This window comes from Leclercia sp. LTM14 (genome assembly GCF_023736175.1).
In the GTDB taxonomy this organism is placed as follows: Bacteria; Pseudomonadota; Gammaproteobacteria; order Enterobacterales; family Enterobacteriaceae; genus Enterobacter; species Enterobacter barmai.
Map to the genome: position 1 here is coordinate 172,663 of NZ_JAIKTT010000001.1, position 56,267 is coordinate 228,929.

Annotated in this window: 56 protein-coding genes and 1 pseudogene (2 of these 57 only partly in view); 20 read left to right on the forward strand and 37 right to left on the reverse strand. The window is 56.8% G+C overall.

All coding sequences use genetic code 11. The annotated features are described in order from the left end of the window. From K5I40_RS00785 to ftrA, 3 genes are all read right to left on the reverse strand, one after another. Positions 1 to 2,333: the 5' portion of a DUF3320 domain-containing protein gene (locus K5I40_RS00785; protein ID WP_251930990.1), read on the reverse strand. 931 nt of this gene lie to the left of the window's left edge; 2,333 of the gene's 3,264 nt are visible here — the first part of the coding sequence; it begins with the start codon at positions 2,331 to 2,333; the stop codon falls past the left edge of the window. A gap of 92 nt (positions 2,334 to 2,425) precedes the next feature. Continuing rightward, positions 2,426 to 3,835 carry a DUF4011 domain-containing protein gene (locus tag K5I40_RS00790; RefSeq protein ID WP_251930991.1) on the reverse strand — a complete coding sequence of 470 codons (1,410 nt, stop codon included), beginning with the start codon at positions 3,833 to 3,835 and terminating at the stop codon, positions 2,426 to 2,428. A gap of 404 nt (positions 3,836 to 4,239) precedes the next feature. Then, positions 4,240 to 5,205: a transcriptional regulator FtrA gene (gene ftrA, locus K5I40_RS00795; protein ID WP_223073909.1), complete on the reverse strand. Its 966-nt coding sequence runs from the start codon at positions 5,203 to 5,205 to the stop codon at positions 4,240 to 4,242. Positions 5,206 to 5,313: 108 nt separating this feature from the next. Between ftrA and K5I40_RS00800 the strand changes: the two genes are divergently transcribed. Continuing rightward, positions 5,314 to 5,709 carry a rhodanese-like domain-containing protein gene (locus K5I40_RS00800; RefSeq protein ID WP_223073908.1) on the forward strand — a complete coding sequence of 132 codons (396 nt, stop codon included), beginning with the start codon at positions 5,314 to 5,316 and terminating at the stop codon, positions 5,707 to 5,709. Positions 5,710 to 5,749: 40 nt separating this feature from the next. Here the strand turns inward: K5I40_RS00800 and K5I40_RS00805 are convergent, their stop codons facing one another. Then, complete coding sequence (locus K5I40_RS00805) at positions 5,750 to 7,135, reverse strand: cytosine permease (protein WP_223074002.1); 1,386 nt, start codon at positions 7,133 to 7,135, stop codon at positions 5,750 to 5,752. Between the two features lie 319 nt (positions 7,136 to 7,454). Between K5I40_RS00805 and K5I40_RS00810 the strand changes: the two genes are divergently transcribed. The 3 genes from K5I40_RS00810 (at position 7,455) to K5I40_RS00820 (ending at position 10,953) form a co-directional block, all read left to right on the forward strand. Beyond that, a complete protein-coding gene (locus K5I40_RS00810) occupies positions 7,455 to 9,728 on the forward strand; it encodes an FdhF/YdeP family oxidoreductase (protein WP_223073907.1) in 2,274 nt (757 codons plus the stop codon). 125 nt (positions 9,729 to 9,853) lie between these two features. Next, positions 9,854 to 10,261: an MbcA/ParS/Xre antitoxin family protein gene (locus tag K5I40_RS00815; protein ID WP_039030732.1), complete on the forward strand. Its 408-nt coding sequence runs from the start codon at positions 9,854 to 9,856 to the stop codon at positions 10,259 to 10,261. After that, positions 10,258 to 10,953, forward strand: coding sequence for an RES family NAD+ phosphorylase (locus tag K5I40_RS00820; protein WP_223073906.1), 696 nt, complete (start codon positions 10,258 to 10,260; stop codon positions 10,951 to 10,953). The genes K5I40_RS00815 and K5I40_RS00820 overlap by 4 nt, the downstream gene beginning before the upstream one ends. A gap of 6 nt (positions 10,954 to 10,959) precedes the next feature. Here the strand turns inward: K5I40_RS00820 and K5I40_RS00825 are convergent, their stop codons facing one another. Further along, on the reverse strand, positions 10,960 to 11,370 hold the full coding sequence (locus tag K5I40_RS00825; RefSeq protein ID WP_223073905.1) for an SgcJ/EcaC family oxidoreductase: 411 nt from the start codon (positions 11,368 to 11,370) through the stop codon (positions 10,960 to 10,962). A gap of 247 nt (positions 11,371 to 11,617) precedes the next feature. Here K5I40_RS00825 and K5I40_RS00830 point away from each other — a divergent pair, with 247 nt between their 5' ends. Further along, entirely contained in the window at positions 11,618 to 12,187 is a 570-nt protein-coding gene (locus K5I40_RS00830; RefSeq protein WP_223073904.1) for a hypothetical protein, read from the forward strand. Between the two features lie 266 nt (positions 12,188 to 12,453). On the opposite strand, the gene K5I40_RS00835 is transcribed toward K5I40_RS00830, so the two are convergent. After that, entirely contained in the window at positions 12,454 to 12,774 is a 321-nt protein-coding gene (locus tag K5I40_RS00835) for an AzlD domain-containing protein (RefSeq protein WP_223073903.1), read from the reverse strand. 1 nt (position 12,775) lies between these two features. After that, the gene (locus K5I40_RS00840; protein ID WP_223073902.1) at positions 12,776 to 13,510 is read right to left on the reverse strand and encodes an AzlC family ABC transporter permease; all 735 of its coding nucleotides are present in this window, start codon (positions 13,508 to 13,510) and stop codon (positions 12,776 to 12,778) included. A 111-nt stretch (positions 13,511 to 13,621) separates the two neighbouring features. Here K5I40_RS00840 and K5I40_RS00845 point away from each other — a divergent pair, with 111 nt between their 5' ends. The 4 genes and pseudogenes from K5I40_RS00845 to K5I40_RS00860 all read left to right on the forward strand — a co-directional run bounded on the left by K5I40_RS00845 (position 13,622) and on the right by K5I40_RS00860 (position 17,185). Then, a complete protein-coding gene (locus K5I40_RS00845; RefSeq protein WP_231568144.1) occupies positions 13,622 to 14,458 on the forward strand; it encodes an AraC family transcriptional regulator in 837 nt (278 codons plus the stop codon). A gap of 234 nt (positions 14,459 to 14,692) precedes the next feature. Next, the gene (locus K5I40_RS00850; RefSeq protein WP_139565365.1) at positions 14,693 to 15,406 is read left to right on the forward strand and encodes a hypothetical protein; all 714 of its coding nucleotides are present in this window, start codon (positions 14,693 to 14,695) and stop codon (positions 15,404 to 15,406) included. A 223-nt stretch (positions 15,407 to 15,629) separates the two neighbouring features. Next, positions 15,630 to 16,109, forward strand: a pseudogene (locus tag K5I40_RS00855) (Hcp family type VI secretion system effector). 620 nt (positions 16,110 to 16,729) lie between these two features. Further along, positions 16,730 to 17,185 carry a hypothetical protein gene (locus K5I40_RS00860; protein ID WP_223073901.1) on the forward strand — a complete coding sequence of 152 codons (456 nt, stop codon included), beginning with the start codon at positions 16,730 to 16,732 and terminating at the stop codon, positions 17,183 to 17,185. Between the two features lie 52 nt (positions 17,186 to 17,237). Here K5I40_RS00860 and K5I40_RS00865 read toward each other — a convergent pair whose 3' ends face one another. Then, the gene (locus tag K5I40_RS00865) at positions 17,238 to 17,480 is read right to left on the reverse strand and encodes a hypothetical protein (protein ID WP_223073900.1); all 243 of its coding nucleotides are present in this window, start codon (positions 17,478 to 17,480) and stop codon (positions 17,238 to 17,240) included. A 225-nt stretch (positions 17,481 to 17,705) separates the two neighbouring features. On the opposite strand from K5I40_RS00865, the gene K5I40_RS00870 reads away from it, so the two are divergent. Continuing rightward, a complete protein-coding gene (locus K5I40_RS00870) occupies positions 17,706 to 18,224 on the forward strand; it encodes a DUF2778 domain-containing protein (protein ID WP_223073899.1) in 519 nt (172 codons plus the stop codon). A gap of 248 nt (positions 18,225 to 18,472) precedes the next feature. Continuing rightward, entirely contained in the window at positions 18,473 to 18,964 is a 492-nt protein-coding gene (locus tag K5I40_RS00875; protein WP_223073898.1) for a type VI secretion system tube protein TssD, read from the forward strand. A gap of 419 nt (positions 18,965 to 19,383) precedes the next feature. Here the strand turns inward: K5I40_RS00875 and K5I40_RS00880 are convergent, their stop codons facing one another. The 19 genes from K5I40_RS00880 to K5I40_RS00970 all read right to left on the reverse strand — a co-directional run bounded on the left by K5I40_RS00880 (position 19,384) and on the right by K5I40_RS00970 (position 35,171). Further along, positions 19,384 to 20,271 (reverse strand): Kiwa anti-phage protein KwaB-like domain-containing protein, encoded by an 888-nt coding sequence (locus tag K5I40_RS00880; RefSeq protein ID WP_223073897.1) that lies wholly within the window; start codon positions 20,269 to 20,271, stop codon positions 19,384 to 19,386. A gap of 93 nt (positions 20,272 to 20,364) precedes the next feature. Continuing rightward, complete coding sequence (locus K5I40_RS00885; protein ID WP_251929510.1) at positions 20,365 to 20,793, reverse strand: hypothetical protein; 429 nt, start codon at positions 20,791 to 20,793, stop codon at positions 20,365 to 20,367. A gap of 447 nt (positions 20,794 to 21,240) precedes the next feature. Next, positions 21,241 to 22,167 (reverse strand): catechol 1,2-dioxygenase, encoded by a 927-nt coding sequence (gene catA, locus K5I40_RS00890; RefSeq protein WP_223073895.1) that lies wholly within the window; start codon positions 22,165 to 22,167, stop codon positions 21,241 to 21,243. A gap of 46 nt (positions 22,168 to 22,213) precedes the next feature. After that, positions 22,214 to 22,501 (reverse strand): muconolactone Delta-isomerase, encoded by a 288-nt coding sequence (catC, locus tag K5I40_RS00895; protein WP_223073894.1) that lies wholly within the window; start codon positions 22,499 to 22,501, stop codon positions 22,214 to 22,216. An 11-nt stretch (positions 22,502 to 22,512) separates the two neighbouring features. Next, the gene (locus K5I40_RS00900) at positions 22,513 to 23,628 is read right to left on the reverse strand and encodes a muconate cycloisomerase family protein (protein WP_223073893.1); all 1,116 of its coding nucleotides are present in this window, start codon (positions 23,626 to 23,628) and stop codon (positions 22,513 to 22,515) included. After that, positions 23,625 to 24,392 carry a 3-oxoadipate enol-lactonase gene (gene pcaD / locus K5I40_RS00905; protein WP_223073892.1) on the reverse strand — a complete coding sequence of 256 codons (768 nt, stop codon included), beginning with the start codon at positions 24,390 to 24,392 and terminating at the stop codon, positions 23,625 to 23,627. Before pcaD ends, K5I40_RS00900 begins: the two co-directional genes overlap by 4 nt. Beyond that, positions 24,393 to 25,055, reverse strand: coding sequence for a 3-oxoacid CoA-transferase subunit B (locus K5I40_RS00910; RefSeq protein ID WP_223073891.1), 663 nt, complete (start codon positions 25,053 to 25,055; stop codon positions 24,393 to 24,395). 9 nt (positions 25,056 to 25,064) lie between these two features. Beyond that, positions 25,065 to 25,751: a 3-oxoacid CoA-transferase subunit A gene (locus K5I40_RS00915; protein ID WP_223073890.1), complete on the reverse strand. Its 687-nt coding sequence runs from the start codon at positions 25,749 to 25,751 to the stop codon at positions 25,065 to 25,067. Beyond that, positions 25,748 to 27,007: an MFS transporter gene (locus K5I40_RS00920; protein WP_052246206.1), complete on the reverse strand. Its 1,260-nt coding sequence runs from the start codon at positions 27,005 to 27,007 to the stop codon at positions 25,748 to 25,750. The genes K5I40_RS00915 and K5I40_RS00920 overlap by 4 nt, the downstream gene beginning before the upstream one ends. A gap of 86 nt (positions 27,008 to 27,093) precedes the next feature. Continuing rightward, a complete protein-coding gene (locus K5I40_RS00925) occupies positions 27,094 to 27,588 on the reverse strand; it encodes a flavin reductase (RefSeq protein ID WP_039030748.1) in 495 nt (164 codons plus the stop codon). Positions 27,589 to 27,598: 10 nt separating this feature from the next. Continuing rightward, complete coding sequence (locus K5I40_RS00930) at positions 27,599 to 28,531, reverse strand: PDR/VanB family oxidoreductase (RefSeq protein WP_223073889.1); 933 nt, start codon at positions 28,529 to 28,531, stop codon at positions 27,599 to 27,601. Positions 28,532 to 28,540: 9 nt separating this feature from the next. Further along, entirely contained in the window at positions 28,541 to 29,281 is a 741-nt protein-coding gene (locus K5I40_RS00935) for an SDR family NAD(P)-dependent oxidoreductase (RefSeq protein ID WP_039030750.1), read from the reverse strand. A 10-nt stretch (positions 29,282 to 29,291) separates the two neighbouring features. Continuing rightward, positions 29,292 to 29,771, reverse strand: coding sequence for an aromatic-ring-hydroxylating dioxygenase subunit beta (locus K5I40_RS00940; RefSeq protein ID WP_223074001.1), 480 nt, complete (start codon positions 29,769 to 29,771; stop codon positions 29,292 to 29,294). Continuing rightward, on the reverse strand, positions 29,771 to 31,084 hold the full coding sequence (locus K5I40_RS00945; RefSeq protein WP_223073888.1) for a Rieske 2Fe-2S domain-containing protein: 1,314 nt from the start codon (positions 31,082 to 31,084) through the stop codon (positions 29,771 to 29,773). Before K5I40_RS00945 ends, K5I40_RS00940 begins: the two co-directional genes overlap by 1 nt. 28 nt (positions 31,085 to 31,112) lie before the next feature. Then, positions 31,113 to 31,625 carry a nuclear transport factor 2 family protein gene (locus tag K5I40_RS00950; RefSeq protein ID WP_139565379.1) on the reverse strand — a complete coding sequence of 171 codons (513 nt, stop codon included), beginning with the start codon at positions 31,623 to 31,625 and terminating at the stop codon, positions 31,113 to 31,115. A gap of 11 nt (positions 31,626 to 31,636) precedes the next feature. Further along, entirely contained in the window at positions 31,637 to 31,993 is a 357-nt protein-coding gene (locus K5I40_RS00955; protein WP_039030753.1) for a hypothetical protein, read from the reverse strand. Between the two features lie 21 nt (positions 31,994 to 32,014). Next, positions 32,015 to 33,142: an acyl-CoA dehydrogenase family protein gene (locus tag K5I40_RS00960; RefSeq protein WP_223073887.1), complete on the reverse strand. Its 1,128-nt coding sequence runs from the start codon at positions 33,140 to 33,142 to the stop codon at positions 32,015 to 32,017. Positions 33,143 to 33,245: 103 nt separating this feature from the next. After that, entirely contained in the window at positions 33,246 to 34,370 is a 1,125-nt protein-coding gene (locus tag K5I40_RS00965) for an amidase (RefSeq protein ID WP_223073886.1), read from the reverse strand. Positions 34,371 to 34,706: 336 nt separating this feature from the next. Next, entirely contained in the window at positions 34,707 to 35,171 is a 465-nt protein-coding gene (locus tag K5I40_RS00970) for a MarR family winged helix-turn-helix transcriptional regulator (protein WP_223073885.1), read from the reverse strand. Positions 35,172 to 35,452: 281 nt separating this feature from the next. On the opposite strand from K5I40_RS00970, the gene hpaX reads away from it, so the two are divergent. Then, positions 35,453 to 36,871 carry a 4-hydroxyphenylacetate permease gene (gene hpaX, locus K5I40_RS00975; protein ID WP_138369311.1) on the forward strand — a complete coding sequence of 473 codons (1,419 nt, stop codon included), beginning with the start codon at positions 35,453 to 35,455 and terminating at the stop codon, positions 36,869 to 36,871. Between the two features lie 107 nt (positions 36,872 to 36,978). Here the strand turns inward: hpaX and K5I40_RS00980 are convergent, their stop codons facing one another. Further along, complete coding sequence (locus K5I40_RS00980) at positions 36,979 to 38,175, reverse strand: MFS transporter (RefSeq protein ID WP_223073884.1); 1,197 nt, start codon at positions 38,173 to 38,175, stop codon at positions 36,979 to 36,981. 115 nt (positions 38,176 to 38,290) lie between these two features. On the opposite strand from K5I40_RS00980, the gene K5I40_RS00985 reads away from it, so the two are divergent. After that, positions 38,291 to 39,247: an AraC family transcriptional regulator gene (locus K5I40_RS00985; protein ID WP_223073883.1), complete on the forward strand. Its 957-nt coding sequence runs from the start codon at positions 38,291 to 38,293 to the stop codon at positions 39,245 to 39,247. Positions 39,248 to 39,260: 13 nt separating this feature from the next. On the opposite strand, the gene K5I40_RS00990 is transcribed toward K5I40_RS00985, so the two are convergent. Beyond that, the gene (locus tag K5I40_RS00990; RefSeq protein ID WP_223073882.1) at positions 39,261 to 40,010 is read right to left on the reverse strand and encodes a phage antirepressor KilAC domain-containing protein; all 750 of its coding nucleotides are present in this window, start codon (positions 40,008 to 40,010) and stop codon (positions 39,261 to 39,263) included. A gap of 128 nt (positions 40,011 to 40,138) precedes the next feature. Next, the gene (locus K5I40_RS00995) at positions 40,139 to 40,933 is read right to left on the reverse strand and encodes an OBAP family protein (RefSeq protein WP_223073881.1); all 795 of its coding nucleotides are present in this window, start codon (positions 40,931 to 40,933) and stop codon (positions 40,139 to 40,141) included. 228 nt (positions 40,934 to 41,161) lie between these two features. Between K5I40_RS00995 and treA the strand changes: the two genes are divergently transcribed. Further along, the gene (gene treA, locus K5I40_RS01000) at positions 41,162 to 42,898 is read left to right on the forward strand and encodes an alpha,alpha-trehalase TreA (protein ID WP_223073880.1); all 1,737 of its coding nucleotides are present in this window, start codon (positions 41,162 to 41,164) and stop codon (positions 42,896 to 42,898) included. A gap of 148 nt (positions 42,899 to 43,046) precedes the next feature. Here treA and K5I40_RS01005 read toward each other — a convergent pair whose 3' ends face one another. After that, positions 43,047 to 43,301, reverse strand: coding sequence for a GlsB/YeaQ/YmgE family stress response membrane protein (locus tag K5I40_RS01005; RefSeq protein WP_039030762.1), 255 nt, complete (start codon positions 43,299 to 43,301; stop codon positions 43,047 to 43,049). A 208-nt stretch (positions 43,302 to 43,509) separates the two neighbouring features. Here K5I40_RS01005 and K5I40_RS01010 point away from each other — a divergent pair, with 208 nt between their 5' ends. Then, the gene (locus K5I40_RS01010; RefSeq protein ID WP_223073879.1) at positions 43,510 to 44,241 is read left to right on the forward strand and encodes a flagellar brake protein; all 732 of its coding nucleotides are present in this window, start codon (positions 43,510 to 43,512) and stop codon (positions 44,239 to 44,241) included. 36 nt (positions 44,242 to 44,277) lie between these two features. On the opposite strand, the gene emtA is transcribed toward K5I40_RS01010, so the two are convergent. Continuing rightward, entirely contained in the window at positions 44,278 to 44,889 is a 612-nt protein-coding gene (gene emtA, locus K5I40_RS01015) for a membrane-bound lytic murein transglycosylase EmtA (protein ID WP_039030763.1), read from the reverse strand. Between the two features lie 113 nt (positions 44,890 to 45,002). Here emtA and ldcA point away from each other — a divergent pair, with 113 nt between their 5' ends. Further along, the gene (gene ldcA, locus K5I40_RS01020) at positions 45,003 to 45,917 is read left to right on the forward strand and encodes a muramoyltetrapeptide carboxypeptidase (protein ID WP_223073878.1); all 915 of its coding nucleotides are present in this window, start codon (positions 45,003 to 45,005) and stop codon (positions 45,915 to 45,917) included. Positions 45,918 to 46,015: 98 nt separating this feature from the next. Next, the gene (locus K5I40_RS01025) at positions 46,016 to 47,749 is read left to right on the forward strand and encodes a potassium/proton antiporter (RefSeq protein WP_039030765.1); all 1,734 of its coding nucleotides are present in this window, start codon (positions 46,016 to 46,018) and stop codon (positions 47,747 to 47,749) included. Between the two features lie 88 nt (positions 47,750 to 47,837). Here K5I40_RS01025 and dadX read toward each other — a convergent pair whose 3' ends face one another. Both dadX and K5I40_RS01035 read right to left on the reverse strand, forming a co-directional pair. Then, on the reverse strand, positions 47,838 to 48,908 hold the full coding sequence (gene dadX, locus K5I40_RS01030; protein ID WP_039030766.1) for a catabolic alanine racemase DadX: 1,071 nt from the start codon (positions 48,906 to 48,908) through the stop codon (positions 47,838 to 47,840). 12 nt (positions 48,909 to 48,920) lie between these two features. After that, positions 48,921 to 50,219, reverse strand: a complete 1,299-nt coding sequence (locus K5I40_RS01035) for a D-amino acid dehydrogenase (protein ID WP_039030767.1) — start codon at positions 50,217 to 50,219, stop codon at positions 48,921 to 48,923. Positions 50,220 to 50,543: 324 nt separating this feature from the next. Between K5I40_RS01035 and K5I40_RS01040 the strand changes: the two genes are divergently transcribed. Next, a complete protein-coding gene (locus K5I40_RS01040; protein ID WP_039030768.1) occupies positions 50,544 to 52,076 on the forward strand; it encodes a SpoVR family protein in 1,533 nt (510 codons plus the stop codon). Positions 52,077 to 52,152: 76 nt separating this feature from the next. Here the strand turns inward: K5I40_RS01040 and fadR are convergent, their stop codons facing one another. Beyond that, entirely contained in the window at positions 52,153 to 52,872 is a 720-nt protein-coding gene (fadR, locus tag K5I40_RS01045) for a fatty acid metabolism transcriptional regulator FadR (protein WP_039030769.1), read from the reverse strand. 198 nt (positions 52,873 to 53,070) lie between these two features. Here fadR and nhaB point away from each other — a divergent pair, with 198 nt between their 5' ends. Both nhaB and dsbB read left to right on the forward strand, forming a co-directional pair. Next, positions 53,071 to 54,609, forward strand: coding sequence for a sodium/proton antiporter NhaB (gene nhaB, locus K5I40_RS01050; RefSeq protein ID WP_039030770.1), 1,539 nt, complete (start codon positions 53,071 to 53,073; stop codon positions 54,607 to 54,609). Positions 54,610 to 54,751: 142 nt separating this feature from the next. Further along, positions 54,752 to 55,282 (forward strand): disulfide bond formation protein DsbB, encoded by a 531-nt coding sequence (gene dsbB / locus K5I40_RS01055; RefSeq protein WP_139565389.1) that lies wholly within the window; start codon positions 54,752 to 54,754, stop codon positions 55,280 to 55,282. Between the two features lie 121 nt (positions 55,283 to 55,403). On the opposite strand, the gene K5I40_RS01060 is transcribed toward dsbB, so the two are convergent. Then, a complete protein-coding gene (locus tag K5I40_RS01060) occupies positions 55,404 to 55,847 on the reverse strand; it encodes a YcgN family cysteine cluster protein (RefSeq protein WP_039030772.1) in 444 nt (147 codons plus the stop codon). A gap of 93 nt (positions 55,848 to 55,940) precedes the next feature. Next, positions 55,941 to 56,267, reverse strand: partial view of a fumarylacetoacetate hydrolase family protein gene (locus tag K5I40_RS01065; protein ID WP_223073877.1) — the final stretch only. The gene runs 333 nt beyond the window's last position; the window shows 327 of its 660 coding nt (coding positions 334–660); its start codon lies off the right edge, out of view; the stop codon is at positions 55,941 to 55,943.

The window sequence follows — 56,267 nt, forward strand, 5'->3', positions numbered from 1 at the left end:
AGCGCCTCTATAACCTCGAGCTCAAACGGCGAATCTGGAGCTTTTCCTGTCTCCCGTGCCACCTCGAGCTCCCCTGTTTCAGCATACTTGAGGAAATTTTTCAATGCCCGCACCCCAAGGCTGGCACCCGCATCAATATCAAGCTCATCGGCTTTAAAATTACAGAATATACGCATTGCCAGTTTGGCACGCGTGATCAAAACGTTGAGCCGTCGATGCCCACCATCCCGGTTTAACGGACCAAACTCTTTCGCAATTCGACCTGATTCATTGCGTCCATATCCAATACTGATGAAGATCTTGTCTCGTTCATCTCCCTGAATATTTTCCAGGTTTTTAACGAAGAAAGGTTCACTGCCTGTGGAAGTGAAAAACGCCTCAGCCTCCGGATTTTGCCGACGCAACATTTCCACTTCGACCTGAATCAAATCACGTTGGGCCACACTAAAAGCAGCCACGCCAAGCGATAATTCTGGAGATTCAATCGCATGCTTCATAACTGCCTGTGCGACAGCTCTTGCCTCACCTTTGTTGGTCCGGGTCCGGCCCCGGTCATAGAGGGCTTCCGGGAGATAATCGAAGCTCACCCCTTTAGCATGAGGATGCTGACCTGCAGAGGGGAAAACCACCAGTTTGCTGTCATAAAATTCGACATTGGAAACCGCGATCAACGACTCGTGACGGCTCCTGTAATGCCAGCGGAGATACCTTTCCTGACTGCCGGATGCCTTGAACATACTCAGGATGCTTTCAATGTCTGCTGTCGCAACATCCTCGTCATCTAATTCGACGTCTCGCCCGAAGAAATCGGTCGGCGGCATCTGGCGAGTATCGCCAACCACGACAACCTGTTTACCGCGCAGGATGGCACCGAATGCGTCAATCGCTTTCACCTGCGAGGCCTCATCGAAGACCACCACGTCGAACTCGAGCTTGCCCGGTGGCAGGAAATTCGCAATCGACATGGGGCTCATCATAAATACAGGCTTGATTTGCTGAATTGCCCGTCCGGCTCTCTCAATCAGTTGTCTGATCGGCATATGCCGGCGTTTCTTGTTTAACTCAGCGCGCAGCACTGACATTTCACCTGGCTGATTGATATTGGGCATTGCTTCCCAAACCTGTCTGGCCAACTGGGTCTGAGCATGATTGAGGGATGCCATATCCAGTGTTCTGAAACGTGTTATCTGATGTTCATGTTTAATACGATCGAACCGCTGCAACGCAGGTTTTTCAGCATAAACCTTCTGAACTAGACCCGAATACCAGGAGAAATCAAGAATCGCAGCAAGCTGCTTTGGTTCGTCAGAAGAGACTGCAATTTCCAGCAACTGATCTAACCTGGCCTGGCGAAACTGCTCTGCGAGCACGTTGAATCGAGCAATATGATAAAGCGCAGCCAGATTTTGATGCCATTGTTGTAAGCGCTCGCCAAGTGCCACTAGCCCCATGTCTCTGACATCTGCTTTGTTGTTTTCCGTCTGCATACCGGTGATCTCAAGGGCACTCCCCAGCGCTTTATTCAGCCCCGAGACATGTTGCTCGATCCCGCTCACTTCATCACCCATTCCGCTTGCATCGGTATCACCCGCTAAAAATGCAAGAATACCCGCCGGGATCTGTCCACTGCCTAAATCATCGTGCAGCCTGATCACCCACGCGCTCAGGCGTTCAAGTACGGCCCAGTCTGTTTTTTGACGTTCCCATTGCGCCCCAAACAGCGCACTTCCTAATGTTTCGTGTTGATCATAAACCCGTTTGTTTTGCTGATACGTTAATACTGAATCCACGAGCTCTAGCATCCCGCTTGATGTTCGCGGTAACTCCCCACGTACTAACCCTTGCAGGCGACCGCGCGCGGCACGGAAGCGTCCTGAAAAAACTTTCCACCATTTGTCACCATATGCCACGACGCTTTGTCTGACCTCGAGCAGATCCTGCTCCCAGGCCGCATCGATTAGCTGGCTTTCGTGCCGATTACGGCAATCGGACATTTGCTGCCCTGCTTCCAGGAGTTCCCGAATGACATCGCGTCTTGCCTGCCATTCACCGGTTGAAAGCTGCACCCCGTCAAGCCGGGGTGCCTCAGCGGCTCTTCGGGCAGCACGGCAGACTACGTCAACATCCGTCAATGTGGCAGGTTGGGTGAGCATAAGTCTTTCAGAAAGTGCGGCCGCTGCCGACTGTAGCGCAGCGAGATGGGAACTGGCTGAGGTTAAAGCATCGTTTGCACTGCTCTGTTCGATGGGTGAAAAGTAGGTTCGATCACTTCCCCAATAGAGACTCTTGTCTGGACGTCCCATCACCTCCAGTTGCAACACCAGTTCATCCACCAGTTCACGTCGTTTCTGGTGCTCAAGATGGCTCCACGTCGCCATGGGTGCAAAAGGGATGATCGGTAATGTGGAATACTCACGTTTAAGTTTTAAATAACGACCGAGCACGTCGACAAGGGTAAACCACTTGCACCGGCGTTGACGCTGACGGCGTCGCAGTATTGATTGAGGCTGTCCTGCAGCTCTTTTAAACTCGCCAGATCGCCTTCGCCGGCATTTGTAAGAGGCTTTCCCTGATCCAGGGTGCGTGCAATCTCTTTAAGTACCGCCTGTTTACCGGACTTGTGGCTATGTAACTCAAGAACCGCATCCCCTAGATGGCTTTCATCGAGGCGACGTTTTACTACCTCCAGCGCCGCCATTTTCTCTGCAACAAATAACACCGTTTTCTTCTGACCAATCAATTCGGCGATGATATTGGTGATGGTCTGTGACTTCCCTGTGCCAGGAGGTCCTTGAATCACAAGGTTCGTCCCTTCACGAACCTCCAGGATCGCCTCTGTCTGGCTACTGTCAGCATCCTTCACAAATCGAACATCGCCAGGTTTGATAACCGAGTCGATATTCACATCTTCCGAATATGCCGCACGCAAGTCGCCGAAACCCAAACCCAGCAAGCGTTTCATCACACCGTTCGCACCGGGCTGTTTATCCTCCGGCCAGCTTTTCGGATCGAGATCCTTGAACATCAAAAACTTGCCAAATGAAAAGAAGCCAAGTGCCATTTCGTTGTTAACGACTTTCCAACGACTTTGCTTAGCGATCACATCGGCGATTTCACCAAAGTAGCGATCCAGACTGCACTCATCGGAAGCAAAGGTATCCTCATCAAACGAGCACAATGACATATCCAGCCCGAAATCCGTTCTGAGCTTGGCGGCCAAAGAGAGGTTTGCCATTAATTCTTCACCTGAAAACGTCAGTTTGAAGGCATCTTTAGCGCCACTGCGTTCAAGGCTCACGGGTAACAACAATAAAGGAGCCTTACGCACTTTCTCAGAGCTATCGGCTTCATACCAATGTAAAAAGCCCAGCGCCAGGAACAGTGTGTTAACACCTTGCTCCTCCATGAAACCTTTCGCATCGTTATGAATTTTCAGTAGCTGAAGGAATAAACGGTCACTTTCCAGCGCGGTTTGCAGGCGTGTATCAACATGACGACGGAGCTTACCCGCCTCATCCTCTTCAGTATTATCCGCAACGCTGGACCAATCGATATCATCCAGGTGATTTAGCAGATCTTCGCGGGTACCGAAATCATCTTCATCATCGACCGCCGTGCTGCCCTTTGCCAGGGCTGTCAGTTTTTTAGGCTCCATTGACGCAAAGGTCATGGTTTTGTTTTGACGATACAGAATGTTAAAAACTTGCTCAGATAGCTCATCAACGATCATTAATGTTTTCGCAGACTTGCGAAAGTTGAGCATGCTGTTGCGCAGCCCAATATCTAACAACTCTTTACGACTGCTCTGTAATTTTTGATTGATATCGGTGTTCATTTAAATCTCTTCAATCATATTTGTTTTATGTCTAAACGTGCCCCACCAGTACTCCCAGACAAGATTTATCTCATCTGTTGTATTATCTGATTCCAGTACATTCCCGATGTAAAACAGGAGGGCGGACATGATAGCTTTGGGGTATTCAGACAGGCTCGATAACAACGTATGAAAATATTTTAAACAACCACATTTCTCTTAACTTTGCGCCATGTCATAGCAGAATGAATTTTGGGTTTCTTTTTAAATATAAATAGATTCGGCGAAAACAATTAATTTTTAAAAATGAACAGTTTCACTAATTAACTGAAAGCTGCTATTAACAATATTTACTCAATTAAAGAACATTTCGAGCCGGTAGAATAAATCAGTTCTAACTGTGGTTACCTGATTATTTAAAGTTGTCATTCACCCGCAGGCTCAGCAAACCCCTTCCTGTACGCCGCAGGCGTCGTCGACAGCTGGTTTCTGTAGTGATGGCGCATCGTCGCCACGCTGCCAAATCCTACCTCCTCCGCAATCCGTTCTATCGACAACCTGCTGTTCTCCAGCAGATCCTGGCTGCGGCTCAGGCGGGTGTGGAGCAACCACTGGGCGGGCGTTTTACCGGTTGTCGCGGCAAAGCGGCGCAAAAAGGTTCTCGGGCTCATCCCGACAAATTTCGCCAGCGACCCGACGGTATGGGGTTCCGCGAGCCTGGCGTGCAGGTAGTCAAACAGCGCGCCAAGGCGATGGCCTTCGTAGGCGACAGGGACAGCCTGCTGAATAAACTGGGCCTGGCCGCCATCGCGATGCGGGGACACCACCAGCCGACGCGCCACGCGGTTGGCCGCGACGCTGCCGTAATCCCGGCGCACCAGGTGCAGGCAGAGATCGATGCCTGCCGCACTACCGGCGGACGTCAGCACATCACCGTTATCGATATACAGCACGTCAGGCATCACCTGAATGGCGGGATAACGCTGCTGCAGCAGGTCGGTGTAACGCCAGTGGGTGGTGGCCCGGCGGTTATCGAGTAATCCTGCGGCGGCCAGCACAAACACCCCGGAACAAATCGACAGGATCCTGGCGCCTCGACGGTGCGCCGCGACAAGCTGTTCGCACAGCGCGGCGGGCACCGGGACATCCGCCCCCCGCCAGCCGGGAACGATGATGGTTCCGGCCTCACTCAGCAGCTCCAGCCCGCCGTCGACCACCAGCCTGAAGCCGCCCGTTGCGCGCAGCTCTCCCGGCTCAACGCCCGCTACCGCAAAGCGATACCAGTTATCACCCATCTCAGGGCGGGCAAGGGCAAAAATCTCAACGGCGATGCCGAATTCAAACGTACAGAGCCCGTCATAGGCCAGCGCAACCACCAGAGGATTATTCATCACTGCACTCAATGCTTTTTGTCATGATCTTGATGTTATCTGGCATTTCTGCCAGCTGTCAAAACTGCTGCTCAGCCGTAGAGTAAAGGCTCAATTATGGAGGTGTTTATGAGCTATGTGACTGATTATCCTGCTGCGCCAGCAGAGACGGCGGCGAACCATTTTTTACAGCGACTGAGTGTGGAAACAGACTGCGACGATGTCCACACCGCGTTCAAAGCGGGTGATGTCGATTTTGTGCTGCTGCATGTGGTGGGTAGCCCGGAGGCGTTCGCCCGCCGCCATATTCCGGGGGCGCTGCACCTGCGGCATCGGGATATGAACCCACAAAGAATGGCTGAGTGGCCAGCCGACACGTTATTCGTTGTCTATTGTGCCGGGCCGCACTGCAACGGTGCCGATCGGGCCGCGCTGAAGCTGGCCCAGATGGGCCGCCCCGTAAAAATTATGATTGGCGGCATGACCGGCTGGGCCGACGAAGGTTTTGCTTTTAACTCTCAGTAAAGCGCAGCGCCCCGTATTTCGATGGGGCGCTGTAATCTCTTTACCTCCCCGACGCCGGATAGATCGTCTCTTGCGGCAGTACCCGACGGTCAAAGCGTCGCAAGCCATAGTACAGCGCCGCCGTGCAGAACCAGCCAATCACCCACGAGACATCGTTGTCGGCAAAAATCCAGGTCAGCGAACCGTGATAGAGCGGGTTCTCAATAAACGGCAACTGGATTAACACCCCAACGGCATAGACGCTGATCGCAAACAGATTCCAGTGGCCGTAGCGCCCCCGGGCATCAAACAGCGCCGGGATATCCACCGCTTTGCGGGAAATAATAAAGTAATCGGTCAGGCTGATGGCGCTCCAGGGTACAAAGAATGCCAGCAGGAACAGCAGGAAATGGGTGAAGTGTTTCAGGAACGCGGGTTCGCTGAGCAGCGCAATCACGCAGGAAATCGTCACCATCAGCACCACGAAAGTGATGCGGCTCTTCTGGCTCAGCGTGGTCTGTTTACGAAAGCCCGACACAATGGTGGTCAGCGACATAAAGCTGCCGTAGGCGTTCAGGGTGGTGAAGGTAATTTTGCCGAAGCAGATCGCAAAGTAGATCACCATCGCCATCGCCTCGCTTTTACCCAGCCCGACGATGTAACTCACCTCATGGCCCTTGAAGGCGCTGCCGGCAATCGCCGCAGCGATCACGCCGAGCGTCATCGAGGCCTGAGTGCCGAGCACCGTGCCGCTGAAAACGGACAGGAAGGTTTTCACTCCGGAAACGTCGCGCGGCAGGTAGCGGGAGTAGTCCGACACATAAGGGCAAAACGCGATCTGCCACGAGGAAGAGAGCGACACCGCCAGCAGGAACATCGGCATCGAGAAGTGGTTGTTTTGCGCGACAGCGCTCAGATCGCTGGACATCAGCAAAGCGATAAACAGGTAGACGAATGCCAGCACCCCCACCACGCTCGCCACCTTTCCGAGTTTGTGGATCACCCGATACCCCAGCACCGCAATCACGATAATAATTGCGCTGAAGAGGATCATCCCGGCCACGTTCGACACCGACAGCAGCCTGGCCATTGCCTGTCCGGCCAGCACCGTACCGCTGGCGGAGAAGCCAACGTACATCACGCACACCAGCACCAGCGGAATGACCGCGCCCAGCACGCCAAACTGGGCACGGCTGATGATCATCTGCGGCAGACCGAGGCGCGGCCCCTGCAGAGCGTGAAACGACATCACCACGGCGCCCAACACCTGACCCACCAGCAGGCCAACGATCGACCACACCACGTCGCCGCCCAACACCACCGCCAGCGCACCGGTCACAATGGCGGTGATCTGCAGATTGCCGCCAAACCACAGCGTAAACTGGCTGAAGGGGTGGCCGTGACGTTCGTTATCCGGGATGTAATCGATGGATCGCGTTTCCGATATCCGCGCCCCGCTTTGCTTTGACTGCTCTTCTGAAGACGAAAAAGACGACATAGTTTCCTCTCTCAATGGATGATTCATGACCGTCAGACACCCTGCCTGTACTACGCAACGCCATATGACAGAACATGTATATACAACCATTGACATCCGCCGACACGGATCTGATGATGGATTTGTGAGCTCAACTGTGAATAATTTGTAATTAATATGAAAATTATCTGTATCTCAGATAGCGCGACAATCCACACTCAGATGAGGCATTACCGCGGCCGGCGGCATCGATCGCCATGATAAGCAACCCGCTTTAACAGGAGCGCAGATGAGTAACAACAGACGAGCGGTTCCCGGGATCCGCCATTACGCCGGACCGGCAGGCGGCTGGGGAGCCTTAAAAGCCACGGCGATAGCCGTTCGCACGCAGATGGACGCCTTCGACGCGCCCGCCACGCTACTGCGCACCAACCAGCCAGACGGCTTTGACTGCCCGGGCTGCGCCTGGCCCGACAAAGAACACAAATCCACCTTCCAGTTCTGCGAAAACGGCGCCAAAGCGGTGACCTGGGAAGCCACCACAAAACGCGTCACGCCGGAATTTTTCGCAGAGCACACCGTCAGCAACCTGTGGGCGAAAAGCGATTTTGAGCTGGAAGGCTATGGCCGTCTGACCCATCCCATGAAGTACGATCCGCAGAGCGACACTTTCCGCCCGCTGGCGTGGGACGAGGCCTTTGCCCGCATCGGTGACGTACTGCGCAGCCTGGCGCCGGATCAGGTGGAGTTTTACACCTCCGGGCGCGCCTCGAACGAAGCCGCTTTCCTGTATCAGCTGTTTGCCCGCGAACTGGGCACCAATAATTTCCCCGACTGCTCCAATATGTGCCACCAGGCCACCAGCGTCGGCCTGCCCCGCTCCATCGGCATCGGTAAGGGCACCGTCTCGCTGGAGGATTTCGACCACACCGACCTGGTGATCTCCATCGGTCATAACCCGGGCACCAACCATCCGCGCATGATGGGCACCCTGCACGAACTGGCCCGCCGGGGCGTGCCGATTATCGTCTTTAACCCGCTGCGCGAAACGGCTCTGGAACGTTTCGCCGATCCGCAGAGCGTGCGGGAGATGGCGACTTACAGCGCTACCGATATCGCCTCAACTTACTACCAGGTGAAAGCCGGGGGCGACGCCGCCGCCTTAAAAGGCATCGCCAAACATCTGCTGGTGCTGGACGCGCTGGATCACGACTTTATCGCCGCCCATACCCAGGGGTTTGCCGACTTTGCCGCCGATATCGCCGCCACCAGCTGGGAGGCCATTGAGCGCGAATCCGGCCTGAAGCGCGCCGATCTGGAGAGTGTGGCGCAGATCTACGCGAAATCCAGCGCCGCCATCATTACCTACGGGATGGGGATCACCCAGCACAACAAGGGCACTGCCAATGTGCGCCTGATTGCCGATCTCCTGCTGCTGCGCGGTAATTTTGGCAAGCCCGGGGCAGGTATCTGCCCGCTGCGCGGCCACTCCAACGTGCAGGGCAACCGTACGGTGGGGATCACCGAGAAGCCGACCGCGGCGTTTCTGGATCGGCTGGGCACGGTGTTTGGCTTTACCCCGCCTGCCGCCCACGGCCACGACGCGGTGCAGGCTGCCCAGGCGATGATCGACGGCCAGGCCAAAGCGCTCCTCTGTCTCGGGGGCAACTTCGCGGTGGCAATGCCCGATCACGACAAAGCCTTTCCGGCGCTGAAAAGCCTCGATCTGAGCGTCCATATCGCCACCAAGCTCAACCGCACCCACCTGCTGGTCGGCAGGGAGACATATCTGCTACCCTGCCTCGGTCGCACGGAACTCGATATGCAGCAGAGCGGCCAGCAGTCAATTACCGTCGAAGATTCCATGTCGATGGTACATGCCTCCAGCGGCAAGCTGAAGCCCGCCTCCCCCTGGCTGCGTTCGGAACCGGCCATTGTCGCCGGGATCGCCCATGCCACTCTGGCGAACAGCAATACCGACTGGCTGGGTCTGGTAGAAAATTACGACCGCATCCGGAATTACATTGAACAAACTCTCCCCGGCTTTGAGAACTTCAACGCGCGCATCCGGGTGCCCGGCGGTTTTCGCATGCCGCTCCCGCCGACTGAGCGCGTCTGGCCCACCGCCAGCGGCAAAGCGATGTTCTCGCTGTTTGACGGCGTGGCGGAGAACAGCCCGGGCGTTGGCGAGAGCGTGCTGCGTCTGGTCACCTTAAGAAGCCACGACCAGTACAACACCACTATCTATGCCCTGGATGACCGCTATCGCGGGGTATTTGGCCGTCGCGACGTGCTGTTTATGAACGAAGAAGATATGCAGCAGTTGGGTCTGGAGCATGGCGACAGGGTGGATATTCACACTGCCCTTGCCGACGCTCAGCAGCGGCTGGATGACATCACCGTGGTGGCCTATAGCATTGCGCCGGGCACGGTTGCCGCCTATTACCCGGAAGCTAACGTGCTGGTACCCCTGAATTATCTGGATAAAGAGAGCGGTACGCCGTCGTATAAATCGGTGCCCGTTCGTCTGACCCTGCGCTCAAAACAGATCCGCTCCCTGTAATTTCCCCCCGCATCCCTGACCGAGCCGGCGTTTCGCCCGGATCGGTCAGCTGTCTTCATATAGACAAAATAAACTTTTTAGTCCACACTGAGACATGACATTATTACCCTTAGCGGGGGCATTCTATGACCAGGCACCTGAATCCGGCCTCTGAGACTCGCGGCGACCGTGACCTGATCGCTATCCGGGCGGCGATGAACATTCTCGATAAGTGGGGCTGCACCCCCGAGCAGCAGCAGAACATCCTGCAGCTTTCCCGGGCGGCGCTGTACAAGTATCGTCACGGCGACACCAAATCCGCCTCCCTTAGCCATGACCAGTTAACCCGCATCAGCTACCTGCTGAACATGCACTCGGCGCTGCGCATTGTGTTCAGCAACCCCGAGAACGTGTACGGGTTTATGACCATGGCCAACCACAATGCGTACTTTAACGGCGCCACGCCGCTGTCGCTCATAGAGGGCGGCGAGTTCGGCAACCTGCACGAAGTGGCGAAACGGGTGGACGTGCTGCGCGGAGGCCTCGCCGGATGATCCATCCCGACGTTCCCCGTACCGCAGTGGTGCCGATCAGAAACTACCGTCTGCTGCACACCAAGTACCCTGCCATTTATGTGTTTGAAGACGTCGCCACGCCCGAGGCGTTCGACGTGCTGTATGAGATCCAGAAACTGACCAACCCGCGTCTGTCGGACGAGGTGGGCAATCTCAGTTTGTTGCCGCGCAAGGAGTGGGTGCTGGGGATCCGCGGGGCGCATTACGCGATGGCCGCCTTCAACCACGTTAACCCGGACGGTAGCCGCTTTTCCAACGGCGATTATGGCGTCTATTACCTCGGCGACAGCAAAGAGACGGCGCTGGCCGAAATCGTCTACCACTGCGATCTCTACTGGCATAACGTGCCGGAGCTGAAATTCGAACGCTTCGAGTACCGCTGTCTGGAGACCGAGCTCGGCGGCTGCGCCTTTGCCGACATCACCGGCCTGCCGGATTCACACCCCTGGTATCATCCCACCGACTACAGCGAGCCGCAGCGGTTTGGCGCCAGCCTGCGCGTTGCGGGCGAGACCGGCGTGACCTACCGTTCGGTGCGCAGGCCAGGCGGCATCTGCTGGGCGCTGCTCACCCCGAAACCGATCACCAGCATTATCCAGACCTCCCTGCACCAGATTATCTGGGATAAAGGCATCGTCAGCGTCGGCCTGGTCACGCCGGTGAGCAAATAAAACGCTTCAGACGGTTTCTGCAGGCTCAACATCTAAAACAGACGTACCGTAAGAGTTATCGATGGTGCACAGCCAGCGGTCGTTTTCCTGACGGAAGACATAGGTCGCGCGACGGGTGATCTCAGTCGTGCCGCCCAGTTCATCCGGGAAGAACAGCTGGGTTTCCATGATCACCAGCGCGTCGCCGCCGCCTTCGATGATCTGCATTTCGCCCTGCTTGACGGTGAGCTGCTCCTGAAAATAATCCGCGATGGAAATAAAGGCGTTACGGATATTGTCTTTGCCTCTGACGATCATTCCGGGCTTAACCACCAGCGCGGCGTCCTCGGCGTAATACTCCATCAGCGCGTCGAAATCTTTGGCCGAGATCGCCCTGTCACACGCCTTGATGATCTGGTGAAGCGGATGTTCGTACATGTGCTTTTCTCCTGTTAAGTGACTGCCTGTATTGAATCTACCACCAGACTGCCAAATGTGCAGGCCGGGCACGCATAGCGCGTCCGGCTGGCCTTTCTGGAAGACGCCTCGCAAAGCTGAAAGTAAGCCTATGAAATTCAGGGTTATGGCTTTTCATCCTTTTATCATGGTCATAAAGTGACCGCATTGCGTCACATACGCAATCAGGCCAGGGAAGCGAGTGGGCATTGCATGCAGGGAGCGATATGTGCATATAGAAGAAGAGGTTTTTCTCGACGATTATGGCATGAGGCGCAAGACGTTTTTCTATGATCATCGGGTACATCACAGCTACGTCTTTGTTGCCGGGAACGAGGTTTACACTGTAATTGTGGGTAGTTTGCTGGATGAAGTCACGTTTTCGCGAATCGGATACGAAATGCCGTCTGGTATTCCATTCCCGATCAACGGAATGGCAGAAGTATGTTTTGATACTTTCGATGGTATGGGCGGTTTGGCTGATTTTCGCCATATTAAATTTAAAGGATTAGGTAGCGCTGTCGTTTTGCAATCAGTCTCCCTGGCGTTAATCGCCCATGCGGAGAAACTCAACATTGGTGGTTTTGTTTTCCAGGCGGCTTCAGGAGGTGTGGTTGATAAAGACCGTCGCACTTCCCTGGAAGAGACCTATGACATTATGCTTGGGTTAAAAAATGTACCGCGCTACAATTCACGAACAGGGTTGCCAAAGCGAATTCCGCGACCACTGATACAGGGAAATTTCCATGCGTACAAGAGAGTTACAGAAGGGAGAGCCAGCTATGTCGTATTGCAATAAGCATGAACATTCCACGCTTCTTGCCCCCGGAGAAAGGGAAAAGAGAGTATTTCAGGCATTAGCGTCTGCTGAATTAAAAGCGCACGGCATCAGCGCAGAGGCCTATATCCGCGACCTCAAAACTGAACTGGCTGCGGTTAAAAAACGCTCCTCAGCCGCCCTGCTTCGCAAAAAACTGAAAGAACCCTTTGGCCGTGTATAAAGCGCATCTGACCAAATCTCTTTCAGCAAAAGGCCCTACGACTGGGCCTTATTTTTTCAGCAGATTACGCCAAAAAATACCCCGCCGCGCAGAACGCCACGACCCCGGCAATCACCGTGGCAAATAGCCCACGGGTAACAATGCCCACCAGGGTTGCAACCGCCGCCGCCAGCAGGGAAATGCTGATCCCCGAGTCCGTCATGGCGGGCTTACTCATCAGTTCACCGGCTACCAGCGCGGCCATAATGGCGGTGGGGATAAAGCTCAGCCACTGCAGTAGTACCTCAGGCAGGCGGAAGCGGGAGAGCAGTAATACCGGCACGGTGCGCATCAGGGCGGTGACCAGCGCAGAGGCGAGGATCGCCAGCAGAATATTTCTTTCCATCTTATTTTCCTTTCGGGGCGCGTAACAGCAGCGTCGCCAGGGTGGCGGCAAGGGATGCGGCGACAATCACCACCATACTGAGCGACGTGCTCCCGGCCATCAGCAGCGTGATGACCACCGCGACGGCTATGTTCAGGGTTTCCAGTATTTTTCTGCGGCTGGCAAACCACATCATCAGGATCAGGCCGATAAACATCGATACCAGGCTGAAGCCCAGCCCCTCCATCAGCGACGCTGGCAGCGCGGTCGCCAGCCAGGCCCCGGTTACGCAGGCGATGATCCAGTTCAGCCAGGCGGTGACATTCAGCCCCAGCATCCAGTAATAGTTGATCCTGCCCTGCGGACTGGCGCGCTGCACCGCCACGCCAAAGGTTTCATCCGTCAGCAGCAGGCCGCTGACCACTTTCTGAAAGGTGGTGTAGTCACGAAAAAAGACGCTCATGGAGGAGCTCATCAGCAGGTAGCGCAGGTTCACCAGCAGCACGCTCAGCACCACCGACGCCATTTCCGCCCCTGCGGCCCACAGCGAGTAAAACAGAAACTGCGCCGAACCGGCGTAGAGGGCGCTGGCCAGCAGCGCGATTTGCCCGGTAGTAAACCCGGAGAGTGTGCCAATCGCCCCGGCGGCAAAGCCTATGCTCCAGTAGCCCGCGATGGTGGGCAGACAGGCGGCAATACCGGCCCGAAATTCGTCCACGGCGGACGCGGGGTGTCCGGTATTTATCTTCATCAACATCGTTTCATCCCTTATATTACTTAGTTCAATAACTATCTTAAGAATCAGCAGCAATCGCTATAGTAAAATCCTGCTCAGCAGTGAAATTTACGAAGGCCAGGGAGACGCGACGTGGGGCAAGTAAAACGCGATGAGATTAGCCTGTGGCGCGACAGCCAGCTGCATGGCGGGATGGAGATCCTGCAGGCCACCTGCTACGAACACAGCTACCCGCCCCATTTTCATGATGAGTTTGTGATTGCCGCCTTTGCTCGCGGGGCGCAGCGCACCCGGGTGTGCAGGCAAAACGGGATTGCCGCAGCAGGGTCGGTGATGATTATCGCCCCCGGCGAAGTCCACACCGGCGAGGCGGTGCAGCGCGATGAAGGCTGGGATTACTGCGCCTTCTATCCGGGCGAGACGCTGGTCAACGAGGTGGCGCAAACGGTTCTCAGCGGCAAAGGCGAGGTGAATTTCGGCCAGCAGGGAATTCGCCACGATCCGCTTATGGCCCGCCGCATGTTGCAGGCCGCGAGCGTGATGAAACAGAGCAACGACCCGCTGGAAAAAGAGTGCGTGATGTACCAGATCCTTAACCTGCTGGTGGGTCATTACGGCGAGCGCAGCGTAAAAGGCTCGCGTCAGCCCTTTTTGCGCGCGGATATTCGTCAGGCGATCGACTTCTTGCACGGCAACTACGCCCTGCCCCTGACGGTAAAAGAGATTGCCCAGGCGGCAGGCTTAAGTGAGTTCTATTTTATGCGCACCTTCCAGAAAATGACCGGCCTGTCGGTGCATCAGTATCTGACGCAGATCCGCCTGATGCGCGCCAAGGGGTTGCTGGCGAAAGGGATCGGCGCCGCGCAGGTTGCCAGCGATATCGGCTTCTTTGACCAGAGCCATCTAATCAAACACTTCCGCGCCCATTTTGGTACCACGCCGGGGGTGTTTGCGGCGGCGTCTGTTTGACGATTTTGTAGGCCGGGCAAGCGAAGCGCCCCCGGCAAGCCCTTTCAGGCATTCAGCTTCAGCAAGCGAAATATCGCCATCACCACGCCAATAATAATGGCGGCGAGCACGACGATTTGGTTCGGGAATGGCTCAGGGTGACCCACTACCTCCACATTCAGATATTATTACAACGTGAACTGTTCACTAAATCAGCATATTATGCATTACCATCACAGTTCAGAGGGATATTGAATGCAGGCTTCAGACTATTTAAGAGTGAAGTTTCAAAGTGACAGGCAGTTTGCCATCCATGCTGAAAATGGATTTACCAACACGATAAAGGCAGCAAGAGGTGTTGCATCTGATATTTATTCGGGGATTGAGCGCGCCAGCTGGTACTCTAGCTGTTTAATTCCCAGTTATAACAACGTATGTCAGGAACTCAAAGCTGAAGAGATAAGGATGGTCTATTCCATTATGTCTATTTACAGATACCGCAATGTCATTGCCCACATGCTTTATTTGTACTTCCAGACCCTATGCAAGGATGTGAAAGAGGGCAATCATGACGGTTCGGCTCAGAACATGGTTCGCAATGCTGCAAGCCTTGCGGCAAGTATGGCAGTAGCGGGTGGAACGCGGTTCGTCGTAGCGGCGGCGATGGCGGAAGCCATCGCACAATCTGAGTTTCTTTCGAAGTCCGTTGCACAGAAGCTGGCGGGGAAAATGCCCGTTGGCGTTTATCTTCTTCAGGTGTATGGCATCCAACAAAAAGCGGCCATGGCTGCTCGGGGGCTAAAAGCCATTGATCCTAATTATTACTGGATCCTTTATCAGGCAAAGCTGGAAATGCTCTATTACTTCATCGAGCCCGTACTCGCTGACATTATAAAAAAAGTGAAAGCAGGTCTCTATTCTTCCCTCGACGACCTTACCGATGAAATCAGGGAGAAATTCAGTGTTTAAAAGCGTTATCTCACTTTTACTCTATAATCTGGTGCTCCCTACTATTCTTATCGGCTTCGCTGTGCTCTGGTTATATTTATTTCCTGATTATTGGTGGGGACTAATGCTCGTTACAGTTATCGCTATCGTTTGGTTTTTCCCGCTCATCACTGCGAAATTCGAAAAGTTTAAATAATGAATCACACACATATATCAACGTAGTCTATAAACACAAGGAATGTATATGTCTAATCCTGCTTATCTTTGGTTAGAGGATGCCAATGGTTCTCCGCTTGTCGGTTCATCTCTGATTGCTGACCGGATCGGTGCGATCGAAATCAAATCTCTTACCCATAACGTGAATATCCCAACAGACGGGAATACAGGGCGACTAACAGGTTCGCGCATTCATGCCCCGATTTAATTTCAGAAAGAGTTTGATCGGGTCACTCCCTTTTTATATAAGGCTCAAAGCGAAGGTGCCACGCTAAAAAGAGCAACAATAAAAATGTACACTATTACCGAAGTTGGCATGGAAAAGGAATATTTTAATATCATTCTTGATAACGTAAAAATAACATCAATTACCGCCGACCTTTACCCGGGGGCATTAACCGGAACACACCTTGAAACCGTTCTGCTGCGCTATGAAAGCATTACCTGGAAGCATTGTGAAGGGAATATTATCTATACGGATGCCTGGAATCAGCGCGTTTTCGCGTAGTGGTCAGAGCCCATTACAGGGCTGTGAAAACAGCCCTGTAATTATTTTCTTACCGCATGGTGAAATGATTTTTCCCATGTGGACGGATCATTTTACCTCACAACTTCGGTTTTGTAGGCCGGGCTAGCGAAGCGCCCCCGGCAAGTTCTTTCAGGCATTCAGCTTCAGTAAGCGAAACACCGCCATCACCACGCCAATAATAATAGTTGGTGAATGAAAGCTGATGTTCACGATCTCTCCCCTCTTTTTATGTGACTAAAGGGGAGTGTAGTTATCGATGCAGGGCAAGCCAATCACCCGGTATGACCTTTCTGGAAGGCACCTCGCAAAGCCGTAAGTAACCTTATGTAATCTGTGGTTAACCCTTTTTTTCAGGGGATCGGCATCGTAGAGTGATTGCGTTGCGGCACATCCGCAATCGGGCGTAGGAACCCGCTGGCACAAGCGACATTTATTATGTCGCAGCAGCGTATATCCGTTAAAATCACGGTGGCGCTGGCGGAGCAGCCGTAAGGCTGGCCGTTTTCATTGTGCACGGCATTCCTACCTCCGTCAGCGCTACCACCTCGAGCGTAGGAACTCACAGGTGGTTAATCAAAACTGCACAATGAGGATGCCCTATGGCTAATATCCCTGCTTTTTCTTATCTCCAATCTGACGATAGCATTCTTCACCCGCTTATCGCCCTTCCCCTTCCTGCTGATGCAGATCTCTTTGAGACCGCCGACCACTGCGCTGCATTGGCGATCATGCTGATCGAAACTGACGATACGGCAACATGTACTGCGCTCTGCGAGCGCCTGCTGCATGGCCTGCGCCAGCTACGAGAACTCTGCGATGCCGATCTGCCCCCACATCTGATCGCACAGCTCATCGCGGGTGAGAAAATCACCTCCTGTGTACCGGAGTGCTGGCAGGAAACCGCGTTACAGGTGGATTATGCGCTGGCGTTAACACAGGCGCTGCTGGCTGGCACACTGCCGCCTGGCATTGCGAAGGAATTAACGGGTTTGCTGCATGATATGGTGTGGCTGTTGGATGAGTTTGTGAAAGAGCCCTATATCACTGTGCATTAAGCGCATTTAAGACATTGAGAAAACCCGGTCGCAAAGACCGGGTTTATAGTGGCTATGCTTGTCTGTTTCTCAGGGTGGCGACGATATAAATTAATAAGGTATTGATTATTACTGACGCCCCAAGAATGGCTAACATGAATAAATCATTCCATGCCTGTTCGGTAATAAAACCAACCAGATCGCTGAAACGCCTATACAAATAAATCTCAGGCAAGAACAGGTAAGATGCTGAAAAAATTAGCAGAAATGACAAGAAATGGATAAGCCACAGCCCTGCTTGTTTTGCTGGCGTCATTGTTAACAAGATCCTTATCATTGATATAGCTAATGGCTGGAAAACTTCTATTGTCACTATTTACAGTAACGCGTAGCAATAATATCCAGAGCTTTACTTATCGTCAGTGTGAATAAATAGTTATTCATGAGCGCGTCCATTATCTAAATTTACTTTCCCGCTATTATTTTACAAGTAAATCTGTAGTACGATGCCCTTAATCAACGTAAGCAAACAGGATAGCTTATGGCATTACATGGAAAATTGTTGTTAAACGGGGCTGATTATGCGCCCTTCAATCTGTACGGCGTCGGCGTATTTATGGCCCATTCAGGTAAAGGGGTATATCGTAATAAAGGCGCTTGCGGGGCAATTCCAAATGACGGCCCATTGCCACCAGGTAAATACTGGATTGTTGACAGGGGCTCCGGCGGAGCAGGATCATGGCTTAAAGCTAAATCTCAGGATCTGGTTAACCGGGCTTTTTACGGTGCAGAATTTGACAGGGATGAATGGTTCGCACTCTATAAGGATGACTGGGGGATTGATGATGGCACGTGGGTTAACGGCGTAAGTCGTGGATTATTCCGCCTTCATCCGGGTAAGATTTCTGAAGGCTGTATTACAATAGCCCACAATTCTGATTATGCCCTTATCCGAAACGCACTATTAAGAACATCACTGGTACAGGTTCCCTGTCAGCGTTCTCTTATGGCCCGGGGTTGGGTTGAGGTGATTAATACCTATGGCAACACTTGTCCGTAGAGCGTTAAAAATCGCGTACTTCCTGATGCTTTCTGTGTGTGTAGGCCGCACGCTGGGGAGTCCTGAAATATGGATGAACTATAACGTATCACAATGGATCGGCCACTCATTATATGGCCCGGGAGAAATAGGTGCAGATAATTTCTATGACCTCTATTTTTATATCTCAATACTCACAGTATTCCCGATAACAACCGTTATCTACATTTTAACAATGAAGTTAATCAAAAAAATAAGGAGCTTGTAAAATGCCTATCCCTCCCTATTTATGGCTTAAGGACGACGGCGGTGCGGACATTAAAGGTTCAGTTGATGTTAAGGACCGTGAAGGAAGTATAGAAATAATCGGCATGAGTCATGGTATCAACCTGCCTGTAGACAGTGCAAATGGCAAAATCACTGGTACGCGGCAACACTCTTCTATGATGTTAGAAAAAGAGGTAGACAGTTCTACACCTTATCTCTACAAGGCCGCGGCATCTGGGCAAACGCTCAAAAGTGCTGAAGTTCGTTTCTACCATATCAACTATTCTGGGCAAGAGGTCTGTTATTACACCGTATTAATGGAAAATGTAAAAATTACGGGTGTCAATTGTGGAGTGCCAAACGTAAAACTTTCTGGTAACGATAAAATGAATCATGTTGAAAGCATCAGCTTACAATATGAGAAAATCACCTGGCGCATTGTAGATGGAAACATCATGTTTACCGATGCGTGGAATGAGCGCCCGACGGCTTAAACAAAGAGGGCGCATTGCGCCCTCTTTTTTTTTGTTCAACTGATAGGCTTATGTAGAAGCCTTCTAAATAAAATCTGTGTAATTGGCTGTTTCATTGACGGATGTTTGTATCCTCATCCCATTACTACCACTGCCTTTTTGGCAGCATTGTAAAAATTTTTCATATGCATCCAAGGTTAACATGATCCAAAATTTCATTATTAATTTTTTCTTACTTCGTTCAGGAAATTACGAGGATATTGTGAGTTTGTTGACTGAGTTTTGAAGAAACAGTATTTCAGTGCACTAAGATAGGTGATATTCGTTAGGGTTATCAAAGGGACTGTACAGGCCCCTTTGATATTTAAGTCAGTACAAAATTCATAGCAATGCGAATCAAAACATTTAAGTTTGACGGTTTCCCTAGCCTCAGTGGTAGTTTAATTGTATTTCCTTTTTGAATTTGACTTATATACCGTTTGTGATATTTCTGATGTAAATATATCTTCATCCAGAAAATCAAGTAATGCTTTTATTTCTTTTTTACCTTGGGGCATAACTATTCTCTCAATTCCCCCTGCAATATTTGTCTGTAATGGAAAATTGATTTTCTGTGCTGCTTGCTTAAGTTTTGAAATAGATTGAGTGTTCAATGTTCCACTTTTATTAATAAGGGTAACTTTGGTTCTTATAACAGTATCAGCTACTGTATCCAATTTAAAATCTTGTGATACTTCAAAGGATGCATGTTTTGCAAAATCATTAACTTCTTGATCTGTTGCTTCCTCAAAATAGCTTGACATGTCAAATATACTTCTTAGTTTAAAGAAACTTTTAAAATAAATATCTGAACCATTAATGACCGCAACTAATTTATCGTCTAGATTAAATCCAACATTATCTGCTTTACTGAATGTATTTGCCGAACTAAATAACTTCATAACGAATGATTTGGACGTATCCAGTATTTGTTTTTTATTAAATGTCTGAATTGCTATTAAGTTATTATTTTGAGGTGAAGCAATATCAACGAACAGAGCTTTTATATGAGTTGGGTCAATAACACTTGGCTCCCAAACAGGGATGGCAGTGTTCCTAGTAACAGCATCTATAAGTATCACTGCCTCTTTAAAATTCGTAAGTTTAAAACATTCACCATAACTAGGAGTATATCCAGCGTAAAAATTTAGTACTGTGCCATGATGAGATTCAAAGTGAAGTTTTTGATCAGAAAAAATTGTATTTATAGTTGAACTAGCATTGCTGTCCAGTTCAATGCGTAATATTTTAGTTGCTACATTATCATCCATCAATGCAAATAAGGCCATAATATCACCGTGTTACATGTAAAAAAGTGTAGTCTGTCAGTTTTACAACAGGAAATTGTTTTTCTTTGATGTCTGTAATAACTTCTTTAGAAATCAATACAAAACCAACACCCGTATCGTCCTCAGCTTCATAAAATTTATAACCATGTAATGATAACACAGGGTTAAAATTGTAGTTTTCAGAGAAGCAAATATAAAAAAGCAGCGAGAGATAAAAGAATATTGCATATTCTTTTTTTCAGCGATCGAATCCGTCCCTAATAATGGGAAAAGATAACTTAAAAAATAGTTTGTTACTTCTTTGTTAGCTGGCGAGAGAGAATGAATGTTTTTATGCAAAGTTTCCAGTTTCAGCTCAGCAAATTTTACTAGTACTATGCAAAGAAACCAGCTCACTAGTGCAGTGATCAAGCTGTATTTGACCAGCCAGGTAGAATCAGTCACCCATCCAATGAAAATCAATGTAATACATACTGGCGCTATAGAGCTTGCTGTAAGTAATAGTCTTGCTAATTTGTTCATTTTACCCCCTTAACACTGGATTTATGTACAGTACTATAGGGTAGGTTAGGGATGGATTCCACCTATCGTTGTAACGACATAACCATATCAATCGAAAGGTTAAAAGAACACTCACTTCTAAACAAGATTTTTTAACCCCAGTGACAGACTATTTCTTGACTTATATGTGATCGCCTTATCTCTTTGCTGCCATAGCAACACGCAACACAGGACTGATGTGGCTTTTTTCATGATTTAGTGGACAAGGCATTTACCAACGGTGATGAAGTGGAATGCAGAGTAAGCGGTACTATCTTAAACCTTCTTTCTATTATTCATGTAAGTGAGGAACTAACTGTAAATGCCTACGTCTGCCAATACTAACGCTATCCAATTACCTCCCTATAAAAAAAACCGGGCCCGCTCACGCGGCCCCGGCCCTTTCTACTCAATGAGTGCTGACTAAACTCACTCCTTCACGCGCGCCCGTTTCCCTCTCTGCTCTTCCTCGCTCTCCGCCGCTTTCACCAGCGTAAAGTTAAAATTCACCTCCGTATGCTCCCCGTTGAGGTCGCGCTCCCGGGCAACAGCCGCATCGGTAATCTTCACCGGATCCGCAATCAGCTCCGCCCTCGTCGCGAACGCAAAGTCATCCCACAGATACTCATCCCCGTTCAGGTTGATCTGCGTGGTCAGGTGCTTGTACCCCGGTGCCGACACAAAGAAGTGCACATGCGCCGGGCGGTTGCCGTGACGGCCAATGGCGGTCAGCAGCTTCTGGGTTGGGCCATCCGGTGGGCAGCCGTAGCCGCACGGCACGATGCTGCGCACGGTGTAGCGACCGTCGTCACCGGTGCGGATGCGGCGGCGCAGGTTGTATTCGCTCTGGGACTGGTCGAAGAACGAGTAGCCGCCGAGGGTGTTGGCGTGCCAGATGTCCACAATTGCACCCGCCACCGGCTTGCCGTTCATATCGGTCACCTGGCCCTGCAGCCACATGGTTTCCGCCTGCTCTTTACCGTCGTCCATGCGGGCAAAGCCTTCGCTCAGCGGGGCGTTGGCCACGTACAGCGGCCCTTCGATGGTGCGCGGGGTGCCCACTTCGTTGCCGGATGCCGCCTCTTTCTCGTCGGCACGCATATCCAGATAGTGCTCCAGCCCCAGACCGGCTGCCAGCAGCGCCGCTTCCTGACGTCCGCCCAGCTCGTTGAGGTAGTTCACCGCAACCCAGAACTCTTCATCGGTCACGTCGAACTGCTTGATGGTCTTACACAGGTCGTTCAGCAGCTGGTGCATGATGTTCTTTAAACGGTCGTTGCCGCCGGTGGAATTTAAGCCGCTGCTGATTGCCAGTAAGGTGTCCAGTTCGGTTTGGTGTACAGGATTCACAGACATTGCATATTCCTCTTGTAGGGTACGATTGTTGTAGTTATTGCGACGACTATTGTTCGTTGTGAATGGATGACGGATGCGTGCACAGAGGCTGCACACTGATCTCCATCCACGGGTAGAGCGGCAGCGCGGTCAGGATGTCGTGCAGCTCCTGGTTGTCCGCCACGTCAAAAATGCTGACGTTTGCATACTGTCCGACCACGCGCCAGATGTGCGGCCACTTGCCTTCACGCTGAAGGCGCTGGGAGTAGGCTTTCTCTTTCGCCTTGATGGCGTCGACGTCTGCCGAAGGCAGCGACGACGGGATGTTGACCGTCATTTCAACTTTAAAAAGCATGATGTTTTCCTTTATTGACGCGCGTAATGACGCAGCTTGTCTTCGTCGATATCAATGCCTAATCCTGGCCCCTGGGGTAACGTCACCTCTCCCTGGCTGAAATCCAGCGGACGTACCACGATGTCATCCTTCAGCAGCAGCGGGCCGAACATCTCGGTGCCCCACTGCATCTTCACCGTCGACCAGGCGTGCAGCGAGGCGACGGTGCCGAGCGTGCCTTCCAGCATGGTGCCGCCGTAGAGCGCCACCCCTGCCGCCTGCGCCACGTGCGCCAGCTTCAGGGCCTGCACCGGGCCGCCCGCCTTGGCGATCTTCAGGGCGTAAACGCCGGTAAAGCCGCCGCTCGCCAGGGCGTAGCCGTCATGGCTGGTCGCCACCGCTTCGTCGGCGAGGATCGGCACCGTAAATCGCTGGCTGAGGGTGATAAGCCCTTGCCGGTCCCACAGCGGGATCGGCTGTTCCACCAGGTCGATGCCGCCCGCCTGCAGTTGGGTCATCCCTTTGATGGCGGTGGTCAGATCCCAGGCCTGGTTGACGTCCACCCGCACGCTCACCTCATCGCCCAGCGCGGCCTTGATCGCCAGGGCGTGGCGAACGTCCACGTCCAGTCCGCGAGCGCCGATTTTCAGCTTGAAGGTGTTGTGACGCCCCTCCGCCAGCAGGCGTTTGCCCTCATCGATGTCTTTCTGCGTGTCGCCGCTCGCCAGGGTCCAGAGCACCGGGAGGCGATCCGTCAGCGCCCCGCCCAGCAGCGCGCTGACCGGCTGGCCCAGCGCCTTGCCCTGCGCATCAAGGAATGCGGTTTCGAGGGCAGATTTGGCAAAGGTATTGCCCTTCACGTGGGCGTTCATCTTGTCGGCGAGCGCCGCCACACCGCTGAACGACTGGCCGCACACCAGCGGGGCCAGATAGGTCTCAATGGCGGATTTGATCGCTTCCGGGCTTTCCGGGCCGTAGCTCATGCCGCCGATGGTGGTGGCTTCGCCCCAGCCGGTGACGCCGTTCGCGCAGGTCATTCTGACGATGGCGAGAGTCTGGCAACCCATGGTCGCCATCGACAGCTTGTGCGGGCGAATAGTGGGAATGTCCACCAGCCAGCAGGCCAGGGATTCAATAGTAAGGGTCATGTCGTGCTCCTGCGGGTTAAAAAGGTCAGCACCTGCTGGTTAAAGGCCTCCGGGCAGGCGACGTTCGACAGATGCGAGGAGGGTAGCGTCACGGACTCCGTCTGCTTTGCCTGGGCCGCGAGCCACCGGGCGTCCTGAACCGTGGTGACCGGATCGTCTTCGCCTGCGATGGCCAGCATCGGGCGCAGCATGGCGGCCACCTCTTGGCGCAGATCGGCGGTGGCCAGCGCTTCGCAGCAGGCGGCGTAGCCTTCGGCGGGCGTGTCGGCCAGACCGTCAATCAGCAGCTTCACCATCCCGGGATTGCTCTGGCGATATGCCGGGGTGAACCAGCGCTCCGCCGCCGTGCTGGCGACCGGGGCCATCCCCTGCTGGCGCACCGTTCCGGCACGCTGTTGCCAGCCTTTCGCCTCGCCGATTCTGGCTGCGGTGTTCGCCACCACGAGGCGTGAGAAACGTGACGGGGCGTGGCGGTTCAGCCACATCCCGGTCATCCCGCCCAGCGAAATGCCGCAAAAACAGGCGCGTTCCACGTCGAGATGATCCAGCAGGGCAATCACGTCCTGCCCCAGCGTGTCGAGCGTGATGCCCGCGTCCGGCACCGGCGAGTGGCCGTGGCCGCGGGTGTTGTAGCGCAGCACGCGAAAATGGCGGGCAAAGTCAGCCATCTGCCCCTGCCACATCTGCCAGGTGGTACCGAGCGAGTTAGAGAGCACCAGCAGCGGGGCCTCTTCCGGTCCGTCGAGGCGATATTCCAGATCCATTTACGCCTCCTCGGTTTCAGCGTTCAGGGCAAAGGTCAGCGACACCGGGGTGACGGACTGCAGATACTCCGCCGTCACGTCGCCAAACAGCTCGCGCACCACGATGCCATCCGGGGTGATATCCATCACCGCCATGTCGGTGTAGATCCGGTCGATGCAGGCCATGCCGGTCAGGGGATAGGTGCAGGCCTGGACGATCTTGCAGTCGCCCTGACGGGTCAGATGTTCGGTCATCACATAGACGCGCTTCGCGCCAATCGCCAGATCCATCGCCCCGCCAACCGCCGGAATCGAGGAGGGTTCGCCGGTGCTCCAGTTCGCCAGGTCGCCGCGCTCGGAGACCTGATAGGCTCCCAGCACGCAGATATCCAGGTGGCCGCCGCGCATCATGGTGAACGAGTCGCCGTGATGGAAATAGCAGCCGCCTTCGAGCAGCGTCACCGGCTGTTTTCCGGCATTAATAAGCTCAGGATCTTCTTCTCCCGGCGCAGGCGCCGGGCCCATGCCGAGAATGCCGTTTTCACTGTGCAGGAAGATCTCGCGATCGGCAGGCAGATAGTTGGCAATCCGCGTCGGCAGGCCGATCCCGAGGTTCACATAGGCCCCTTCCGGGATATCGCGAGCGATACGTTCGGCCAGCTGTTGATGGGTCAGTTTATTCACAGGCTCTCCTTATGCCGTCTGCGGCAGGCGTTGCGGCGCGACCGTCACCACGCGCTGGACAAAAATTCCCGGCGTTACCACCGCCTCCGGATCAAGCTCGCCCAGGCGCACCGTCTCGCTCACCTGCGCAATGGTGCAGCTGGCGGCGGCGGCCATGATCGGCCCGAAGTTGCGCCCGGTTTTGTCATAGACCAGGTTGCCCCAGCGGTCGGCCTTCAGGGCTTTGATCAGGGCGAAATCGGCTTTTAACGGGTACTCCAGCACGTAATCCCTGCCGTCGATGTGCCGGGTCTCTTTGCCCGCCGCCAGCTCGGTGCCAAAGCCGGTCGGGGTGAAGATCGCCCCCAGCCCGCTGCCGCCCGCCTGAATGCGCGCCGCGAGGTTGCCCTGCGGGACCAGCTCCAGCTCCACTTCGCCGCGACGGTAGAGGTCGTCAAAGACCCAGGAGTCGGTCTGGCGCGGGAAGGAGCAGATCACCTTTTTCACGCACCCGGCCTTCAGCAGCGCCGCCAGGCCGTAGTCGCCGTTTCCGGCGTTGTTGCTGATCAGGGTCAGATCCCGCGGTCTGCGGCGGATCAGGGCATCCAGCAGCTCGGCGGGCTGTCCGGCCGCGCCGAAGCCGCCTACCATTACCACCGCGCCGTCAAAAATGTCCGCCACGGCGGCATCGGTGGCGGCAATCCGTTTATCAATCATTTGCTTACCTCGTTATTATTCGTTGACGGCAGGCTGCGCAGGGCGATCCACGCCAGCAGCGCATAGGCCATCAGCAGAAGGGAGACCGGCCAGGAAGCGTCGAAGTGCATCAGCAGCGCCACCGCCAGCATCGGCCCCAGTCCGCCGGAGAAGATCGAGCCCACCTCATGCCCCAGCGCCAGGCCGGAGTAGCGCACGCGCACCGGGAACAGGTCGCTCATGATGCAGGGCTGGGTGCCGATCATCGCCCCGTGGCAGAACGGCAGGCCGAGCAGCATCGCCAGCATGATCCAGCCGTAGTCCCCGGTGGAGAGCAGCCAGAAGAACGGGAAGGCCATCACCAGCAGGCCGATGACGCCGATGTAGTAGACCGGCTTCAGGCCGATGCGGTCCGAGAGCGCGCCCCAGAACAGGATCGAGAAGAACTCCACCAGCATCGCCAGGGTCACGGCGCTGATGATCTCCCCGGTGCCGATGCCGATGTGTTTGGCGTAGACCACCGAAAAGGTGAAGAAGATATAGGAAGCGCCGTTCTCGGGCAGGCGCAGGGCGATGGCCTGCAGCAGCGCTTTCGGGTGCTCGCGCACCAGCACCATCAGCGGGATCTTCTCGTGTTTCTCTTCGGGCTTCGCCTGAGTGAAGGCCTTGCTCTCGCGGATGTTTTTGCGGATATAGACTCCAACCAGGAAGATGACGATGCTGAGCAGGAAGGGCACGCGCCAGCCCCAGCTCATCAGTTCGTCTTCCGGCAGCTTTTGCACCAGATAAAAGGCAAACGCCGAGAGGACAAACCCGCCGGAGACCCCCATCTGGCTCCAGGCGGTAAAGAAGCCGCGACGCGACGCCGGAGCGTTCTCGCTCAGCATCAGCACCCCGCCGCCCCACTCGCCGCCCGACGCCACGCCCTGTAAAAAGCGCAGGGTGATGAGCGATATCGGCGCCCAGATGCCAATCTGGGCATAGACCGGCAGCAGGCCGATGACGAAGGTGGTGGCCCCCATCAGGGTCAGGGTCATGATCAGCGTCATCTTGCGGCTGTAGCGATCCCCGAGATGGCCGAAGACGATCCCGCCCAGCGGACGGGCAAGGAAGCCCACCGCAAAACCGGAGAAGGCCAGCAGCGTGCCCTGCATCGGGTCGCCGCCCACCGGGAAGAACAGCGGGCCAAACACCAGCGCCGCAGCGGTGCCGTAGAGGAAGAAGTCATACCATTCCAGCGCGTTACCCAGCACCGAGGCGAACACCAGCTTGCGCATCTGTCCCGCATCCTGCGGTTGTACTGCCGAAGCGGCGGATGTTTCAGTCACGACATTGCTCATCAGCGTTACCCTTATGGTTGGTTTTACGCTTCCACGTCATGCCCGATGGCATGGTAGCGACGGTTGAAGTAGACCAGCCCGCGCGGGGCTTCGCTGATGCGGATCGCCTGCACCTGGCAGTAGAACACCGTGTGGCTGCCCACTTCATGGCAGGTGTCGATCACGCAGTCGAAGCTGGCGACGGACGAGCTCAGCACCGGCGCGCCGCTGGCCATCACCTGCCAGGTGTCGTACTCGAAACGTTGCTCGGAGCGCAGGCTGGCGTTGGCGAAGATCCCGGAGAGATCCTGGTGGTCGCTGGAGAGGACGTTGACGCACAGGACCCGGTTCTGCTTGAAGGGCTCATGGGCGTAGGAGTTGCGGTTCATGCACACCAGCAGCGTCGGCGGCGAGTCCGTGACGCTGCAGACGGCAGAGGCGGTAAACCCAAACTTGCCCGCCGGGCCGTCGGTGGTGATCACGGAGACCGCACTGCCCAGTTGCGCCATGGCATTACGAAATTCGGTTTGCAGTGTCATAAGGAATTCCTCACAGATCGATAACTAAACGGGCGCTCTTTGCCCGGGAACAACACAACAAAATCTGGTCGCCGTCGGCTTTCTCTTCGTCGGTCAGGTAGCTGTCGCGATGATCCGGCTCGCCTTCCAGCACGTCGGTCAGGCAGCTACCGCAGATCCCCTGCCTGCAGGAGACGCATACCTTCAGCCCGGCCAGCGCCAGCGCCTCGACGATGCTCTGGTTCTCCAGCACCTGCACGGTGATGCCGCTCGTGGCGGCGAACACTTCAAAGGCCGCCCCGCCGGTGATCACCCCGGCGCTGAAGCACTCCTGATGCACCTGCTCCGGGCGATAGCCCGCTGCCGCGGCCTGTTCGCTGACCGCATCCATCAGCCGCGTCGGGCCGCAGGTGTAGACGTGGGTTTTGGCCGGAACGTCGCTCAGCACGGCCGCCAGGTTCAGGCGCTGGATATCGCTGAAGTGCAGATGAACGCGGTCGGCATACGGAGCCTGCTCCAGTTGAGAGATAAACGCCGCCTGTTCCCGCGTCCGGGCGCAGTAGTGCAGGCTGAACGAGCGCCCGCTGGCGTGCAGTTCGGCGGCCATCGCCAGCATCGGGGTGATGCCGATCCCGCCGCCAATCAGCAGGCAGTGGCTGGCCGTTTCCTCCAGCGCAAACAGGTTGCGCGGGTCGCTGACCTGAATCGAATCCCCTTCGTTCAGGGCGTGGGCGGCAAGAGAGCCCCCCTGGGATTTACTCTCTTTGAGAATGCCGAGCTGGTAGTGGCGGCGATCGTTTGGGTCGCCGCACAGGGAGTACGGACGCACCAGGTCTTCTGCCAGATGCAGATCGATATGCGCCCCCGCGCTGAAGGGCGGGAGGTCGATACCGTCAGAATGCGCCAGCGTCAGCAGGACTACCTCGCCCTGCAACTCCCGCCTGATAACCTGTAATGTCAGCATGTTGACTCCTTAACGCATAAACAGGCCGCCGTTGATGTCCCAGGTTGCCCCGGTGACAAACGACGCCTGCTCTGATGCCAGCAAGGCCACGGCCTGTGCGACAAACTCTGCTTCACCTAATTTGCCGACCGGGATCATCTGCAGCAGTCCGGCCATCTTCTCTTCCGGTACCAGGGCGTGAACCATCGGCAGATCCATCGGGCCCGGGGCAATGGCGTTTACCGTCACGCCGGATTTACTCAGCTCGCGGGCAAACACTTTGGTGAGGGTCAGGATCCCGCCCTTGGAGGCCGCGTAGTGGGCCCCGGATGCGGTTCCGCCGTTCTGCCCGGCCAGTGAAGCCAGGTTGATGATGCGGCCATAGCCTTTGCCCGCGAAGTAGCGCCCCATGGTCTGGCAGCCGACAAAGGTGCCGCGCAGGTTGGTGGAAATCACCCGGTCGAACTCGTCGACCTCAATCTCCATCACCGGGGTGGCGAGGGTCAGCGCGGCGTTGTTCACCAGCACTTCAAGGCTGCCGAAACGCTCGAGGGTGGCCGTCAGCGCTTTGGCGAAATCCTGCGGCTGGCGAATATCCAGCCCCAGCGCCAGGACTCTGCCCTGCCCGTTATCCAGGCGATCCGCGGCCTGCTGCGCCCGGGCGGCGTCGACGTCGGTCAGCACCACCTGATATCCCTGCGCCAGCAGGTGGGCGGCAATCACGTTGCCGAGACCGGCGGCGGCGCCGGTTACTAATACGGTTTGCGTCATGGGCGGCTCCTCAGAGGATGTAGCCGATGCTGTGCAGCACATCGTCGCTGTTGACCAGGCAGATCACCTTTTGGGTAATCAGCAACCTGCCGTCCTGCGGCTTGAGGTGCCAGGTGATGTCCGCCGCGTAGTGGCGGCTGTGCCCCTTGCGGTGCTCCCACAGGGACTGCGCCCCGCGCACCACGATCAGATCCTCGCTGGATTCCAGCAGGCGGAAGCGCGACAGGGTGCGCAGCGTTCTGGCGCGTGGCGTGGTGGAGATGGACTCCCCGCTGTAGAGGCGCTTCACCCGGCGCTCGCGCATGTGGTGATCGTCGCAGGCGTAGTTGAGGGTGTTTTTAAAATCGGTTTCGTTCGGGTCGATGGGCACCACGTACAGGCCGTCGCGCTGCCACAGCTCCAGCCAGGCGTTGAACTCGCCCTGGTCCAGCAGATCGCCTTCGAGGTTGATTACGGACATGGCCGCAAACAGGACAGAATCTGGGGTCATCATTTTTCGCTCTCCGTCATCAATTTTTTCCACTGCTGATAGGCCGCCCGCATGCCGGTCTCGGCGCTGACGTCGCTGCGCAGGCCATCGTCGGTGCGGTACTCCCCGGCCAGTCCGCGGTTGAGCATGATCCACAGATCATCCCCGGCGGTGGCCCCGCGCTGTACGCGCTCCCAGGCTTCGGAGTCGTCCGGGGTGCCAAAGCCCATCGGCCCCTGGAAGTGTTCGTGCAGACGCAGGCGCGCCTGGTTGGCAATCTCCGGCCCGCCGTCCATGGTGATCACCGCGTGGTGGATTTCGGTTTCCATCACTGAGATCGGCTGCAATACGCGGAAGAAGGCCATCGAACAGGCGATATTCGGGAACAGGTTGAGATTGAAGCCGGAGCCGCCCACCGCGCGCACGATGCGGCGTACCTGCTCTTCGTCGTGATCTTTGCGCAGTTCGTCAGCCAGTTCGACAAAGCGCTCCGGGATTGGCGCGTCGAGGTTAGCTTCCAGATCCACCAGCTCGGGGATCATCACCATCACGCTGTGGCCGTTGCCGAGATCTTCCACATAGCCGCTGCCGTCCACGAAGTTGAGCATCTCTTCGGTCTGCTTATCCACCGAGCTCAGGAAGGAGCGGTGCACCACCGGGAAGTGGTAGCCGTCGGTGGTGTTCTCCAGCTGAATTTTCCAGTTGCCCGGGAAGCGGAAACGGTGCGCAGGCCCGGTCTTGATCGGGTAGCCCGCCCCCTGCTTCATAAACAGATCCATCCACTTCTTCGCCGCGCCGAGGAAATCCTCCAGCGGTTCGATCTCGTCGTTAAAGGTGGCGAAGACCATGCCCGCATACTGTTCGGTACGCAGCGACACCAGACCCAGCTCGTTTTTCTCAAGCTGATCGGCATAGCTTTCCGGGTGCGGCACGCCGCGCAGGCTGCCGTCGAGGGCGTAGCCCCAGCCGTGGTACGGGCAGACGAAGCTGTTGGTCTTGCCGCTGCGGTGCTCGCAGACGGTGGCCGCGCGGTGGCGGCAGCGGTTCAGCAGGGTGTGGATCGCGCCTTTACGATCACGCACCACGATCACCGGCTGGGTGCCGATCTCGGTGGTTTTGAAGCTGCCGGTCTCCGGGATCTCGCTGACGTGCGCCACCCAGACCCAGGTTTTGCTGAAAATACGGTCCAGCTCCAGCTGGAAGAGTTCGTCTGAGGTGTAGAGCGACGTGTGGACGCGGTCATGCTTTACCAGGCCCGCAATCTCTTCCCGGCTCAGGCTCGGCTGCGCGGTGGTATCGATATTCTTGACGTTGATGATGTGGTCACACTGCATAATCTTTCTCCTGCTGGCGATCGAGGTTCTAGTTTTTGTCAGGGACAGGTAACGCATCCGCCGCATGCCAGTGGCTCACCGGCCGGCTGAACAGGTTGCGGGTGGTGAAATGGTGCATGGTCATCTCACCCGCCTCGCGACGGAAAATAATCTGCAGCTCGGCGGCATTCAGATGCGCGCCCCCGGCGGTAAAGGCGGAGGTTTGCAGCATCTGCCAGCGGCCATGCAGCACGCCGTCGGCATCGTGATACAGCGCTTCGGAGCATAAAAAATGGCCGTTCAGGGCGAAGTGCGCGGGCGTGCGGACGTAGCCCGCCATCATCGCCACAATCGCCTCGCGTCCCTGATGTCTTCCCAGCCGGGTGGCGTAAGGCTCACCCAGCCCTTCCCAGCAGGCGTCTGCGCTGAACAGGGCCCCGATGGCCTGCACCGTCGCCATGTCGTCCAGCCGATCGCACAGCCGCATGTAGGTGCTGATACAGACCCGGGCGGCCTGCTGATCTTCAAGCTGCTGTAAACGCAGCGCATCCTGTGGGCTCATGATCCGCTCCGTTACTGAATGATCAGTTCGCGACCGACGCGGGCTTCGATCTTGCAGTACTTCCACAGTTTGCTGTCGCCGTCGCCCACCGGGGTGGTGCGGAACAGGTTGCAGGCGGCCACCACGCTGTCGAGGGTGTCGGCATCGGCCAGCACGTAGGTGGTCCACGGCGAAGTAGTGGACGGGCCGACCATCAGGCGGTCATCGTCCATGTTGCCGATGACGCGGATGCCCTGGGTTTCGTCGATGCCCTTCATCATCACGCCGAATGCGGCCCACACCTGTTTGGCTTCTGCCGGGGTGGCGTCAAAGAAGTTCTGGTTCACGCCGATGCAAAACAGCACGCGTAAGGTTGTTGTCTGGCTCATCTGTTGCTCCTTTCGTAAAAATTACAAATAACCCGGCAGAGGCTGGCCACCGAAATAGACCGTACCGGCGTTGAGATAAGAGAGGTCGCCCATAAAGGCGTGCTGGGTGATCACCATGGTGTCGCGCACGTAGCGTTGCAGCGGGCTTTTCATGGTGATGCCGCCCATGCCGTTCAGCGCCAGCGCCTGGCGGGTTACCTCGGCGGCCACGCGGGTGACGTGGGTGGACGACAGCCGCAGGGCGTTGATCTGCTCGCAGGCCGGATCATCCCCGGCGAGAATGCACTGCCAGACGTCGTCAATGGCGTCGTAGAACCAGGCCCGGGCGGAGCGCAGATCCGCTTCGCAGCGGGCAATCTGCATCTGCGCCTGCGGGCGGTCGGCGAGGCGCGGCGCGCCGGTGACCGACTGCTGGCGATGGGCAATGGCATAGATTTCGTTGAGTGCCGCGCGGGCGACGCCAAGCGCCACCACCGACAGCACCTGGGTCGCGAGGGACAGCACCGGATAGCGATAGAGCGCCCCTTCCAGGTTGAGCGCGCCGCCGCGAACGAAGGTCCACTCCTGCGGCACAAAGGCGTCGTTCACCACCAGATCGTGGCTCCCGGTCCCGGCCAGGCCGACGGTGTTCCACACCGGGTCGATCTGCACGCTGTCACGCGGCAGCACCGCCATGCGCGGCAGGGTTTCGCCACTCTCCGGCAGGATCCCGACGCCAAACACCGAGGCGCCCATGCTGCCGCTGGCAAAGCCCCAGCGTCCGGTGACGCGGTAGCCGCCATCCGCCAGCACCGCTTTCTGCGGCGGGAAAATGCCACCGGCAAAGACCACGTCCGGGCCGTCGCGGTAGAGTTCTTTTAAGGTGTCCGGCGGCAATGCGCCGAGGTAAAACGGGCTCATGCCGAAGCTGGCGACCCAGCCTGCGGAGCCATCGGCGGTGGCGATCTGCTCGATCAGCTCACAAAACTGCGCCGGGGAGCACTCTTCGCCGCCGTAGATTTTTGGGACTAAGGCGCGATAGACGCCAATCTGCTTAAAGCGGGCGATGATGTCGTCAGAGATATGACGCTGTTGCTCAAAATCGGCGCTGCGGGTGGCGACTTCATTCAGCAGTGGAACGAGTTCCTCACGAACATGAACGGCAGACATAGCTTCCTCCCAAAAGAGTGTGCGGCCCGCAGAGAGACGAGTGCTGCCGCAATGAGTGGTACTCACTGAGTTATGGTTAAAACTGAACGGGAAAGCGGGATAGTTAGCGGCGTCGTCGCCCGGACAACCACTCAGCCGCCTGAACCAGCAGACCCTCCTGCCCTTTGGCGGCGACAAGCTGCAGCGCCACCGGGCGTCCGTTTAGCGTGCCCGCAGGCAGGGTCAGCGCCGGATGGCCGCTGAGGTTAAACGGCCGCACCAGACGGGTGAGGTTCACCACGGTCAGCGGATCTTTCGCCTCTTCCAGGGTTGGCGGCAGTTCCGGCAGGGTTGCCAGCGCCAGCAGAGGGGTTTTCGCCAGTTGGGCATCCACCTGGGCGGTAAAGACCTGGCGGATGGTTTCTGCGGCATGCAGGGCACCGGCATCGATATCGGCCCCGACGCGGATGCGGGTAGCGACATCGGCGGAGAGCCGCTCATCGCTCAGGAGCGGGTTAAACGCCTGCCAGTTTTCGTGGCTGATGATGGTCAGCCCGGCGCGATGGGCATCGCCCAGCAGCGGGAGCTCAACCTGATGGGGACGCAGGTCAGCCTGCGCCAGGAAATTCAGCAGCAGCGAGTCGATGTCGACGAGCGCCGCCGGGATAAAGCCGATGGCGGGCATCGTCTGTAATGGGGCGTCAACCGGCAGCCCCAGACGGGCCAGTACCTCGCGCAGCACCTCGGCGCGGCGGGCGAAGATCCCTACGCAGTCCAGCGAGCTTTGGGCGGGCATCACCCCTTCCCGGCTAAGCTGGCCGTAAGTTGGCTTTAAGCCGAGGATCCCGCAGCAGGCGGCAGGCATGCGCACCGAGCCGCCGGTGTCGGTGCCGAGGGCAAAATCGACCTCGCCGGAAGCCACTACCGCGGCAGAGCCGCTGGAGGAGCCGCCGGGGATCAGGTCAGGAAACTGCGGGTTAACCGGCGTGCCGCCCCAGGGGTTGATCCCGGTGACGCCAAACGCCAGTTCATGCAGGGTGGTTTTTCCGGTCAGGACGCAGTTCTTCCCGAGAAGGGTCGCAACCACGTCGGCGTGCGTTGCTGCCACCGGGTTTGCCGCCAGCGCCGGGCAGCCTGCACGGGTCGGAAAGCCTGCGATGTCGAGGGTGTCTTTCACCGCGAAGCGCAGGTCGCCCTCACCAAGGGTAAACTGCGCGACGTAACCATTGCTCTCAGTAACGGGCTGCATAATTCGCACCTTAACCAGAAAAAACGAATCACATTCGGGCCGGGCAGTCTTCGCTGCGGTTCGACCCACGTTTGCTCAGGTCAATCATGGAATATTTAGATGAATATTCAAGTAATATTTCACGTTAATTTTACGAAAAAATAACAATGAAACATTTTGTTAACACATGTGGATAAGTGGGTCAGGATGATGAAAAATAACAATAAAGCCTGCGCGGGAATCAAAAAAAAGCCGCCCTGACAATCAGGACGGCCTGTTTATAAAATCATTTATTTACAGTAGGTTATAACAAATATCTACGGCTGTCACAAAACCGCAATTCTCCCTGTGGCAGCTTCAAAGCTCGTTGAGGTTGTCGAGCACCTTCGACAGGAAGAGGTTCATTTTTTCCATCTGGGCGGCGGTCATGCCCTTAAAACCCTTCTCGAAAACCTTGCTGGCAAGACGGTGTGCCTCGGTCACTTTTTCGCGTCCGGCATCGGTGAGCATCACCTCGGTGACTCTGGCGTCCTGTACGCTGCTGGCGGTGGTGACCAGACCGTCATCGCGCAACCGACCGACGATTTTGGTGACGGTGGGCATTTTAGTCATGGCGTATTCGGAGATCTGCGAGATGCTGGCCTTACCGTACTGCTCGGTAATCATCAGCACCCGAAAGCGGGACACATCGAGCTGCACCTTTTTCAGTGTGATTTCCATAACTTGCGTGTAGCGCGCGTAGACGTTGACGATCCAGTAGAAGGGGAACTCTTCGCGGTGAAAAGTGGGGCCGGTGTCTGACGATGTCTTCGTTTGACTCATGAAATGACGTTCCAGAAGTGATGCAATGGCCGCAATTATACCCGCTATTGACCGCCCGCTATAGCCCGATCGCACCCTGCCCCGGGCTGTTAACAAATCGCCGCGCCACAAAAGCCGATCGATATCGCATTATGATTCGAAAACGCTACGTGATTAACATTTGCGTATCATTTTTTAAACAGAACATTGACGTTCATATGTGCGGTTTCCTATACGTTAGCGCACGTGTTCAGCTTGCACGAAATAACAACAATACCTCTAACCGCTATGTGGAGCATTTCATGAACGACAGCCCATCGATGGAACAGACACGTGACAACGTGCTGGGTCCGCCTTCGTCTGCTGACGGCACGCTCGATCCGCGTCAACAGCGAGTGATCAAAAAGTTGTTCCGGAGATTGATCACTTTTTTGTTCATTCTGTTCGTCTTTTCGTATCTGGATCGCATCAATATCGGCTTTGCCGGACTGACGATGGGCAAAGATCTGGGCCTCACCAGCACCATGTTTGGCCTGGCAACCACGCTGTTTTACGTGATGTATGTCATCTGCGGGATCCCCAGCAACGTGATGCTGAGCGTGGTGGGCGCCCGCCGCTGGATCGCTATTCTGATGGTGGTGTGGGGGATTGCGTCCACGGCCACTATGTTCGCCACCGGCCCTAACAGCCTGTATGTGCTGCGTATGCTGGTGGGGATTGCCGAAGCGGGCTTCCTGCCGGGGCTGCTGTTGTATTTAACGTTCTGGTTCCCGGCGCACTACCGCGCCCGCGCCAACGCCCTGTTTATGATTGCCATGCCGGTGACGATGGCGCTGGGGTCGCTGGCCTCCGGGTACATCCTGAACCTCGATGGGGTGATGAACCTGAAGGGTTGGCAGTGGCTGTTCCTGCTGGAAGGCTTCCCGTCGGTGATCCTGGGCTTCGTGGTCTGGTTCTGGCTGGATGACAGCCCGGATAAAGCGCGCTGGTTGACCCAGGATGACAAAGCCTGTCTGAAGGAGATGCTGGAGGCGGATCGCCTGAACGCCATCAGCACCCGGGAGCGGGAACAGGCCGCGACGCTGGTACCGCAGCAGCGCAGCGTGATGCGCGAGCTGTTCACGCCGACCATCATGCTCTACACCCTGGCCTACTTCTGCCTGACCAACACCCTCAGCGCCCTGAGCGTCTGGACCCCGCTGATCCTGCGCAGCATCAGCGAAGAGAGCAGCAACGTGACCATCGGGATCCTGAGCGCCATTCCGCAGGTGTGTACGATTGTGGCGATGGTCTGGTGGAGTAAACGTTCCGACAAGCGCAACGAGCGTAAGATCCACACCCTGCTGCCGTACCTGTTTGCCGCCGCAGGCTGGATCCTGACCGCCACCAGCACCAATCCGATGCTGCAGTTCACCGGGATCGTGATGGCCTCGTCGGGTGCCTTTGCCGCGATGGTGATCTTCTGGACCACCCCGGATCGTTCCATCTCCCTGCGTGCCCGCGCGTTGGGTATTGCGGTGATCAACGCCACCGGGATGACCGGTGCCGCGCTGGGGCCGCTGCTGATGGGGCTGATGAAAGATATCACCGGCAACTTCAACGCCGGGATCTTCATGGTGGCCGGTTTCCTCGTGCTGGGTGCGGCGGTGATTGCCTTGATCCCGATGAAGCACGCAACGAAGCAGGCAGAGTCGTTGAAAGGGTTGCCGACGAACGGGTGATTTTTAGCACCTGTGCAAGATTGCCGGGTGGCGGCTACGCCTTACCCGGCCTACAGGTCGATTTTGACTTCGTAGGCCCGGCAAGCGTAGCGCCGCCGGGCACAAACTTATTCCGCTGTGACCGGTTTAACCCGCACCCCGGCAAATACCATCACCATTGCCGCTACCAGCAGCACGCCGCTGGCGGTAAACACCCCGCTCGCCCCGTTGAGATCGAATACTGCTCCGCCCCCGGCGGCACCGGCGCTGATCGCCAGCTGGATCGAGGCCACCATCAACCCACCTGCGCTTTCGGCTTCGTCGGTGACGGTGGTTGCAAGCCAGGTTGACCAGCCCACCGGCACCAGACCAAACGCAAAGCCCCACAGGCTCACCAGCAGGCCGTCCACCAGCGCCAGATGTCCGAACGCCACCATCAGCAACGCCAGCATGCCCATCGCCAACGGTACCAGCGCCAGAGTCAGGCGCAGGTTGCGGGCCAGCAGATGCCCGGCAATGGAGGTGCCGACGAAGTTCGCCACGCCAAAGCCCAGCAGGATCAGCGAGATGGTCTCCACGCTCACCTGCCCCACCGTCTCAAGGAACGGACGCAGGTAGGTAAAGAAGGCGAAATGGCCGCTGAAGATCAGGATGGTGGCCAGCAGGCCGCCCACCATTCCCGGACGGCGCAGCACCCGCACCAGAGTGCCGAGGCTGCCGCTGTTTTCCGGACGCATCGACGGCAGAACCCACAGCTGCCACAGCAGAGCCAGGGCGCTGGGCACCACGCAGAGAATAAAGACGTTACGCCAGCCGATCAGGCTGCCGAGATAGCTCCCCAGCGGCGCGGCCACCACGGTGGCAATCGACACCCCGGAGAAGATAATTGCAAGCGCTTTAGGCACATCGCTGGCGGGCACCAGCCGCATCGCGGTGGCGGTGGACATCGCCCAGAAGCCGCCTATCGCTACCCCCAGCAGCAGGCGTCCGCTCAGCAGTACCTCCAGCGACGGTGCAAAGGCCACCAGCAGGCTGGAGACGATCTGCAGCACGGAGAAGAACATCAGCACCCAGCGGCGGTCGATGCTTTTGGTTGCCGGGGTGATCAACAGGCCGGTGACCAGCGCCACCAGCGCGGTGGCGGTCACCGACTGCCCGGCGACCCCTTCGCTGACCCCCAGACTGGCGGCCATGGGCGTCAGCAGGCTGGCAGGCAGAAACTCGGCAACGATCAACCCGAACACCCCGAGCCCCAGGGACCAGACCGCGCGCCAGGCCGGTCTGGCCGGGGCGCTGGCCTCGTTTGCGACGATGGATGAATGCATTTGTAATACTCCCGTTATGAAAATGTGACGTATGTCGCAAAGCATAGGAAGTTCACCGCGGACGATCTATGACATATAATCTTCATTTATTGATTATTCGTCCGGGAATAGAGAAATGACCCTTCGCTCGCCAGATTTGATCAGTGAATTACTGCGCGGTATGCGCCTGTCGGGGGTGAAATACCGCCGCATTGAGGCCAGCGCGCCCTTTGGCGTGGCCTTCGGCGCGGCCCCCGGCAAAGCGCAGTTCCACTTTATCAGCCGGGGTCCGGCGATCCTGCGGATGCACAGCGGCGCGCGGTTCGAGCTTAACAGCGGTGACGCGGTCTTTCTGCCGAACGGGGATGCCCACGCCCTGCTCTCCGGAGATGACGCCACCATCACGCCGGTATCGGCCTTCCCCAGCGAGCCGATCTGCAACAGCGTGTGCGACATTCACTGCGAGCCGTGTCCGGACAGCGAGAACGTGGTGATATTCAGCGGGTGCATGGATTTCGATCTGGGCGGGATGCAGCCGCTGATCAAGGCGATGCCGGAAGTGATGATGGTCAGCCGTCTGATGACCACCTGGCCGGAGATCCATCCCCTGCTGGTGGCGATGGAGCGGGAGTCGATGGCGCGCCAGGTCGGTTTTGCCGGGATCCTCGCCCGGCTGGCGGACGTGGTGGCGGCGCTGATTGTCCGCGGCTGGGTTGAAGCCGGGTGCGGCAAGGCCACCGGCTGGATCCAGGTTCTGCGCGATCCGCGCCTCAGCCGGGCGATCTACGCCATGCACCAGCAGCCGGGCATTAACTGGAGCGTGGCGGAGCTGGCAAAAGAGGCGGGAACGTCGCGGTCGGTGTTTGCCGAGCGTTTTCTCTCAGCCACCGGCACCACGCCAGCGAAGTACCTGAGCGAGCTGCGGATGCGGCTGGCGATCCAGTATATCGGTCAGGAGAATCAGGCCATTGAAACCGTGGCATTGCGCCTCGGCTACAGTTCGCTGGCGGCCTTCAGCCGGGCGTTTAAGCGGATTGTCGGCCAGTCGCCGGGGGCACTACGCGAAGCCAGTCAGACCCCACAGGAGATCTGACCGGCCCGGAGAGTTACAGCCAGCTCTGCTGGACAGGCGCGCCTTCGGTGCGCTCCGCCCGGGGCATCTCAATGGCCAGGGTTGACAGGTGTTTGGCCCACAGGTCAGCCACCCATTTTACGCCGCGCGCGGTAAAGCGTGCCTGAGACCAGGTGCGCTCGTTTTCACCCACGCCGCTGTGCAGGGTAAAGTAGCCCGCATCGATGTGGTGCTGCGGCGGGACCAGGTTGCCGCCGACGCGCTGCATGATGTTGCGCTCCAGCAGAAACTCGCGGAACTGGGGCTCTTTGGCCTTGAGGATCTTACAGAGCTGGCGGAAGCCCAGCGACTCCTTCACCTGCACGAACTGATCAAAGAACGCCGCCTTTGGGGCCCAGAGCGCAAGCTGCTCTTCTGCGCGCTGGCGCTTTTCATACTGCTCGGCCCAGGCGCGCGCTGCCGCCGCCGGGTTGGTGAAGTCCGGGATATTGACGTTTCTCTCCTGCTCCTGCCAGCGATCGAGCATGGCGGCAGTGAAGCCCGGGGAGATACGTGAAACCGTCAGCAGGGAGTCCCGTTTGTTCAGCAAAAACTCCTGCCGCATTTCACCTTCGCGCTCATACAGGCTGGTCGTGACCGGCTGCGAAAGACGCTGCGCCGTTTCCAGGCTTTGCACCATACGCTTCACCTCGGTATGGGCAATACCGGTCAGCTTCGCGATTTCGCGACTGCTGATGGTGGCAAGCTGGCCACTGGACTGGAAAGTTTCAACAGGAATTACCATAGGTTTCACCCCTCACTCATACATTACTCGGGTAATTTGCTCTAATAGTATACAAATACCTGTTCAAATATCCAGTATAATTTTTAAACGATCATCTTCAATGCCGCGCCACGCCTAAGTTGCGGTAACTAAGGCTGTTTCTGGTTTTCACTTTTTTCAGACGCACCAAAATGCGCAGTGTCGCCGTGCCCGTGTTCTCCGCTGCCCTGCACGCGCTTAAGCTGAATCACCTCCCCGCGCTGCCAGGCGTTGGCCCCTTCCGCTACCGGGTGGGCCAGGATATCGGCCCGCCGGGCTTTGATCTCCTGAGTATCGATCTTCAGGCGACGATCGCGATCGGCCAGCAGCGCCGGATCGAGTTGTCCCTCTCCGGTAAAGCCCATCATCAGCGCCGGGATGCCGAGCGGCAGGGTTTTGTCGCGATCCGTATGCCAGGTGTGCCAGGTTTTGCCGTAGGTGTTGACGATTTTATTCATCAGCGCCTTGTCGGCGACCGCAGGCAGACCGGGTGCCACCAGGCTGCCCGATTTCACTTCGTACTGGTGGCTGTGCCAGAGCTGTTTCTCCTCCGGCGGCAGGGTGTTAAACAGGCGCTCGCTGATGATGTACTCCACCCCCATCAGGCGGGCATCTTTGGTATTGCCGTCATAGATGACCGCCTGCATAACCTCTTCATTGAGCACGGTCACGTAGTGATGGGCCTCCATCTGCCCGTTTTTATCCCCGCTGTAAAAATGAAAACCGTCCAGATACGCACTAATAGCCTCCACCGGCGGCCGCGACTGGATAACCTGAGCCCCCGTTTCCAGGGTACTCAGGGTGGCAGAGGTATCTTTACCGGGGAGAGGAGCCTGTGGCGGGGTGTTGTTCGCGCCGCAGCCGACAAGCAGCAGGACAGCAAGATTCAGAGGTAACGATTTCATTGGCACTCCCTTTCATAAAACCTGGTTATGAAGGTAGTGCAGATGAGGGAATTGATCCGGCATATCTGAGAAAAAACAGCGGCTTCGCTCGTTTTCATCCGCAACGGTAAATTGTCTGTATATGCGCAAAATGTGGTGTCGAACACACGAAGTCACTCAGTTTCGTCTAAGGTTTTCAGGTGATTAATGGCAGCGGTCGCGCTGCCCGGAGAACCCAGGAGAACAACCATGATGAGACCTCAGCAGCACGCAGCACTGCGGCTGGCGATTGGCGGCATCCTGCTTGGGATTACTGCCTTCAGCTATGCGGACGAACCGTCCGGCGCAATGAAACAAGCCCCTGATATTCTGTTTGGTCCACTGTTTAACGACGTGCAAAGCGCCAAACTTTTCCCCGATCAGAAAACCTTTGCCGATGCCGTACCGAAAAACGATCCCCAGACGATCCTCGCCGACTACCACATGCAGCGTAAACAGTCCGGGTTCGATCTGCGCCACTTCGTGGAGATGAACTTCACCCTGCCGACCGAAAAAGAGAAATATGTGCCGCCAGCGGGTCAGACCCTGCGGGCCCATATCGACGGGCTGTGGCCGGTGCTGACGCGCACCACCTCCAGCGCCGGGAAGTGGGATTCGCTGCTGCCGCTGCCGCAACCTTACGTGGTGCCGGGCGGGCGCTTCCGTGAGATCTACTACTGGGACAGCTACTTCACCATGCTCGGGCTCGCGGAGAGCGGCCACTGGGACAAAGTCGCCAGCATGGTGGACAACTTCGCCTATGAGCTCAACAGCTGGGGCCACATCCCTAACGGCAACCGCAGCTACTACCTGAGCCGCTCCCAGCCGCCGTTCTTTGCCCTGATGGTCGAACTGCTGGCGACGCACGATAAAGACGCCCTGAAGAAGTACCGTCCGCAGATGGAAAAAGAGTATGCCTACTGGATGGAGGGGGTGGATGCCCTGCAGGCGGGCCAGGCCAGCCAGCGCGTAGTGAAGCTGGACGATGGCGCAGTGCTTAACCGCTACTGGGATAATCGCGATACGCCACGCCCGGAATCCTGGCTGGATGACATCAACACCGCGAAAAAATACCCCAGCCGCCCGGCGACCGAGATCTACCGGGATCTGCGCTCTGCCGCCGCTTCCGGCTGGGACTTCAGCTCGCGCTGGATGGACGATCCGCAGCAGCTGGGGACGATCCGCACCACCAGCATCGTGCCGGTGGATCTGAACGCCCTGATGTTCAAGATGGAGAAACTGCTGGCGAAGGCCAGCCAGGACGGGGGTGACAGCGAAGCCGCCAGCCGCTACGAGGGTCTGGCCGCCGATCGTCAGAAAGCGATGGAACGCTATCTGTGGAACGACAAACAGGGCTGGTACGCCGATTACGATCTGAAAAACAAACAGGTTCGCGATCAGCTGACCGCCGCGGCGCTGTTCCCGCTGTATGTCAATGCCGCCTCGCAGGAGCGCGCGGACAAAACGGCGAAGGCCGCTGAAGCCCAGCTGCTGAAAGCCGGGGGCATTTCGACCACCACCGTCAACAGCGGCCAGCAGTGGGATGCGCCTAACGGCTGGGCTCCGTTGCAGTGGGTGGCGACCGAAGGTTTGCAGAACTACGGCCATAAAAAAGTGGCGATGGACGTGACGTGGCGCTTCCTCACTAACGTTCAGCACACCTACGATCGCGAGCAGAAGCTGGTGGAGAAGTATGATGTCTCGACGACCGGCACCGGCGGCGGCGGTGGCGAATATCCATTGCAGGACGGCTTTGGCTGGACCAACGGCGTGACGCTGAAGATGCTGGATCTGGTTTGTCCGCAGGCCAATCCTTGCGACAAAGTGCCCGCCACGCAGCCCGCGGCCAATGATGCGTCGGTAAGCACGACGCCATCGACAACCAGTGACCAGCCAGCGGCCAATGATGAACCGGCAGACGCACAGAAAAGTGTCGGCCAGCAGTAACCTCCAGGCCGCCTGGCGGCGCTACGCTTGCCGGGCCTGGAAGGTCAAAGGCGACATGTAGGCCGGGTAAGGCGCAGCCGCCACCCGGCATGTTGCACCGGTGCAGGCCACAAAAAAACGGCTCTAAACAAGAGCCGTTTTATACGTTTCAGGCGCGTCGCACCATTCTGTAAACAAGTAGCACGATAATGGCACCCACCACAGCCACCAGAAAACTTTGCAGGTTAAATCCGGATACACTGCCGCCGATGCCAAACATCGTTGCCAGCCAGCCGCCGACAACCGCACCTACGACCCCAAGGATACAGGTCACAATAAAGCCGCCGCCATCACGTCCCGGCATGATGAATTTCGCGATAACGCCAGCAATCAGACCAAATACAATCCAGGCGATGATACCCATAGCAATGCCCTCTTGCAGAGTTAAGCCCGTGCGGAACACCGGCCCGCGCAGGTAATACTAAGTATAGGCAATAGCGGGAAAACCAGTTTTACTACACCGACTTAATTGCGGCTGAGGCGAAAAAAATAATTACCGGTTTGTATTAAGTTCCGCGCCAGCGTGCCGATAACGCATCCACAGACTGTCATCAATGAAGGAGCCCTGGGGCGTGAGTAATTACAGTGAGCAGTTCCTGAAAACGAATCCGCTGGCGGTGCTAGGTGTAATACGCGATCTGCAAAAAAATGACGTACCTGTCCGCATCAGCTGGGGCAGCAACCAGTTCATCAGCAAAGTTCTGGATGCGACCCCGGAGCGCCTGGTCATGGATTTGGGCAGTCAGGAGTATGAAAACCGCGCGGTGCTGCGCGCAGAAAACATCACCGTGGCCGCTGATACCCAGGGAGCGAAAGTCGAATTCGAACTGCCGCGCATTGAGCAGGGCAATTACCAGTCCCTGCCCGCCTTTATCACCTCCCTTCCGACATCGGTGTGGAGCATTCAGCGCCGGGAATATTTCCGTATCAGCGCCCCGCTGCATCCGGCCTACTTCTGCAAAGCCAAAATGCCGGACAAGAGCGTGATCCGTTTTCGTCTGCACGACCTGTCGCTCGGCGGCATGGGTGCGCTGATGGATACCGCCAAACCGGAAGGTCTGGTGGAAGGGATGCGTTTTTCGCAGATCGAACTGGATATGGGCGGCTGGGGTCGCTTCTTTTTCGATGCGCAGCTGATCACGGTGAGCGAGCGTAAAGTGGTGGATAGCAAAAACGAAACCATCACCACGCCGCGTCTGAGCTTCCGTTTTCTTAACGTCGGGCCAGGGCCGGAGCGCGAGCTGCAGCGGATCATCTACTCGCTGGAGCGCGAAGCGCGGGAACGTGCTAACAAAGTGCGTTGATCGCCACCGGGCAGCGCGACGCTGCCCGGCAGCCGATTACATGGCGTCCATCGCTTTCTGCACTTTCCAGATATAGCGCGGTGCCTGCGGTGCGGGGTGGTTATTGACGACATGCTCAAAGAACTCGTCTTTATCCATATCGTTGATTTCGGCTATCGCCTTTTTGCGATCCGACGAGAAGGTACGCAGCAGCGCGCCCGCGCCGTTTACGTACGAAACCACCAGCGCATACTGCATTACTTCCGGATCGTCGATTCCGTTCAGGATCCCGTGCTCCAGAATGCTCAGATAGGCGGTACCCATGGAGATATTGCGCTCCGGGTTTTTCAGCTCGCTGGTGGAGGGTTGCCCGCTCCAGCCCATGTGCCGGTAAACCTCGCGCCCGGCGGTGGAGGCTTTAAGCTGCATCAGGCCCACCGCGTTCGATTTACTGACCAGATTCGGGTTACCGCCCGACTCCACCGCAATGATGGCCGTCACCAGACGCGGACTGACGCCCCAGGCTTCACCGGCTTTTTCACTGATCGGCATCCACTGCATCGCCCGTTTAACCGGAACTTCCGGGTTCCATTCCGGCTTCTGGTAATCCTGCTTTGAACTGCATCCTGCAAGCAACACAATCAAAAAAGCAAACCATCTTAATTTCACGTCATCTGTCCTTATGGTCATTCATCGCTGTTACCCTATCCTCCGCTTGATGAAGGACGCGCTCAGGCGGCATGATATATACATTCAGCTTTATAAGTCAGCAAGGAAATGCCATGTCTCAGTTTCATCTCATCGCACCATCAGGTTACTGCATTAATCAGGAAGCGGCGCAACGGGGCGTGGCGCGATTAATGGAAGAGGGCCATCAGGTACAAAATCAGACGATTATACCCCGCCGCCAGCAGCGATTTGCCGGTACCGAGGCTGCGCGCCTGAATGATATCAACGCCCTCACCCACCTGCCCGGGGCCAACCAGATTGTGCTGGCGGTACGCGGCGGCTACGGTGCCAGCCGCTTGCTGGGGCAGATCGACTGGCAGGGGCTGGCGAAACGTCAGCAGCAGGACCCTTTGCTTATCTGCGGTCACAGTGATTTTACCGTGATCCAGCTGGGCCTGCTGGCGCTGCACAACGTCATCACCTTCAGCGGCCCGATGCTGGCGGGCAATTTCGGTGCGCCAGAACTGAACGCCTTCACTGTAGACCATTTCTGGCGGGCGCTGCGTAATTCTACCTACTCCGTCGAGTGGCAGGGCGATGGCCCGCAGTGCGAATGCGAAGGCCAGCTATGGGGCGGCAATCTGGCGATGGTGGTGTCACTCATCGGCACCCCATGGCTCCCCGCCATTGAGAACGGCATCCTGGTGCTGGAAGACATCAACGAACACCCGTTCCGCGTCGAACGTATGCTGCTCCAGCTGCTTCACGCGGGCATTCTCGACCGCCAGCGGGCGATTGTGCTCGGCAGCTTCAGCGGGGCAACTCCCAACGATTACGATGCCGGATACTCTCTTGCGACCATGATCGATTATCTGCGCGCCCGGGTGTCGGTGCCGATTATCAGCGGGCTCGATTTCGGCCATGAACAGCAAACCGTCACCCTGCCGATTGGCGCACAGGCGACGCTGGTTCATATATCAAGGGGAAGTTCTTTAACGTTGAGCGGTCATCCGGTGTTAAAGGCATAAAAAAAGCCCCTTAAACGCCCGATTTCCGCGCTGTGAGGGGCGTTAATATGTTAGGGTTTTAATAACAGTCACCACGTCGGGCAGGGAGTACGCAAACATTGGATGCCGCAGCAATAATCAGTCTTTTTATCCTGGGTTCAGTTCTTGTAACCTGCAGTATTTTATTGAGTTCATTTTCGTCACGTCTTGGCATCCCCATTCTGGTTATTTTCCTCGCCATCGGCATGCTGGCGGGGGTTGATGGCATCGGCGGTATTCCCTTCGATAATTACCCGTTTGCGTACATGATCAGTAACCTCGCCCTGGCGGTGATCCTGCTGGATGGCGGGATGCGCACCCAGGCCAGTTCGTTTCGCGTGGCGCTGGGACCGGCCCTGTCGCTGGCGACGGTCGGGGTGCTTATCACCTCCGGCCTGACCGGGATGATGGCGGCGTGGCTGTTTAAGTTGGACATTATGGAAGGGCTGCTGATTGGCGCGATTGTGGGCTCAACCGACGCCGCGGCGGTCTTCTCGCTGCTCGGCGGCAAAGGGCTGAACGAACGTGTCGGCTCGACGCTGGAGATTGAATCCGGCAGTAACGATCCGATGGCGGTGTTTCTGACCATCACCCTGATTGAGATGATCCAGCAGCATGAAACCGGTCTGAGCTGGATGTTCGCCTGGCACATCCTTCAGCAGTTTGGCTTAGGCATCATCATTGGCCTCGGCGGGGGCTATCTGCTGCAACAGATGATCAACCGTATTTCGCTCCCGGCGGGGCTCTATCCGCTGCTGGCGCTGAGCGGCGGGATTTTGATTTTCGCCCTCACCACGGCGATGGACGGCAGCGGCATTCTGGCGGTCTATCTGTGCGGCTTCCTGCTCGGCAATCGCCCTATCCGCAACCGCTTTGGCATTCTGCAAAACTTCGACGGCCTGGCGTGGCTGGCACAGATCGGCATGTTCCTGGTGCTGGGGCTGCTGGTGACGCCGTCGGATCTGCTGCCAATTGCCATTCCGGCGCTGCTGCTGTCACTGTGGATGATCTTCTTTGCCCGTCCGCTGTCGGTGTTTGCCGGTCTGCTGCCGTTCCGGGGCTTTAATCTGCGCGAGCGGGTGTTTATCAGCTGGGTGGGACTGCGCGGCGCGGTGCCTATCATCCTCGCGGTATTCCCGATGATGGCCGGGCTGGATAATTCCCGTCTGTTCTTCAACGTGGCGTTCTTCGTGGTGCTGGTGTCGCTGCTGTTCCAGGGCACGTCCCTGTCGTGGGCGGCGAAAAAGGCCCGCGTAGTGATCCCGCCGGTGGGCTGGCCGGTCTCCCGCGTCGGGCTGGATATTCACCCCGAAAATCCGTGGGAGCAGTTTGTTTATCAGCTCAGCGCCGATAAGTGGTGCGTGGGCGCCTCGCTGCGCGATCTGCATATGCCGGAAGAGACGCGCATTGCCGCCCTGTTTCGCGATAACGCCCTGCTGCACCCGACCGGCAGTACCCGGCTGCGCGAAGGGGATATTCTCTGCGTGATTGGCCGGGAGCATGACCTTCCTGCCCTCGGCAAGCTGTTCAGCCAGTCGCCGCCGGTGGCGCTGGATCAGCGCTTCTTCGGGGACTTTATTCTGGAAGCCAGCGCCAAATTCGCCGACGTGGCGTTGATCTACGGCCTGGAAGAGGGGCTGGAGTATCGCGATAACCAGCAGACGCTGGGCGAGATTGTGCAGAAGCTGCTGGGTGCCGCACCGGTCGTGGGTGACCAGGTGGAGTTCGCCGGGATGATCTGGACGGTGGCAGAGAAAGAAGATAACGCGGTGCTGAAGGTGGGTGTCCGCGTGGCGGAGGATGCTGAAGAGTAGGCCGGGTAAGCGTAAGCGCCACCCGGCGTTTGACTCCGGTGCTGATGCCGGGTGGCGGCTACGCCTTACCCGGCCTACAAAACTGCTTTTATATCGTAACCACCGGCACCCGCGGCGCTAGCGCGGTTAACAACTCATACCCGACGGTGCCCGCTGCGGCGGCAACGTCGTCAACTTTCACCTCGTTGCCCCACAGCTCAACCGGCGTACCGATCCCCGCCTGCGGGCACGGAGTCAGGTCAATCGCCAGCATATCCATCGACACGGTACCGACCGTGCCGGTACGCACGCCGTCCACCCATACCGGGGTACCGGACGGGGCAATGCGCGGATAGCCGTCGGCGTAGCCTCCGGCGACAATGCCGATCCGCTGCTCGCCCGGGGCGCGGTAGCGGCTGCCGTAGCCTACGGTATCCCCCGCCTTCAGGGTCTGAACGCCGATAATTTCGCTGCGCAGGGTCATCACCGGCTTCAGGCCGCTGTTGGCGATATCCTGCCACTGCCCGGACGGTGACGCGCCATACAGGACGATCCCCGGACGCACCCAGTCAAAATGCGCCTCCGGATGCCAGAGCGTCGCCGCCGAGTTAGAGAGCGAGCGCGGGCAATCCAGCCCCTCTGCCGCCTGCTCGATGCGCTTCATCGGTTCGGCAATGCCCTCCGGCTTTTCCGCATCGGCGAAATGGGCCATCAGGGTCATCTCCCCGACGTTCTTCAGCGCCCGCAGCTGTTGCCAGACGCTGTGAACGCGCTCCGGCTGGAAACCGAGACGGTTCATGCCGCTGTTCACTTTCAGATAAATATCGAGCGGGGCGTGGAGCCTGGCATTCTGGAGCGCCTTGACCTGCCAGTTGCTGTGCACGCTGGTGGTCAGGCGGTACTTATCAAACAGGGGCAGCTCATCTGCGTGGAAAAAGCCTTCGAGCATCAGGATCGGTCCTTTCCAGCCGCGCTCGCGCAGCAGGATCGCCTCTTCGAGATTGAGTAGCGCAAAACCATCAGTCGCGCTTAATGCACTCCAGACGCGATCCAGACCGTGGCCATAAGCGTTAGCTTTGACCACCGTCCAGACGCGTGAAGCTGGCGCAGCGCGACGGACAATTTGCAGGTTATCCTTCAGGGCCTGCAGATCCAGCTGAGCCAGAACGGGACGGGACATGACGACTCCTTGTTAGTTATGCGCGCCGTGTAAATGCTGTGGACGTGACGGCGTGAACCCCGGACGGTAGCGCGCAACGCTTAAATCATCGAACGGAATAGCGGGTGTGCGCCCGGAGATCAAATCACTGAGTAGCTGCCCTGAACCGCAGGCCATTGTCCAGCCCAGGGTACCGTGTCCGGTGTTCAGCCACAGGTTTTTAAACGGTGTCCGCCCGACTACCGGAGTGCCGTCCGGGGTCATTGGACGCAGCCCGGTCCAGAAGGTCGCCTGTTCAATAAAGCCGCCGCGCGGGAACAGGTCGCCAACGACCATCTCCAGCGTTTCCCGACGCGGTTGCAGCAGCTCAGTGTTAAAGCCGACGATTTCCGCCATTCCTCCCACGCGGATCCGGTTGTCAAAACGGGTGATCGCGATTTTGTATGTTTCATCAAGGATAGTTGAAACCGGGGCGCCGCTGTCCTCTTTCACCGGGATGGTGAGCGAATACCCCTTCAGCGGGTAGACCGGAATATCCACAATGCCTTTCAGCATGGCGGTGGAGTATGAGCCGAAGGCCATGACGTAAGCGTCGGCCTTGACCACTTCATCGCCACAGAGCACGCCGTAGATGTTATCCCCTTCATACAGCAGCTTATCGACGGCGGTGTTGTAGCGGAATTTGACGCCCGCCTGCTCTGCCATCTGTGCCAGATTCTGGGTAAAGAGCTGGCAGTCGCCGGTTTCGTCATTGGGCAGACGCAGACCGCCGGTCAGCTTGTGCGCCACCTCGGCGAGGGCCGGTTCCACCTGCGCCAGCTGGCTGGCTTCCAGCAGTTGATACGGGACGCCCGCGTCCTCGAGGACGGCGATATCACGGGTGGCGTTTTCGTACTGCTGGGCGGTACGGAACAGCTGCAGGGTGCCCCCCTGACGGCCTTCATACTGGATGCCGGTGGAGGCGCGCAGCGCTTTCAGGCAGTCGCGGCTGTACTCCGCCAGACGCACCATCCGCCCTTTGTTTTCCATATAGTGCGAGGTGTCGCAGTTGCGCAGCATCTGCCACATCCACTTGAGCTGGAACTGCGTGCCGTCGAGGCTGATCGCCAGCGGCGCATGGCGCTGGAACATCCACTTAATCGCCTTCAGCGGAACGCCCGGTGCCGCCCACGGCGCCGCGTAGCCCGGAGAGATTTGTCCGGCATTCGCAGCACTGGTCTCCAGTGCCGGACCCGGTTCCCGATCGATAACGGTCACATCGTGCCCGGCCTGACTTAAGTACCAGGCGCTGGTTACGCCAACGACGCCACTTCCCAGTATGACAACACGCATAGCCACTCCATTTATAAGCAAAAGAACAATCTTCTGGTTACATATTGATAACCCAGCTGAAAATATTATTCAACATAGGCATTTTTTATGGTGACTTACCTCACACCTTCCCCATATGACGGGGCTGGAGGGTATTTGGCATCTCCTGCTGCGCGGCATTTTTAACCAGCAGATTATGCTGTTGACCACCCCGTTTTCGCCATCGCCGCGACGGGAAATCGCAAAGAAAAAAAATAGCGTGCCAGCACGCTTTTGAATGCTGTGTTCTATGCTTGAAAAGAGGTTCTCCAGACAGAGAGAGCTACCAACAACGAGGGCGCGCTAATGGCTACTATTGATTCCATGAATAAGGACACCACACGTCTGAGCGATGGACCCGACTGGACATTCGAGCTGCTGGACACCTATCTGGCGGAAATTGATCGGGTGGCGAAACTCTACCGTCTGGACGCCTACCCCCATCAAATCGAAGTCATTACTTCTGAACAGATGATGGACGCTTACTCGAGCGTTGGGATGCCCATCAACTATACCCACTGGTCGTTTGGTAAAAAATTCATTGAGACCGAACGCCTGTATAAACACGGCCAGCAGGGGCTGGCGTATGAGATCGTCATCAACTCCAATCCGTGTATAGCCTACCTGATGGAAGAGAACACCATCACCATGCAGGCGCTGGTGATGGCGCACGCCTGCTACGGGCATAACTCGTTTTTCAAAAATAACTACCTGTTCCGCAGCTGGACCGACGCCAGTTCGATTGTCGATTACCTGATCTTCGCCCGGAACTACATCACCGAGTGTGAAGAGCGCTACGGGGTGGAAGAGGTTGAGAAGCTGCTGGACTCGTGCCACGCGTTGATGAACTACGGCGTGGATCGTTATAAACGTCCGCAGAAGATCTCCCTGCAGGAGGAGAAAGCCCGGCAGAAAAGCCGCGAGGAGTATCTGCAAAGCCAGGTGAATACGCTGTGGCGTACCCTGCCGAAACGGGAAGAGGAGAAAGCGGTGCCTGAAGCGCGCCGTTATCCCTCCGAGCCGCAGGAGAATTTGCTCTACTTTATGGAGAAGAACGCCCCGCTGCTGGAGCCGTGGCAGCGTGAGATCCTGCGCATCGTGCGTAAGGTGAGCCAGTACTTCTATCCGCAAAAACAGACCCAGGTGATGAACGAAGGCTGGGCGACCTTCTGGCACTACACCATCCTGAATCATCTGTACGATGAAGGCAAAGTGACCGAGCGCTTTATGCTGGAGTTCCTGCACAGCCACACTAACGTGGTGTTCCAGCCGCCTTACAACAGCCCGTGGTACAGCGGCATCAACCCGTACGCGCTGGGCTTTGCGATGTTCCAGGACATCAAGCGTATCTGTCAGAACCCGACGGAAGAGGATAAATACTGGTTCCCGGATATCGCCGGTTCCGACTGGCTGGAGACGCTGCACTTCGCGATGCGCGACTTCAAGGACGAGAGTTTTATCAGCCAGTTCCTGTCCCCGAAAGTGATGCGTGATTTCCGCCTGTTTACGGTGCTGGATGACGATCACAACAATTATCTGGAGATTTCAGCTATCCACAACGAAGAGGGATATCGCGAGATCCGCTCCCGCCTCTCGGCCCAGTACAACCTGAGCAATCTGGAACCGAATATTCAGGTCTGGAATGTGGATCTGCGCGGGGATCGCTCCCTGACGCTGCGCTATATCCCGCACAACCGCGCGCCGCTGGATAAGGGGCGCAAGGAAGTTCTGAAGCACGTGCACCGTCTGTGGGGTTTTGACATTATGCTGGAGCAGCAGAACGAGGATGGTAGCGTGGAGTTGCTGGAGCGCTGCCCGGCGAAGGGTAATATGTTGTAATTCGGTGCGGCCTGTTTGCCGGGTAAGCGAAGCGCCACCCGGCAAAAAAAACCTCTCAAGCGAGAGGTTTTTTATTTTAGCGTCCGTGAATTGCCAGATCGCCCGGGAGGGTTTTCTGCATCCGGTGCCAGATCTCGCCGCTTTCACGGCCGTAGCGACGTACGGTTTCATACACCTGGTCGTGCTGACCTTCAGAGCAGAGCTCGCTCAGCTTGTGGTAGAAACCCAGCGCCAGGCTGCGGGCTTCCGGGTTGGCGAAGTAGTGACGACCGATGCGGGTATAGAGCCCCTTCATGCCGTTGAGGATCAGGCCGTAAATCGGGTTACCGGAGGCAAACGCCAGCCCGCGGAAAACGTTGTAATCCAGCAGGGCAAAGGCGTCGGCGTGATCTTCTACCGCCGTGGCGCGGGCCAGGACCTCCAGCGCCTTATCAGGGTGCTGGCGGAACGCCGTACGGATAAAGATGGTGGCGATGTTGGTGCGCACGGAGAGCAGGTTGTCGATCAGCTGCGGCACGCTTTCGTGATCGAGGCGCGCCAGCGTCTCAAGAATATTCAGGCCCGACGTTTCCCAGAAGTTATTCACTTTGGTCGGTTTGCCGTGTTGGATCGTCAGCCAGCCGTCGCGGGCCAGTCTCTGCAACACTTCACGTAAGGTGGTACGTGTGACGCCAATCAGTTCAGAGAGTTCGCGTTCTGCGGGAAGGATCGAGCCTGGGGGAAAACGGTTATTCCAGATGCTCTCGATAATGTACTCTTCCGCGAAACCCGCCGGGCTTTGCGCCTTAATGACCATAGTGAGTTTTCCATTAACTGCTTTTTACAAAATTCACTCATCATACCAGAGGCTGGCAGAGGCAGATAGCGCAGCGAGGCGAGAAAAAAGGGATCGCCGTTTTATTTTTATCATTTAAAAAACATCCCCTGCGCTCCTCCACCGGCCTCATTTGCGTATACTTAGGACGTAATTATGTGACGGGCAAGGAAATCTGTTGTGGAAATGTCTTATCGTCGCGCCCTGTGGCGCAATTTTTTAGGCCAGTCTCCCGACTGGTACAAACTGACCCTGGTTGTCTTCCTGGTTCTTAACCCGCTTATCTTCATCATCAGCCCTTTCGCCGCAGGCTGGCTGCTGGTGGCGGAGTTTATCTTCACCCTCGCGATGGCGCTGAAGTGTTATCCCCTGCTGCCGGGCGGCCTGCTGGCCTTCGAGGCGGTGGTTATCGGCATGACCAGCGCAGAACACGTGAAAGAGGAGCTGGCGGCGAACCTCGAAGTGCTCCTGCTGCTGATGTTTATGGTGGCCGGGATCTACTTTATGAAGCAGCTGCTGCTGTTTATCTTTACCCGCCTGCTGCTGAGCATCCCCTCAAAAACTATGCTGTCGCTGGCCTTCTGCCTTGCAGCCGCGTTCCTGTCGGCCTTCCTCGATGCTCTGACCGTGGTCGCGGTGGTGATCAGCGTCGCCGTCGGTTTTTACGGGATTTATCACCGGGTGGCTTCGTCCCAGCCGGAAGCCGGCATGCAGGATGACAGCCACGTTGACGTCCATCAGCGCGACGTGCTGGAGCAGTTTCGCGCGTTTCTGCGTAGCCTGATGATGCATGCGGGCGTAGGTACGGCGCTGGGCGGCGTGATGACCATGGTTGGCGAACCGCAGAACCTGATCATCGCCAAAGCCGCGGGCTGGAATTTTGTTGAATTTTTCCTGCGCGTGGCGCCGGTCAGCGTGCCGGTGCTGGTGTGTGGCCTGTTCACCTGCTGGCTGGTGGAGAAGTGTAAATGGTTTGGTTACGGCACCCTGCTGCCGACCCAGGTGCGCGACGTGCTGCGCCGCTTCGACGACGAGAGCCGCAGCCAGCGGACCCGTCAGCAGCGGCTGGCGCTGATTTTCCAGGGCATCATTGGCGTCTGGCTGATTATTGCCCTGGCGTTTCATCTGGCGGAAGTGGGGCTGATTGGTCTGTCGGTGATTATTCTGGCCACCACCTTTAGCGGCGTGACGGATGAACACGCCATCGGCAAAGCCTTTACCGAAGCGCTGCCTTTTACCGCGCTGCTGGCGGTCTTTTTCGCGGTGGTGGCGGTAATTGTCGATCAGCATCTGTTTGCGCCGATTATTCACTTCGTACTGCAGGCTGAACCCGACGCCCAGCTGTCGCTGTTCTATCTGTTTAACGGCCTGCTGTCGGCCATCTCCGATAACGTGTTTGTCGGCTCGGTCTATATCAACGAAGCGAAAGCGGCAATGGAGAGCGGCGTGATAAACCGCGAGCAGTTTGAGATGCTGGCGGTGGCGATCAACACCGGCACCAACCTGCCTTCGGTGGCCACGCCAAACGGTCAGGCGGCTTTCCTGTTCTTACTGACCTCCACCCTCGCCCCGCTTATCCGCCTCTCTTATGGCCGGATGGTATGGATGGCGCTGCCTTATACCCTGGTATTAACCGCGGTCGGTTTGTTATGCGTCAAAATTACCCTCATTCCTTTTACCCAATGGATGCTGCAGGCGGGTATACTGGCGACGCATTAAGTCAGTCAGCCGGGCGATAATTCGCCCGGCTGCGCTTGTGCATGATAAATATCCGATTACGTTATATTTTGCGCGCTGAGGCTGGCGCGCAAATTGTTTTCGTTTACACTGCGCTTTCTATACCTGTTCCAGGGAAATGATTATGTTGAAATTTTTGAACCAGTGCTCGCGCGGACGCGGGGCGTGGTTGCTGTTGGCCCTGACCGCCTTCGCGTTAGAAATGGTGGCATTGTGGTTCCAGCACGTGATGATGCTGAAGCCATGCGTGCTGTGTATCTACGAACGCTGCGCGCTGTTTGGCGTGATGGGCGCGGGTCTGGTGGGCGCTATCGCCCCGAAAAGCCCGCTGCGCTATGGCGCCATCGCCCTCTGGCTCTACAGCGCCGGTAAAGGCCTGCAGCTCGCCTGGGAGCACACCATGATTCAGCTGCACCCCTCCCCGTTCCAGACCTGTGATTTTGCCGCCAGCTTCCCGAGCTGGCTGCCGCTGGACAAGTGGCTGCCGCAGGTGTTCGTGGCTACCGGTGACTGCGCCGTACGTCAGTGGGAATTCCTGACCCTCGAGATGCCGCAGTGGCTGGTGGGGATTTTTGCCGCCTACCTGGTCGTGGCGCTGCTGGTGTTGATTGCCCAGCCGTTTAAACCGAAAAAACGCGATTTGTTTGGTAGGTAAAAGCAAAACGGCAACCCTGGGGGTTGCCGTTTTTAATGTTTGCGCCCTCTCCCCGTGGGAGAGGGTTGGGGTGAGGGCATCAGGCCGCACTAATAAAAAACCCGCCTCGGCGGGTTTTTTATTATGCGCGGTTTGGGTGATTCAATATGTGGTCTTCCCAGTCCCGCACCTCTGACTCCTTCACCGCGATATGACGTACGGAGATCCGCTCGCCGTGCATCGCCGCTTTCGAGCCGGTCAGCAGGGGGTGCCACTTCGGCAAATCTTTACCCTCCGCCAGCAGACGGTAGGCGCAGGTCGGCGGCAGCCATTCAAAGGTCGGAAGGTTGTCGCGGGTCAGCTTGATGCAGTCCGGCTCCAGCTCGAAACGACGCTCGTAGTTACGGCACTGGCAGGTTTTGATGTTCAGCTGGTTACAGGCGACGTTGGTGAAATAGATTTCGTCCGAGTCTTCATCCATCAGCTTGTGCAGGCAGCACTGCCCGCAACCGTCGCACAGCGATTCCCACTCGGCGTCGGTCATGTTGTCGAGAGTTTTGCTTTGCCAGAAAGGGATTTCGCTCATAAGGATGTCCACACGTCAAAAGAAAGCGCACCTTATAACCAGTCTGGCATCTTGATGCAAGTTTTGCCGCCCTTTTAAGGCGGCAAGCGGGGATTACAGCACGCGGGTTTTCAGTGACAGGCCGTTGACGGAGAGCTCCAGCTCATCGCCACCGTTCAGCGGGCCTACCCCTTCCGGGGTGCCGGTGAGGATCACATCGCCCGGTTTCAGGGTGAAGTAACGGCTCATGTAGGCAATCAGCGGCACGATTTTGTGGATCATGTCGGACGTAGAACCCTGCTGACGCACTTCGCCGTTAATTTTCAGCCTCAGGGTGGTGTTCTGCGGATCGTCCTGGAATTCAGACACCGGTACGAAGCCGGAGATTGGACAGGAGTTATCAAAACCCTTGGCTTTCTCCCACGGCTGACCCGCTTTTTT

Bases quoted from the DNA above. Each gene is read 5' to 3' on its own strand.
- K5I40_RS00790 (WP_251930991.1), bottom strand. From the start codon at position 3,835: ATGAACACCGATATCAATCAAAAATTACAGAGCAGTCGTAAAGAGTTG.
- ftrA (WP_223073909.1), bottom strand. From the start codon at position 5,205: ATGAATAATCCTCTGGTGGTTGCGCTGGCCTATGACGGGCTCTGTACG.
- K5I40_RS00800 (WP_223073908.1), top strand. From the start codon at position 5,314: ATGAGCTATGTGACTGATTATCCTGCTGCGCCAGCAGAGACGGCGGCG.
- K5I40_RS00810 (WP_223073907.1), top strand. From the start codon at position 7,455: ATGAGTAACAACAGACGAGCGGTTCCCGGGATCCGCCATTACGCCGGA.
- K5I40_RS00815 (WP_039030732.1), top strand. From the start codon at position 9,854: ATGACCAGGCACCTGAATCCGGCCTCTGAGACTCGCGGCGACCGTGAC.
- K5I40_RS00820 (WP_223073906.1), top strand. From the start codon at position 10,258: ATGATCCATCCCGACGTTCCCCGTACCGCAGTGGTGCCGATCAGAAAC.
- K5I40_RS00825 (WP_223073905.1), bottom strand. From the start codon at position 11,370: ATGTACGAACATCCGCTTCACCAGATCATCAAGGCGTGTGACAGGGCG.
- K5I40_RS00835 (WP_223073903.1), bottom strand. From the start codon at position 12,774: ATGGAAAGAAATATTCTGCTGGCGATCCTCGCCTCTGCGCTGGTCACC.
- K5I40_RS00840 (WP_223073902.1), bottom strand. From the start codon at position 13,510: ATGTTGATGAAGATAAATACCGGACACCCCGCGTCCGCCGTGGACGAA.
- K5I40_RS00850 (WP_139565365.1), top strand. From the start codon at position 14,693: ATGCAGGCTTCAGACTATTTAAGAGTGAAGTTTCAAAGTGACAGGCAG.
- K5I40_RS00860 (WP_223073901.1), top strand. From the start codon at position 16,730: ATGGCTAATATCCCTGCTTTTTCTTATCTCCAATCTGACGATAGCATT.
- K5I40_RS00865 (WP_223073900.1), bottom strand. From the start codon at position 17,480: ATGACGCCAGCAAAACAAGCAGGGCTGTGGCTTATCCATTTCTTGTCA.
- K5I40_RS00870 (WP_223073899.1), top strand. From the start codon at position 17,706: ATGGCATTACATGGAAAATTGTTGTTAAACGGGGCTGATTATGCGCCC.
- K5I40_RS00875 (WP_223073898.1), top strand. From the start codon at position 18,473: ATGCCTATCCCTCCCTATTTATGGCTTAAGGACGACGGCGGTGCGGAC.
- K5I40_RS00880 (WP_223073897.1), bottom strand. From the start codon at position 20,271: ATGGCCTTATTTGCATTGATGGATGATAATGTAGCAACTAAAATATTA.
- K5I40_RS00885 (WP_251929510.1), bottom strand. From the start codon at position 20,793: ATGAACAAATTAGCAAGACTATTACTTACAGCAAGCTCTATAGCGCCA.
- catA (WP_223073895.1), bottom strand. From the start codon at position 22,167: ATGTCTGTGAATCCTGTACACCAAACCGAACTGGACACCTTACTGGCA.
- catC (WP_223073894.1), bottom strand. From the start codon at position 22,501: ATGCTTTTTAAAGTTGAAATGACGGTCAACATCCCGTCGTCGCTGCCT.
- K5I40_RS00900 (WP_223073893.1), bottom strand. From the start codon at position 23,628: ATGACCCTTACTATTGAATCCCTGGCCTGCTGGCTGGTGGACATTCCC.
- pcaD (WP_223073892.1), bottom strand. From the start codon at position 24,392: ATGGATCTGGAATATCGCCTCGACGGACCGGAAGAGGCCCCGCTGCTG.
- K5I40_RS00915 (WP_223073890.1), bottom strand. From the start codon at position 25,751: ATGATTGATAAACGGATTGCCGCCACCGATGCCGCCGTGGCGGACATT.
- K5I40_RS00920 (WP_052246206.1), bottom strand. From the start codon at position 27,007: ATGCGCAAGCTGGTGTTCGCCTCGGTGCTGGGTAACGCGCTGGAATGG.
- K5I40_RS00925 (WP_039030748.1), bottom strand. From the start codon at position 27,588: ATGACACTGCAAACCGAATTTCGTAATGCCATGGCGCAACTGGGCAGT.
- K5I40_RS00930 (WP_223073889.1), bottom strand. From the start codon at position 28,531: ATGCTGACATTACAGGTTATCAGGCGGGAGTTGCAGGGCGAGGTAGTC.
- K5I40_RS00935 (WP_039030750.1), bottom strand. From the start codon at position 29,281: ATGACGCAAACCGTATTAGTAACCGGCGCCGCCGCCGGTCTCGGCAAC.
- K5I40_RS00940 (WP_223074001.1), bottom strand. From the start codon at position 29,771: ATGACCCCAGATTCTGTCCTGTTTGCGGCCATGTCCGTAATCAACCTC.
- K5I40_RS00945 (WP_223073888.1), bottom strand. From the start codon at position 31,084: ATGCAGTGTGACCACATCATCAACGTCAAGAATATCGATACCACCGCG.
- K5I40_RS00950 (WP_139565379.1), bottom strand. From the start codon at position 31,625: ATGAGCCCACAGGATGCGCTGCGTTTACAGCAGCTTGAAGATCAGCAG.
- K5I40_RS00955 (WP_039030753.1), bottom strand. From the start codon at position 31,993: ATGAGCCAGACAACAACCTTACGCGTGCTGTTTTGCATCGGCGTGAAC.
- K5I40_RS00960 (WP_223073887.1), bottom strand. From the start codon at position 33,142: ATGTCTGCCGTTCATGTTCGTGAGGAACTCGTTCCACTGCTGAATGAA.
- K5I40_RS00965 (WP_223073886.1), bottom strand. From the start codon at position 34,370: ATGCAGCCCGTTACTGAGAGCAATGGTTACGTCGCGCAGTTTACCCTT.
- K5I40_RS00970 (WP_223073885.1), bottom strand. From the start codon at position 35,171: ATGAGTCAAACGAAGACATCGTCAGACACCGGCCCCACTTTTCACCGC.
- hpaX (WP_138369311.1), top strand. From the start codon at position 35,453: ATGAACGACAGCCCATCGATGGAACAGACACGTGACAACGTGCTGGGT.
- K5I40_RS00980 (WP_223073884.1), bottom strand. From the start codon at position 38,175: ATGCATTCATCCATCGTCGCAAACGAGGCCAGCGCCCCGGCCAGACCG.
- K5I40_RS00985 (WP_223073883.1), top strand. From the start codon at position 38,291: ATGACCCTTCGCTCGCCAGATTTGATCAGTGAATTACTGCGCGGTATG.
- K5I40_RS00990 (WP_223073882.1), bottom strand. From the start codon at position 40,010: ATGGTAATTCCTGTTGAAACTTTCCAGTCCAGTGGCCAGCTTGCCACC.
- K5I40_RS00995 (WP_223073881.1), bottom strand. From the start codon at position 40,933: ATGAAATCGTTACCTCTGAATCTTGCTGTCCTGCTGCTTGTCGGCTGC.
- treA (WP_223073880.1), top strand. From the start codon at position 41,162: ATGATGAGACCTCAGCAGCACGCAGCACTGCGGCTGGCGATTGGCGGC.
- K5I40_RS01005 (WP_039030762.1), bottom strand. From the start codon at position 43,301: ATGGGTATCATCGCCTGGATTGTATTTGGTCTGATTGCTGGCGTTATC.
- ldcA (WP_223073878.1), top strand. From the start codon at position 45,003: ATGTCTCAGTTTCATCTCATCGCACCATCAGGTTACTGCATTAATCAG.
- dadX (WP_039030766.1), bottom strand. From the start codon at position 48,908: ATGTCCCGTCCCGTTCTGGCTCAGCTGGATCTGCAGGCCCTGAAGGAT.
- K5I40_RS01035 (WP_039030767.1), bottom strand. From the start codon at position 50,219: ATGCGTGTTGTCATACTGGGAAGTGGCGTCGTTGGCGTAACCAGCGCC.
- K5I40_RS01040 (WP_039030768.1), top strand. From the start codon at position 50,544: ATGGCTACTATTGATTCCATGAATAAGGACACCACACGTCTGAGCGAT.
- fadR (WP_039030769.1), bottom strand. From the start codon at position 52,872: ATGGTCATTAAGGCGCAAAGCCCGGCGGGTTTCGCGGAAGAGTACATT.
- dsbB (WP_139565389.1), top strand. From the start codon at position 54,752: ATGTTGAAATTTTTGAACCAGTGCTCGCGCGGACGCGGGGCGTGGTTG.
- K5I40_RS01060 (WP_039030772.1), bottom strand. From the start codon at position 55,847: ATGAGCGAAATCCCTTTCTGGCAAAGCAAAACTCTCGACAACATGACC.